The following is a 56,286-nucleotide window of genomic DNA, read 5'->3' on the forward strand; positions in this document are numbered from 1 at the left end:
TCGCGGACGGTGGCCCCGGAGCCGACGGACGCCGCCGCATCCGCGCCCGCCGCGACTCCGGGCGGGACCTCGCCGGAGACCGCCGGATCGCCGCAGGTCGGCTGGGGTTCGGCCCCCGACCTGGGCGCGCCCGCCACCCTCGTTCTGCTCCGGCACGGCGAGACCGCGCTCACGCCCCAGAAGCGGTTCTCCGGAAGCGGCGGCACCGACCCCGAACTCTCCGCCGCCGGCCGCGGCCAGGCCGAGCGCGCGGCCGAGCACTTCGCCGCCCTGGGCACGGTCCAGGAGATCGTCAGCTCGCCGCTGCGCCGCTGCCGCGAGACCGCGGCCGCCGTCGCCGCCCGTCTCGGCCTGGACGTGCGCATCGACGAGGGCCTGCGCGAGACGGACTTCGGCGCGTGGGAGGGCCTGACGTTCGGGGAGGTACGGGACCGGTACGGCGACGACCTCACCGCGTGGCTGGCCTCCCCGGACACCGCGCCGACCGGCGGTGGCGAGAGCTTCACGGAGGTCGCCGACCGGGTCGCGGCCGCCAGGGACCGGATCGTCGCCCGGTACGCGGGCCGCACGGTCCTGCTCGTCACCCATGTGACCCCGATCAAGACGCTGGTCCGCCTCGCGCTGGGGGCCCCGCCCGAGGCGCTGTTCCGGATGGAGCTGTCGGCGGCCTCGATCTCCGAGGTCGCGTACTACGGGGACGGCAACGCCTCCGTACGGCTGCTCAACGACACCTCCCACCTGCGCTAGGGCCTGTCTCCAGTCGTGATCACGTGGCGGGGCGGAAGCTGCGAAGCCAGATCACCGCCCCGCGCAGGTGGAGCCTGGCGAGGTAGCTCTCGGACGTCTTGTCGTACCGCGGGGCCCCGCCCCGATCACTCGTGGGCACGGCAGAACTTGCGGACGGTGTGGTTGAACCGCTTCGGTGTCTCGAGGTTGCTGACGTGCCCCACGCCGGGGAGCACCACAAGCTCAGTGTTCGGAATCGCGTCCTCGAACGCATAGGCGACACTCAATGGTGACCGCACATCGAGCTCGCCCCATACGAGCAGGGTCGGCACCGTGATCGCGGGCAGTAGGTCGCGCTCATCGGCCTCGGCCATCATAAACAGCTGCGCTCCCATGGTCTCCGGCCGCACATCGTGGGCCATTGCGTCGAGCAACGGCACGAACGCGGCGGGAGGATCACCGGCGAACAGCCCCGGTAGCGTCGGATCGAACAGCTCCCGGGGCACCGCCAGCATCCGCTTGGCCCCCTCAACCCGGGCCGCCACCTCCTCCGGCGGCAGCGATCCCTTCCACCCGGCGTAGGTGTCGACCAGGATCAGCGTCCTGACCAGCTCCGGATGATGGCGATACAGCTCCAGTGCGACCGTCCCGCCCCAGGAGAGCCCGGCGACGTGGGCCGGGCCGAGCCGCAGCGCCTCGATCACGGCGGCGAGGCAGCGCGCGAAGTCCGCCAGGCCGAAGCCGACCGGCAGATCCGAGGAACGCCCCGCGCCCGGCTCGTCCCAGGCCACCACTGTGAACTCGTCGGCCAGGTCCGCAAGTTGCGGCTGCCACATACGGCCGTCCAACCCTGCTCCGTGCACGAGAACCAGGGGCGGGCCGTGACCCACGCGCGCATAGGTGATCTCCACCCCGCTAACCTGCACCATCGCCATGACACCAGGCTAGGCGCGGCTGCGGGCGGTGTCGCGGCGTGTGGCTCGGACGCGCCTACGGCCGGAGCTTTGGGGCGCGCTCCAGCCGTGATCATGTGGCGGGGCGGAAGCTGCGAAGCCAGATCACCGCCCCGCGCAGGTGGAGCCGGCGAGGTAGCTGTCGGGCGACTCGTCGTAGCGGGTCGCGATGCCCCGCCAGTCCTTCATCCTGTTGATGGCCCGCTCAACCGTGTCGCGGTCGCGATAGAGGCCAAGGGCGTGGGTGACGGGCCGGCCGCCCCGGCTGCCCTTCTTCCTGCGGTTGGCGGCCTGGTCCTTCTTTTCCGGGATGACCGCCTCGATGCGACGTTTGCGCAGGTGAGCGCGGTTGGCGCGGGAGGAGTAGGCCTTGTCGCCCGCCACGGCGGCGGGCCGGGTGCGGGGACGGCCGACCGGCAAGCGGACCCGCACCTTGTTCAGCACCGGGATGAACTGGGGGCTGTCGGCGGCCTGCCCGGCGGTCAGGAGGATCGCCATCGGCCGACAGCGCCGGTCGGCGGCCAGGTGGATCGGACATGTCGATCTCGTCCCTGCGGGCCGCCTCGGCGATCGCCTCTTCCAGCAGGGCCTGGACGATCCCCGCGTCCCGCCATCGCATGAAGCGGCTGCAACGGTCCGATGAACTCCCACTCCTGGTCCATGAGTTGTGCACGTGTCACACCGAAGTCCTACCGCACCGGCACCCCGGCCGGGATCCAGAACCCGGGTTTGATCACAACCGCAGACAGTCCCTAGCGGGCACAAGGGCCGACGCCGACCTGGTCGACGGAGCTGCTCTCGGGTTCGCCGCCGGGCGCTGGTCTCCGTGGCGGCCGCGCAGGTCGACGTCTCGGGCGCGGTGATCCGGGTGTTCGCGGTACCGGCCCGATCCTCCTCGGGTGCGGGAGGCCGGTCGCTAAGGCCGCCCCGGCCGCGCTCGTCGCCGCCTTCGTGCCCTCGGTCGTGGGGGCGGGACGCACGCACTGCTCTCCCTGACGACGACCGGGGACATCGCACCCCCTGGCGGCCTGTGGGGGCTGGCCTCGGCGCCCGCCTCCAGCCCCGTCCGCCGGAGAGGGGGCCACGGCTCCCGCTGGGGCTGCCTGCGCTGGGCACCGGCGCGCTCCACGCGGTCCGGACACTGCGCTGACCTTCTGTGGGTCAGGCTCCGAGTGCCGCGGCCTCCGCCGCGAGCCGGGCCACCCGGTCCCAGTCCTTCGCCGCCAGCGCGTCGCCCGGAACCATCCAACTGCCGCCCACGCAGCCAACGTTGGACAGGGCGAGGTAGGCCGGGGCGGAGGCGGGCGAGATGCCGCCGGTCGGGCAGAACCGGGCCTGGGGGAGCGGCGCGGACAAGGCCTTGAGGTAGGCCGTGCCGCCCGCCGCCTCGGCCGGGAAGAACTTCATCTCGCTCACCCCGCGCTCCAGCAGGGCCACCACCTCGGAGGTCGTCGAGACACCGGGCAGGAACGGCACACCGGACGCCTTCATCGCGTCGAGCAGCGCGTCCGTCCAGCCCGGGCTGACCAGGAAGCGGGCCCCGGCGCCGACGGTGTCGCGCACGTGCTGCGGGGAGATGACCGTGCCCGCACCGACCACCGCGCCCGGCACCTCGGCGGCCATGGCGCGGATGGACTCCAGCGCGGCGGGCGTCCGCAGCGTCACCTCGATCGCCGGGAGCCCGCCCGCCACCAGTGCCCGCGCCAGCGGCACCGCGTCGGCCACGTCGTGCAGGACGACGACGGGGACCACGGGGGCGAGATCCAGGACGGAGGGCGGCGCGGAGGAGTTCATGGGGTCATAGTGCCGCGCGGGCGTCAGTATCTGCAACGCACGTTGCGCATGCTGCAACGTGTGGCTGCCCCGGGCCCAGCGGATCTCGACGGCGATCTCGAAGACGGCGGGCTGCCGGGCGTCGGTCGCCCGAGTTCGCACTGGTCAGCGGCTGTCGAGGCGGCGCCGGGAGCTGACCGTGGCGAGACGCGGTCCACCGGAGGCGCCGGGAGTCAGAGGCTGCGTGGGCCGGTCGAATTGCGGGCTACCAGGCTGGGTTGCAGGACCTCGTGGTGGTCGGTCGTGCGCCCGCCCGCGCGCTGCAACAGGAGCCGTACCGCGGTCCGGCCGAGTTCCGGGCGGGGCTGATCGATGCTGGTGAGGCGGGGCCTGACCAGAGCCGCGAAGGTGCTGTTGTCGTAGCCGACGACAGACAGCCGCTCGGGGACCGGCAGGCCGAGGTCGTGCGCGCAGTCCAGCATCGCGACGGCCGTGAGGTCGTTGTTCGCGATCAGGGCGGTGACACCGGAGCGCAGGAGCGGGGCGACGCCGACGGTGATGTCGTCGATGTCCTCGGCCACCACGGTGTGCGGGGTCATACCGGCACGGCGGACTGCCAGCTCGTAGCCTCGCCGCCTTCCTTCCGCGGCCGGACGGCGGGAGGTGCTGACGAACGCGATCTCGCGGTGTCCCAGTTCGAGCAGGTGGGTCACCGCCAGAGCGGCGCCGGCCGCGTCGTCGTTGGCGACGGTGTCGACGCCTTCGACGGTGTCCTCGGGGCGGCCGATGACGACCACCGGGGTGCGGCGCATCGCGTCCTGGAGGGCAGCTCGGTCCACCCAGCTGCTGACCGCGATCACGCCGTCCACATTGAGTCCGACCAGGGTGTCGAGCTGCGTGGTGAGCTGCTTCGCGTCGCGCCGCCCGTGGGCCAGCAGGACGCCGAACCCGACTTCGCCCGCCGCCTCTTCGATTCCGGCGACCACATCGGTGTGATACGGATTCGCCAGGTCTGTGAGCAGGACTCCGAGCAACATGGTGCGCCCTTGGACCAGGCCGCGGGCCAGGGCGTTGGAACGGTAGCCCAGCTGGTCGGCGGCGGCGCTGATGCGCGCCCGGGTGCTCTCGCTGACCCCGGCGTCGCCGCGAAGCGCCAGGGACACCAAGGACTTGGACACGCCGGCGACCCGGGCGACGTCGAGGATCGTGGGGCGGCGCGAAGGGGCTTGCGGCATGGGTCCAGTATGCAGGCGGCCCCGGCGCGTGGAAGGGCGACCGCCCCTTTTCCCTCCTGACCTGGAGCGTTCCAGCCGTAGCGTTCCAGGCGCATCTGGAACGTTCCAGAGCGCATCCTCACATGTTGGCCTCCCCGGCGTCGAGAGTTCACCCGTCGCCCATACGTTCGCTGCCACGACACCAGCAAGGGGAGCCGATGAACCAGCCGCAAGCACCCGTACCACCCGCCCTCGCCCACCGGCCCGAGGCGCTGCTGCTCGACTTCGGTGGCGTGGTCTTCCACACCGAGAAGCGCCCCGAGGGGCGCCGAGAGGCGGCCGCCCTGCTCCACCGCCATCTGGCACGCGCGGGGCACGTAGTACCCGAGGAGACACTGCGGGTCTCCCTCGACGCAGGTCTGGCAGCGCTCAAGGACTGGAAGAACGCCGCAGGCCGGCGGCGCGAGCCCGTCGAACTGACTCACCGTGAGATCTGGGAGGACTTCCTGGCATCCGACCTGCCGGACCCGGTCCGGGCCGTCCTGGCGGGCAGTGCGGGCTGGCTGCTCGGCGAACTCACGCCCCTGCTCTCGGAGCACACCGTGCGTCCCGGAGTCCGCGAACTGCTGCACACCGCCCGGCGGCTCGGCATCCGCGTCGGCATCGTGAGCAACGCCCACGCCGGCCGCTCGCACCGGGCACTGATGCGCGAGCACGGCCTGGAAGAACTGGTGGACGTGCAGCTCTACTCCGACGAGGTCGGCATCCGCAAGCCGCACCCCGGTATCGTCGAGCAGGCCGCGCGGGCACTGGCGACCCGGCCCGCGCGCTGCTGGTTCGTCGGCGACACCATCGACCGCGACGTGGCCGCCGGTCACCGGGCCGGGGCGGCGGCCGTCATCGTCACCCGCGACAAGCACACCGACAACCCGCCCTACCCGGTCTCCGCCCAGCCCGACGCCGTATACGACACCCCCGAGGGTCTGGTCCCGGTCCTGGCCACCGCGCGGGACACCCCGCCCCCGCCCCCGCAGGCCGCCGCCCGTTCACCGCGTGCCGGTGGCGGCCCGGCAGCGCTGTTGCTCGACCACGGCGGAGTCATCGCCAACGCGGTCAAGGACCCTGCGGCGCAGCGGGAGTTCGGGCTGCGTCTCGCCGCCCGACTGCGACGGGCGGGCCACGGCGTGTCGGACGAGGAATCCGTCGCCGCGCTGTTCGACGCGCGCCGCGCGCACCAGCGGTGGAAGAGCGAGGCCGAAGCCGGGCCCCTCGTACCCGAGATCACGCCGCTTCAGTACTGGCAGGACTTCTTCGGCACGGCCTTCGGCCCCGAGGTGCGGAACTGGCTGGCCGCCGAGGCCGTCGCACTGAGCCACGAGTGGGCCCACATCAAGAGCCGTCCCACGCTGCGCGAGGGCGCGGCCGAACTCCTCGGCCGTTGCCGCGAACTCGGCATCCCGGTCGCGGTGGTCTCCAACACCGTGTGCGGTCGCAGCGTGCGCGAGCGAATGGCCTCCTTCGGAATCGCGGACCTCGTAGGCGTCCACGTGTACTCCGACGAACTCGGCCGCCGCAAGCCCGATCCGCTCACCGTGCGTGAGGCGCTGCGCGGACTCTCCGTGGACGCCGGGGCCTGCTGGTTCGCCGGGGACAAGCCGGGCCGGGACATGGCCGCCGCACGCGGCGCGGGGATCGGCACCACCGTCCTCGTACGCGGAGGCTCACTCGACGACGAGGCACTGACCCGCCATCTGTCGACGCCCGGCCCCACCCGACCCGACCGCGTGGTCGTCTCCCTCGCCGAACTGATCCCGCTCGTCTCCGCCCGCTCCTGAAACACCGGTTCCCGACCGAACTCAGCACCGCTCGTCTCGTCCGCCCCCGACGAAAGGCCAAGGCCACAGCGATGTCCTCACCGACCGACTCCGCAAGAGTCAGATCCGCGTTCTCCACCGATCCCACCGACCTCGGCTCCGCGCAGAAGCTGATGGTCTTCGTGCTGTCGATGACCCTCTTCGGGCTTGCCAACATCCTCACCGAGGTACTGCCCGAGGTGAGGCTCGGTCCTGTCGAACTCTCCGTCTCCTACCTGGCGTTCGTGCCCGTGGTGATGGTGTGCCTCTTCCATCCGCTGTACGCCGCGCTCGGCGCGCCGCTCGGCGAGATCGTCTTCGTCGACCTCCTGATGGGCGACTTCTCCGGCTTCGCCGAGCTGGAGGGTTACATCCAGCTGTCACTCGGTCTCTATATAGCCGGCTCGATGGTGCGCGACCCTCGCCGGCGGGGTCAGGTCGCGCTCGCGGCCGTCGTGGCGGTCGGCGTCGACAAGATGCTCGGCGGAATCGTCGACATCGGCAAGGTGTACGTCGGTGTGGCCGACGCGGAGTACGTGGACGGCCTGGCGGAGAGCGTGCTGCTGCTGGAGGGCATCGGATTCTCCACCGACCTCGTCATCAGCGGTGTGCTGTTCGGCGCCGTCCCGGCGGCGTACCTGGCGTCGCGGCTGCACGGGCGGATCGAGCCGCTGCTGGGCCTCGCGCCGCGCGACCCCGCCCAGCCGCTGCGGCTGCGGGCCCGGGTCAGCGCCCGCTTCCTGCTGGTGGGCATCTTTCTGGCCTTCGTCGCCATGATCGCCGCCTTCATGTCGGAGATCGACGCCAACTTCGGTGTGTGGGAGCCGGAATTCATCGACCAGTACGGTCAGAAGTTCCTGTGGATAGGCGTCTCGGCCGCGTTGATCGTGCTGATCGCACTCGTCGTCGCCGCCCGTGCCCTGAACCGCTCCCGTACCGCACGTGCCGGGGAACGGACATGACGGCCCGCCCGGCCCGCACCGGGGCGGCCGGACTCGCGCGAGCAGCGGCGACGGGTGACGGCGGGCCCGCCCCCGCCGGCCCTGCGGTCGAGGTCCGAGACCTCACCTTCCGCTACCCGGGAGCCCAGCGCGACAGCCTCACCGGAGTCGGCCTCACCATCGGACGCGGTGACTTCACTGCCGTCGTCGGCGGGAACGGCTCGGGCAAGACGACTCTGTGCAAAACCTTCAACGGCCTCATCCCGCACTTCTGGTCCGGTACGTACAGTGGCGAGGTCCGGGTGTTCGGTCAGGACACCACCACCACGGGGGTCGCCGCCCTGAGCCACCGGGTCGGGTACGTCTACCAGGACTTCGGCAACCAGCTCGTGAGGCCGACCGTCCATGACGAGGTCTCCTTCGGACCCGTCAACTTCGGCCTGGCCGACTGGCGCGAACGCTCCGAGGAGGCACTCGACCTGCTGGGGATCGACGCCCTCCGCGACCGCTACACCTGGCAGCTCTCCGGAGGCCAGCAGCACCTGGTGGCGCTGGCCGGCGTCCTTGCGATGCGGCCGGACCTCGTGGTGGTCGACGAGCCGGTGGCGGAGCTGGATCCGGCGCGCGCCGAGGAGATCTACCGCCGGCTCACCGACATCAACCGGCGGCTGGGTACGACGGTGGTCGTGATCGAGCACCACGCCGAATTCATCGCCCGGTACTGCAAGAGCGTGCTGCTCATGGCCGATGGCGCTCCCGTGTGGCATCTGCCGGTCGAGGAGGCCATGGCCCGCTCCGGCGAGCTGGCCGCCCACGGCATCCCGGCCCCTCAGGTGGTGCGTCTCGCCCGCGCCGTCGAACCCGAGGGCAAGGTGCCGCTGACCGTGGAACAGACCGTCCGCTGGCTTGACGGGCGCGGCCTGCGCCCCGCCCCCGGGCCCGGGACCCCCGAACCGGCCGCAGGTGAACCGGCCACTGGCCCGAACGCACCGGCTCCGCAACCCGGGCCCGTCGTGGCTTCGCTGCGCGGAGTGCGGCACGGTTACCGCGATGTGCACGGCGGGCTGACCCCCGTGCTACGGGATGTGGAACTGGAACTGCGAGAGGGCGAGCGCATCGCCCTCGTCGGCGGCAACGGCGCCGGCAAGTCCACCTTGCTGCGCCTGCTCACCGGGCTCAAGGTGCCCCGGTCCGGCACCGTGGAGGTCACCGGCACCGACACCCGCACGGCCAGGCCCGCCCAGCTCGCCGAGCGAGTCTCGTACCTCTACCAGCGCCCGGAGCAGATGTTCCTCGCCGACAGCGTGCGGGCGGACATCGCGATGTTTCCGAAGGGCCGCGGCCGGCCGGACACCGACGAACTGGTGGACCACATCCTGGAACGGGTCCGGCTCACCCCGCTCGCCGACCGGGACGGACGAACACTCTCCGGAGGCCAGCAGCGCCGCGCCACCCTCGGCATCGGCCTGGCCATGGCCCCCGCGCTGCTGCTCCTGGACGAGCCGACCTCCAGCCTCGACGTGGCAACCCGGGACGATGTGATCGCGATGCTGGAGGAACTGGCGGACCGTATCCGCTGCGTGGTCGTCGCCACCCACGACATGCATCTGGTGGCCGAGTGGGCGACACGGGTGATCGCCCTCGGTGACGGCCGGGTACTCAGCGACTCGGGCCCGGCGGAGTTCTTCGCCGACGTGGAGCTGCTGGAGCGCGTACACGTCGTACCACCGCAGATCACCGTGCTGGGCACCGCGCTGGGACTGGTGCCACCACCGCTGACGGTGGACGAGTGCGTCGGGCGGCTGCCCGTCGCCGCGAAGGAGGCCGGAGCATGAAGAGGACCGAACGCGACACCCTGAGCGTCGAATGGGTCAAGCTGGAACTGCTGCGCACCGCGTACGCCACCCGCGGCGGCCCGCTCACCCGGCTGGACCCGCGGATCGTGCTCTTCTGGTACGTACTGGTGGCCCTGAGCCCGTGGTTCACCCACAACCTGACCATTCTGGCCATTCTGTTCACGCTGGCCGCGGCAGCCGTGGTGACCTGCCGGGTGGGTCCTCTCGTCGTCGGCCTGTTCGTCTTCGGCCTGGTCACCGAGACGGGCTATCTGGTCGCCGCTGCCTGGTTCTTCGACGGCGACCTCACCACCGTGCTGTCCCTGGGCGAACTCACCCTGAAACTAGGCACCGTGAGCATGGCCAGCATGGCGGCGTTCGTGTCACTGGATCCGGAGAAACTCTCCGATGCCCTGCTGAGCCTGCGGGCACCGGCTCTGGTCAGTTTCGGCGTGTCCTATGGATACCGGATGCTGCCGATCCTGGTGGACGAGTTCCAGACGGTGATCGACGGCTACCGCCTGCGGTCCGCTCCGCCGGTCTCCCGCGGGCTGTTGGGGTGGCGGGTCCTGATGCGCGCGGCGAAGATCACTGTGTACGCGTTCTATCCCATGATGCTCAACACCGCCAAACGCACCCGTACGACGGTGGAGGCGCTGGAGACCCGTGGTTTCACCTACGCCATGGTCCACGCCGATGGACGTCGCATCCGGCTGGCCCACCTGAGGATCCGCCCGCGCGACATCACCGCACTGGCGGTCACGGCGGCACTGATCGTCGCCGCCTATGCCGTCGGGGCACAGTTCCCCCACTTCGCGATGAGCTGATCCAGACGAGGGACATCCGGCCGCCGAGATCGAGCTGGACCGGCGGGTGATCGCGCGGGAAGAACTGGTCGAGGCCCTGGCAGCCTGGGCTGCCGAGACCACCGCCGGGACCGAGGCCGAGGAGGAAGCGGTGCTGTCGCTCGCGCCGGTGCCGGGCGTGACGGTGCCGCCCTGGCGGACAGGGCCTCCGGTGACGGTTCTGGCGCCGGACCATCAGCGCCTTCTGGGCGTGCTGGAACAGGAGCGATCCGCGGGTCACGGACCGCTTCGGGCCAACGCGATCGAGGTGGAGCCGGGCCTGACGCGACACCGGCGAAGGCCGAGGGGCTGCGGTCGAAAGCCCGGCGCCTGGCGGAGCGCGGCTGGCTCCTCCTGGAGGCGTCAGGGGCGTTCAGTGCCGTTGGGCGGACCGTGACCGTCCCGGACGCCGGCACATCCGCGTGACCATCGACCACCGGCCCTAGTGGATCTCCGTCACCACCACATCCAGCGACCACGGCCGCCCGGCCCGGGCAGGCTCCTGGGCCTCCACCACGTAACCGAGGTCCCGCAAAGCCTCCACCAGCTGCGCCGGACCCTTCGGCCGGGCCCCCGCCAGCAGCAGATCCCGTACCAGCCGCCCCTTCGTCGCCTTGTTGAAGTGGCTCACCACGGACCGCTTCTCGACGCCGTCCACCACCTGGGACTGGAGCACCCGCACACTCGCCGTGCGCGCGGCCACCTCACCCTTCGGCTTCCAGGCGGAGGCGTACGCCGAGGACCGCAGGTCCAGGACGAGCCCGCCCCCGGCGGCCTCGGGCATGACGGCTGCCATGGGCGTACGCCAGTACGCGCCGAGCGCTCCGAGGCCGGGCAGCTTCACGCCCCCCGAGCAGCGGTACGGCGGAATCCGGTCGCCGATCCGGACCGCGCCCCACAGCCCGGAGAAGACCAGCAGCGACGTCGACGCGAGCCGCCGGGCGCCCGCGTCCAGAGACGCCAGATCCAGCGCGTCGTACAGCACACCGGTGTACAGCTCTCCGGCAGGACGGGTCCCGGCGGTCCGCAACTCGGCGTTCTTCGCGACCTCGCCCCGCAGCCCCACACTGAGCCCGAGCACCTCGCGCGCCTTCTCCTCGTCCGCCTGGCACAGCTCGACCAGCTCGTCCAGCACCGCCGCCCGGGCCGGGGCGAGCCCCGGAAGCGACAGCGACTCCGGCTTCAGGGACGCCCCCCGCCCCGAGGCGGCCTTTCCTTCGGAGGGCGGCAACAGCACGAGCACGGCGGTTCTCCTTCGTACGTACGGCGCAAGCGCGGGCCCGGTCCGCGTGCGGGCGCTCCGGGTCCCCGGCAAGGGTACGGGGACGGGCCGGCCCTGCCCGTACGCGCGGGACGGCGGCGCACAGCCGGGCCGCCACGTCCGGCTCGCGGCGGTGCTCCCCACGCTCGGGCCACGGCGCACCGCCCGGATGCCGCCCGCCCCCTCCCGGCCTACGCTCGGTCCATGCCCCGCCGCCACCTGCGTATGACCGGCGCAGCCGACTGCTCGCTCGGGGCCGCCCTGCGGGCGCTGCGCACCGAGCCCGATCTGCCCGGCGCCTTCCCGCCCGAGGTGCTCGCGGAGGCGGAGGCGGCGGCGAGAGCCCCGGACCGGGGGGCCCGCGAGGACGCCACGGACCTGCCGTTCCTCACCATCGACCCGCCCGCCTCCACGGACCTCGACCAGGCGATGCACCTGGAGCGCCGCAGGGACGGCTACCGCGTGCACTACGCCATCGCGGACGTCGCCGCCTTCGTACGGCCGGGCGGCGCGCTCGACGCCGAGGCCCACCGCAGGGTCACCACGCTCTACTTTCCCGACGACCGGCTACCGCTCCATCCCGCCGTCCTCTCCGAGGGAGCCGCCAGCCTTCTCCCCGGCGAGGTGCGCCCGGCCGCCCTGTGGCGGATCGACCTCGACAGCGATGGGCGGGCCGTCGCCACCGACGTACGCCGGGCCCTGGTCCGCAGCCGGGCGAAGCTCGACTACGCGGGCGTGCAGCGACAGATCGACGCGGGCACCGCGGAGGAGCCCCTCGCCCTGCTCCGCGACATCGGCCGACTGCGTGAGGAACAGGAGCTGGCGCGCGGCGGCATCTCGCTCAACGTCCCCGAACAGGAGATCGTCGAGCACGAGGGCTCCTACGGCCTCGCCTACCGCGCCACGCTCCCCGCCGAGGCCTGGAACGCACAGATCTCGCTGCTCACCGGCATGGCCGCCGCCCGGCTGATGGCCGACGCGGGCACCGGAATCCTGCGCACCCTCCCGGTCGCCCCCGACGGGGCCGTCGCCCGGCTGCGGCGCTCCGCCCGCGCCCTGCGCGTCGACTGGCCGCACCACGTCCCGTACGCCGAGGTCGTCCGCTCCCTCGACCCGAGCAAGGCCAACGACGCGGCGTTCCTCCAGGAGTGCACCACCCTGCTGCGCGGGGCCGGGTACACGGCCTTCGACGACGACGACCTCCCCGACCCCGCCGTGCACGCCGCCGTAGCCGACCTCTACACGCACTGCACCGCGCCGCTGCGCCGCCTTGTCGACCGGTACGCCTCCGAACTCTGCCTCGCCGCGACCGCCGGGAAGGAGGCCCCGGACTGGGCACGGGAGGCGCTACCCGCCCTCCCGAAGGAGATGGCCGAGGGCACGCGCCGCGCCAACACCGTGGAGCGCGCCAGCGTGGACCTGGTCGAGGCGGCGCTGCTGGAGCGGCACGTGGGCGAGGTCTTCGACGCGTACGTCGTCGACGTCCAGGACCGCGATCCGTCCGTCGGCACCGTTCACCTCCGGGACCCGGCGGTCGTCGGCCGGGTCGAGGGCGGCACGGCCCCGCTCCCGCTGGGGGAACGGCTGCGGGTCCGGCTCACGCGGGCAGGCCCGGGGTCGGGGTCGGTGCTGTTCGCTCCGGCGTGAGCGAGGGCGTCACGAGAGCCGCGACGGCCGCCCGGGGATCGTCCGCGTTGAATCGGAGCGTACGGGCGCTCCCGCGCCGGCCGAGCGGCCGCACGAACTCCACCGGCTCCGTCAGCTCCACGGTCACCGTCGTCCGGCTCCCCACCGCCAGATCGAGCGTCCCGTCCTCGTCCACCCGGACCAGCCCCCCGCCCGGGAAGCGCCGCTCCACCCGGGCGGCGGCGATGACGGCGGCGGGCACCCGGAGGTCGAACAGGGCGCCGTAGCGCAGCCGCAGCGAACCGTCCGCCTCCACCACGTGCGGCCGGGTCACGGACGCCGCGTGCATCGCGAGGACCAGGAGGACGCCGTACACATCCACGACGAGCAGGATCGCGTGGACCAGCGGCCAGGGGATCACCAGGGCCAGCACCACCGTCTCCAGGACGGAGACGAACGCGAGGGTGTACATCACCCCGGTCTGCGGCTCGGTGTACGGGACGGGCAGCGCTCCCTCCGGAATCCGGTGCCGACGACGTACGACCCACAGCCCGAGGCTGTGCAGGGCCCTGAACTCGTGCGTCACGAGCCGCCGCAACGCCACCGGCACCAGAGTGCCCACCGCCGACCGCAGGGCCGCCGGCCGCCCGGTGCCGTCCCGTCGGCGGGACGCCGCGTACAGCCGCCACAGCACCGAGGCCTCCAGGACGAGCACGGCCACCACCAGGGCCCCGGCCCCCAGCAGGACCGGGTCGGGTATCCGCACCCCGGCCACCGCACAGACGACCAGCACCAGTTCACCGGGCAGCACCGACCATGCGGCGGCCCTGGCCACCCGCAGCCCCGGCGCCCTCTCGGCGCTCACGCCTTCCTCCCCCGTACCCGCTCGGCCAGCGCCACCATCACCCGGCGCACCACCTCGCGCTGCGCGGGCGGGTAGTCGTCGAGCAGCACTCGCCCGAACCCGGTCGGCGCGGGCTCCCCGTCCGGGATCACCGCCAGCACCTCGTCCGGCACGGCCGCGACCAGCTCGGCCGTCAGGGGCGCGATACGCGGATCGTCCGCCCCGGCCCCGGCCAGCTCGTCGAGCCGCGTGTACAGGGCGAGTACGCCCGGGTCCTCGGCCAGCGGCCGCAGCGCCGCGAACACCTCGGCCCCGGCCCCACCGCCCGCCGCGTCCAGCAACGCCAGATGCTCGCGGTCCTTCGCGGCGGCCGGGGACGCGGTGGCGGGTGCGTTCTCCAAGAGCGTGGCGAGGGCGGGGGAGAACGGCCCGTCCGAGGCGAGCGGCGCCTCCAGGAGCGCGGCCAGGACCTGCCGCCGCTCATGGATCTCCCGCTCCTGCCGCGCCAGATCGGCGTCCAGTTCCCCGAGCACCTCGGCCAGGTCCCGCCCCGCGTCGTCCGCGAGCACGTCCCCCACCTCGTCCAGGGAGAGCCCGATCTCCGTCAGCCGCCTGATCCTGGCCAGCAGCACGGCATCACGGACGGTGTACGCGCGATAGCCGTTGGCCTGCCGGGCGGGCTCGGGCAGGAGGCCGATGTGGTGGTAGTGCCGGACGGCCCGGGGGGTGACTCCCACGAGCGCGGCGATCTCTCCGATACGCATGCGGCCAGTAGAAACGCTGACGCTGCGACAAGGTCAAGCACCGTGTCCCTGCGGAACCGATCAAAGGGGAGAGCCGTCGCCCTCACGATCCCGTACGGTCAGCCGCTCGCGAGCCTCCCACTACTCCCCGGGCCTCCCGCTCCCCGAGCCTTTCGTCCTCGACCTGGAGGGACCTCGGCTGAGGGACGTCGGCAGGGCTCCCCGTACGGCCCGGTAGGATGGCGGTCACGGCAGACGAGTCGTGCGGACGGCCGCGTGGGGATCCCCGGATCCTCCCGAGGAACGTCCGGGCTCCAGAGAGCAGGGTGGTGGCTAACGGCCACCCGGGGTGACCCGCGGGACAGTGCCACAGAGAACAGACCGCCCGGGACTTCGGTCGCGGGTAAGGGTGAAACGGTGGTGTAAGAGACCACCAGCGCCTGAGGTGACTCAGGCGGCTAGGTAAACCCCACCCGGAGCAAGGTCAAGATGGGGTCGTGCCGGAAACGGGACGGCCCTGCGTGAACGCCCGAGGGCTGCTCGCCCGAGTTCACGGGTAGACCGCACGAGGCCGGCAGCAATGCCGGTCCTAGATGGATGGCCGTCTCCCCGGCCGCCGCGAGGCGACCGGGAGACAGAACCCGGCGTACAGCACGACTCGTCTGCCGCCCCTCCGACAAGGGCCTTCGGCAAGGTGTCTCACCTGGTCGGAGGCTCTTCCGTCGTCGTCGGCCCGGTCGGCCAGCGGTCCGTCAGTTCCTCCGCGTACACCTGTGAGAGCGGCTGCGGGCCCACGTACTGCTGGCAGTTGCACTGCCCGGCCTCGTAGTGAAGCGGCTTCTTCTTCTCGTCCCAGGCCGTCGGTACCTCGACCCGCTCATGGCACAGGCCCCGCTTGTCGTGCTTGGCGAGGTGGTGGGTGCAGCCGCACACCGGCTCCGGAGGCTTGTGCGCGGCCTCGATCGCGAGCTGCCTCTGCGTCGTCGCCTTCAGCAGTGCCAGCTTCCGTTTGTGCCGCTTGCGCAGGGCCTTGCGGACGGTGTCCTGGGTCCAGGCGAAGCCGCCGACCCAGAAGAAGATGAGAATCCACCAGAACCAGCTCATCGCGATTTCCCCCCTGTGCTTCCCGGCGTGGTCCCCGGCCCTCTCGCCGCACCGGTATTTCACCTGCGCGCCGACCCCTTCGTGTGGTCGGCTGTCCGCGGCCATTGTTCCCCAACCGTCCGGGCGGGGACTCAAGGGGCCCGGAACAGGGAGTGATGCGAGTGACGGAGAACGTGTACGCGGGCGGACGCACGGCATCGGACGCGGTACGGATACGCCGGGCGACGGCCCGGGACGCGGAGGCCGTCACCCGGGTCTTCCTCGCCTCCCGGGCCGCCGCCATGCCGTATCTGCCCCGGGTCCACAGCGACGAGGACACCCGGGCGTGGATCACCCATGTCGTCCTGCCCACCAGTACCGCGGTGTGGGTGGCGGAGGGCGAGGCGGGCGGTGAGGTCCTCGGGTTCGCCGTGCTCGCCGGGGACGACGAGCTCGATCACCTCTACCTGCGGCCCGACGCGCTGCGGCGCGGGATCGGCAGCCGGTTGCTGAGCGAGGTGCGCGGGGCCGTGGACGGGGCGCTCGGTCTGTACGTGTTCCAGCGCAACGCCGCCGCCCGCGCCTTCTACGAACGGCACGGGTTCACCGCCGTCGCGTTCGACGACGGCAGCCGGAACGAGGAGGGCGAGCCGGACGTGCTGTATCGCTGGACCCCGTAGACCCGGCCCCTGAGGACCGGGTCAGATGACCGGCGGGCGGCCCAGTCGTGTCATCCGCCACACCGTCGACCAGCGCATGGGGCGCCGCTCCCCGCACGGCGTGCGGACGCCCTCCGCGAAGCCGCCCGCCCAGGCGCGCAGGCCCTTCGGGTCGCGGGTGCGGGCCAGGGTGAGCAGGGTCCAGGTGCCGAGGTAGGCGGGGACCAGGGGCAGAGGGAGGTTGCGGCGGGCCAGCCAGACGCGGTTGCGGGCCGTCATCCGGTAGTACACCGCGTGCCGGGCCGGGGAGGTCTTCGGGTGCTGGAGCAGCAGCTCCGGCTCGTAGATCACCTTCCAGCCGGCGTCCAGCGCGCGCCAGGCGAGGTCCGTCTCCTCGTGGGTGAAGAAGAACTCCGCGGGCCACAGGCCCGTCTGTTCCAGCATCTTCATCGAGAACGCGTGGCCGCCGCCGAGGAAGGCCGTCACCGGGCCGCCGCGCATCGGGTCGCCCGCCCGCAGCCGGGGCACGTGCCGGCGCTGGGTCTCGCCGTGCTCGTCGGCGATCCGGAAGCCGACGATGCCGAGCCGGTCGTCGGCGGCGAAGTGGTCCCGGACCCGGCGGAAGACGTCCTTGTCGACCAGGAGCCCGTCGTCGTCCAGCTCGATCACCACGTCCACGTCACCGATCTCGGCAAGCCTGCGCAGCCCCTCGTTCCGGCCGCCGGGGCAGCCCAGGTTCTCGGGCAGCTCGATGGTGGTCACCCCGCCGTCGAGGTTCTCCAGGCCGGGGAACGCGGTGAAGTCCGGGAGCGCCGCACCGTTGCCGATGATCACGAGCCGGGTGGGCCTGACGTCCTGCATCGCGACCGACGCGAGCAGCGCCTCGACCGCCTGCGGGCGGTCCCCCATGGTCACGATGGATACGCCGATGCGTGGTGCGGACAAGATCGGTACTCCTGGGCTCGGCTGCCGGTCGTCGGTTGCTGGTCGGCAGCGGTGCCCGCGATCGTAACGTCTCGCTGTTCAGTTCGTGGTCGCCGCCCGGCCATCTGCGGGCCCGTCAGTGTTCAGCAACGCGTACACGGCCATGTCGCGGCGCCGGTCGCCCACCTGCTGCCAGCCGTGCAGCAGCCCTTCGCGCCGGAAGCCGACGTCCTCGGCGATCCGGGCGGAGGCGGTGTTCCACGGTTCGATGAAGAGCTGGAGGCGGGGGACGCCGAGATCGTGCAGGGCCCAGCCCGTCACCGTACGCAGCGCCGCGCGGGCGACCCCCTGGCCGCGGGCGGAGGCGGTCAGCCAGTAGCCGAGCGAGGCGCGGCCCTCGGGCAGGTCGCGCAGCCAGAGCCCGATCGCGCCGACCGGGCGCCGGTCCCGCGAGCGGACGATGGCGAACGGGTACCCGGCACCGGTGGCCGCCCGCTCCCACTGCCTGCGGACGAACGCCTCGGCCGCCTGGACCGAGTAGCGGGACGGGACGGTGGTGATGAGCGGGATGTACGGGTCCTGCGCGGCCTCGCGGATCAGAGGAAGGTCGCTCATCTCCCAGGGGCGCAGAACGAAGTCCGGGCCCGCGGACATGCTCGGTACGGTCAGCGGCTCAGGACCGGGAGGAGAGTCGGCATCCGCGCCAGGGCCGGGCCCCGCTTCGACCCCGGGGCGGGCGTCGGCCGCCGGGGCGGCCCTGGGGTCAATGCCGGCCCCCGCTTCGTCCCCAGGCTTGCGGTCAGCCATGCCCGCATCCTCCCGCGATCGGCGCGGTTCCGCCCCTCGGCCCGCCCCTCGGCCCGCCCACGGGCAGCCCCGGACCGCCCCCGGCCCGTGGATCGCGACCGGCTTCACGGGGCCCGACACAGCGTCGATAAAGTGAAGGAATGATATTCGGTAAGACCGGCTTCGGGGGCGCGGTCGCGGACTTCGAGGCCGCCGTGGTGGCCCAGGACGCGAAACGGTCCGGCAAGGCGTTCGTCCGGTTGCAGGAGACCTTCGGGCAGGCCAAGGAGGCGGACCTGCTGGACGGCGGGCCGCGGCTCGCCGGTGTTCTGGAGCAGGTCCCGCCCGGGCCCCGCGCCGTCGTCGCCGTCCTCGTCGGGGCCTGCGTCGAACGTGGCGCGGATGCCGGGCGCTGCGCGCCGGGGGTGCTGGCCGGGCTGCGGGAGGCGCTGGAGCAGGCCGTGGCGTTCGCCGACGCGTGGGCGGCGACCGGGGGCGGGGCGTTCCCGGCGGCGGACGGCGACGCGCCCGGTGACGACATCGTCGAGCGGGTGGGCGGGGACGCGGCTGCCGGCTGGTGGACGCTGCACCAGTGGGAGACGGCCGCCGTCGCGATGCTGAACCACCCGGTGGTGCGGGTCGACGCGGCCGGTGTCCGGGGTGAGTTGCTGCGCCTGCTCACCTCGGTGGAGCGGGCCTCCGGGGCGGAGTTCAAGTGCCTCGCCTACGCACTCCTGGTGCTGGACGACGAACCGCTTGTCGCCCTCCACCGGGCGAGCGGTACCGGCTATCTGCTCCGGTTCTCCGGCGTCGGGGACAACTTCCAGCTGCACACCCTGCTCGCCGACGCGCTCATAGGCGGCGGCCATGTGGAGGGCCACGCGCCCTCGTCGCAGGAGGCCGCCGTCTGCCGGGAGACCCCGGGGCAGGTGGATACCGTGGGCTCCTTCGACCTGACCGCGCCGGACGGCGCCCGGCTCTGGAACGAGGGCGCCCCGGCGGACATCCCCGTCGTCGACGGCGTACGCCTGCTGGTGCTCGACAAGCCGTCGTACCGGCGGCAGTGGCCCGCTGGCCGCTTCTTCCCCGGCATGCGCGGAGACGTCCTGCTGGAGCGCGCCCTCGAACCGGAGGAGACCGAGCGCTGGTTCGCCCATGTCTCCCCGGCCAAGGACGCAACCGGCTGAACCCGGGGACCCGCCCTCCGTCGCGCGGATCAGCCGATCCGGGTGCCCGTTCCGCTCACCCGGATGCGGGCGTCGCCCGTCCGCAGCTCGACGGTGAGGGTGCCGGGGCGGCCCATGTCAGCCCCCTGGTGCAGGGTCAGTACGGCCGCCTCCGGTACGAGCCCCAGCTCGCGGGCGTACGCGCCGAAGGCGGCCGCCGCCGCGCCCGTCGCCGGGTCCTCCACCACCCCGCCCACCGGGAACGGGTCCCGGACGTGGAAGACGTCCGGCCCCTCGCGCCACACCAGTTGCAGGGTCGTCAGGTCCAGCCGGTGCATCAGCGCTTCGAGCCGCGCGAAGTCGTAGTCCAGGTCCGCGAGCCGCTCGCGGGTCCCGGCGGCCAGCACCAGATGCCGGGCCCCCGCGTAGGCGATCCGGGGTGGCAGGGCCGGGTCGAGGTCGGCGGCCGCCCAGGCCAGCGCCGCCAGCGCCTCCGTCAGGTCCGCCGCGTCGATCCCCGTGACATGGGGGGCCACGCTGGTCAGGGTGGCGCGCAGCTCCCCGCCGTCCCGGACGACGCTGACCGGCACCGTACCGGCGGCCGTGGTGAACTCCAGCGCGCCCGGACCGTCCCGTTCCGCCAGGGCGATGGCGGTGGCGACCGTGGCGTGGCCGCAGAAGGGGACCTCGGCCTTGGGGCTGAAGTAGCGGATCGTGTAAGCGCCTTCGCCGGTCCGCTCCGTGAGGAACGCCGACTCGCTGTAGCCCAGTTCGGCCGCGACGGCCAGCATCCGCTCCTCGTCGAGACCTGAGGCGTCCAGAACGACGCCGGCGGGGTTTCCGCCCTCCGGGTCGGCGGAGAAGGCGGTGTAGCGCAGGATCTCGGGGGTGGAGGCGGAGGCAGAGGCGGAATCACGTGTCATGCACCACTCCAACTCCGCTGCCGCCCCCGGAATTCCCTGTACGCCGCCCCAGCGCTACGGCCGGTCAGTGGCGGCTCTTGATGCCCTTGCCCGTGCGGAGCTTGTCAGGGTGGGGCTCAGGCCGGGCTCAGCCCCGTCCGACGTACGGCATGTTCGTCGCCATGACCGTCACGAACGGGATGTTGGCCTCCAGGGGCAGTTCCGCCATGTGCAGCACCGTCCGTGCCACATCGGCCGCCGCCATGACCGGCTCCGTCGCCAGTTCCCCGTTGGCCTGGAGGATGCCGGTCTGCATCCGCTCGGTCATCTCCGTCGCCGCGTTGCCGATGTCGATCTGTCCGCAGGCGATCCGGTACGGACGGCCGTCCAGCGACAGCGACTTCGTCAGACCGGTCATCGCGTGCTTGGTCGCGGTGTACGCGATCGAGTGCGGGCGCGGTGCGTGCGCGGAGATCGAGCCGTTGTTGATGATCCGGCCGCCCTGCGGGTCCTGCTCCTTCATCAGCCGGTACGCCGCCTGTGCGCACAGGAACGCGCCCGTCAGGTTCACGTCGACCACCGCCCGCCAGTCCTCGGCGGCGAGGTCCTCCAACGGGACGCCGCCGGGACCGAAGGTGCCCGCGTTGTTGAACAGCAGGTCCAGCCGGCCGAACCGTTCCCGTACGGCGGCGAAGAGGGCGCCGACCTCGTCGGCGTCGGTGACGTCCGTGGTGACGCACAGGGCCTCGGGGGCCCCCGCCGCGGCCGCCGTCTGCGCCAGCGGCTCCGCCCGCCGGCCGGCCAGCGCGAGCGACCAGCCCGCACCCGCGAGGGCGAGTGCGACGGCCCGGCCGATCCCCGAACCCGCACCCGTGACGACAGCGACTCTCTGTTCCGTCTGCTCAGTGTTCATGGCCCGGGAGCGTACGGGAGAGGTCGGTGCACGGGGCACGTGGTGCTCATCGACCCGCCATACGGATGTTGTGCACGCGACAACGGCGCGTCGTCGCGCCGGGCTGCCATGGGCTGACAGTATCCGGGCACAGGAGGGGCATATGTCACCCGCACAGACCAGCATGGCGCCCGACCGTCACCACCGGACCGCCGACCCCCACGGCCATTCCGCCGAACTCCGCGCCGCCGCGGCCGCGTTACCCCACACGGGCCTGGGCCGTCGGCGCTTCCTCACCGCCACCGGAGCCGCCGCCGCGCTCGCCTTCGCGGTGAACCTTCCCGCCGCCGGTACCGCGAGCGCCGCCGAGCTCGATGCCCGCCGCATCGCCGAGGACCCGTTCACCCTCGGCGTCGCCTCCGGCGATCCGCACCCCACGTCCGTCCTGATCTGGACCCGGCTGGCTCCCCGCCCGTACGAGCCCGGCGGCGGCCTGCCCCGCGGCCGGGTCGAGGTGCGCTGGGAGCTGGCCCGCGACGAGCGCTTCCGCCGGATCGTGCGGCGCGGAACGCTCACCGCCCACCCCGAGTTCGCCCACAGCGTCCGCGCCGACGTCCGGGGCCTGGCCTCCGGCCGTGTCTACTACTACCGCTTCCGCGTCGGCGGCTGGACCAGCCCCACCGGCCGCACCCGCACCGCCCCCGCCACCGGGGCCCGCAACACCTCCCTGACCCTGGCCGCCGTCTCCTGCCAGGCCTACCACCACGGGTACTTCACCGCCCACCGCCACCTCGCCGCCGAGGACGTCGACGTGGTGTTCCACCTCGGCGACTACCTCTACGAGTACGCCGTCAACGCCACCGGCGGCGCCCGCGACTACACCGACCGCCGCCTCCCCGACCACTACAACCACGAGACGGCCACACTGGAGGACTACCGGCTGCGCTACGCCCTCTACAAGTCCGACCCGGACCTGCGCGCCGCCCACGCCGCCCACCCCTTCGTCGTCACCTGGGACGACCACGAGACCGAGAACAACTACGCGGGCGAGATCCCCGAGAACGACGTACCGCCCGAGGAGTTCCTGATCCGGCGGGCCGCCGCGTACCGCGCGTACTGGGAGAACCAGCCGCTGCGCCCGCCGCAGCGCCCCACCGGCCCCGACATGACGCTCTACCGCCGCCTCCGCTTCGGACGGCTCGCCCAGTTCGACATCCTCGACACCCGCCAGTACCGCGACGACCAGGCGTACGGCGACGGGTGGCGCACCCCGGGCCCCGAGTCCGAGGACCCCGCGCGCACGATGACCGGGGCCGCCCAGGAACGCTGGCTGACCGACGGCTGGCGCGCCTCGCACGCCACCTGGAACGTCGTCCCGCAGCAGGTCACCTTCGCCCGGCGGCGCAACGTTCCCACCGACGCCTACAAGCTCTCGATGGACTCCTGGGACGGCTACCCGGCCTCCCGGCAGCGGGTGCTGGCCGGCGCCGAGGCCGCCGGGGTCGACAATCTCATGGTCCTCACCGGGGACGTCCACGTCTCCTACGCCTTCGACCTGAAGAAGGACTTCGAGGACCCCGCGTCGCGCACCGTCGGTACGGAGATCGTCACGACCTCGATCTCCAGCGGCAAGGACGGTACGGACCGGCCCGCCAACTGGGACGACCAGACTCGTGCCAACCCGCACATGAAGCACTACAACGGGCGGCGCGGCTACGCGCTGGTCACGCTCACGGAGCAGGAGGCGCGCGCCGACTTCCGTACGGTGGCGGCCGTCACCACCCCCGGAGCGCCGCTCGCCACAGCGGCGTCCTTCGTCACCGAGGCGGGGAACCCGGGGCTCACGCCCGTGTAGCGCGGCGCAGGCGTCAGCGGTCCGCCGGGTAGCGGACGCCGATGCGGTCCCGTACCGCGTCGAGCGTCCGCATCACCGCGAGCGAACCCTCCAGCGGTACGAGCGGGGACTCGCTCTCGCCCGCCCGCACCGCGCGCATCACCTCGGCCGCCTCGTACTGCATGCCGGACAGACCCTGCGGGCCCGGCCCCGAGGTGACCGTCTCCGGCTCCCGGCCCGGCCGGTGCAGCACGAAGTGGTCCGGGTGGAAGAAGTCGCGCGGAACGTCGATCCGGCCGGCCGTGCCGATGACGGTGGCCGCCGTCGGGTGGTGGCCGACGATCGAGCAGGAGAGCAGCGCGGTCGCGCCCGACTCCCAGCCCAGCAGCATCCCCGTGTTCAGGTCGACGCCCTCGGGCGAGAGCAGCGCGTCGGCCCGCACCCGGTCCGGCTCGCCCAGCAACAGGTGCGCGAAGGACACCGGGTAGACCCCGAGGTCCAGCAGCGCCCCGCCGCCGAGGTCCGGGTCGCGCAGCCGGTGGCCCGGGGCGAAGCCGCCCGCGAAGCCGAAGTCCGCCTGTACGGTACGGATCTCGCCGATCGCCCCGTCCCGGACCAGTTCGGTCAGCCGGCGGACCACCGGGTTGAGGTAGGTCCACATGGCCTCCATCAGGAAGAGACCGCGCTCCCGGGCGAGCGCGACCAGCTCCTTCGCCTCCCGGCTGTTGAGCGTGAACGCCTTCTCACACAGCACGTGCTTTCCCGCCCTCAGCGCGAGCGAGGCCGCCGCGTGGTGCGCCGAGTGCGGGGTGGCCACGTACACCACGTCCACCGTGTCGTCGGCGACCAGCTCCGCCCAGCTGCCGTAGGCCCGCCCGATCCCGTGGCGCTCGGCGAACGCCCGCGCCGAGGCCTCCGTACGCGAGGCGACCGCCACCACCTCGGCGCCCGGCAGTCCCCGCACGTCCGCCGTGAACGTCGCCGCTATGCCGCCCGTCGCCAGCACGCCCCAGCGCACCGTCCCGCTCATGTCCACGTTCATGTCCGCGCTCATGCCCGTCCCCACCGCCGCGACGAAAAGGTATCGACCACTCCGGCCGAGCTGAGAGCATAGATGCGGATTCAACGATGTGGAGACGAGAATGCCGGACAGCGGCGGCAGCCGGGCCCAGCGAGAACACATACCCACCCCCCGGAGCGAACAGGCCGGCGCAGGCGCTCCGCCCGTCTCTCCGAAGCGGACGAAGGCCGCCCGGCGCACCGGGCTCCTGGTCACCCTGGTCCTCGGCGGGCTCACGGCGCTGCCGCCGCTCTCCATGGACATGTACCTCCCGGCGCTTCCCGCCGTCACCGACTCGCTGAACGCCCCCGCCGCCACCGTCCAGCTCACACTGACCGCGTGCCTGGCGGGCATGGCGCTCGGGCAGCTCGTCGTCGGCCCGATGAGCGACCGGTGGGGCCGCCGCAGGCCGCTGCTCCTCGGCATGGTCGTCTACGTCATCGCCACCGCGATCTGCGCTCTGGCGCCCACCGCCGGGCTCCTCGTCGGCTTCCGGCTGCTCCAGGGCCTCGCGGGCGCCGCCGGGATCGTGATCGCCCGGGCGGTGGTGCGCGACCTCTACGAGGGCGTGGAGATGGCCCGGTTCTTCTCCACCCTGATGCTGATCTCCGGCGCCGCCCCGATCATCGCCCCGCTGATCGGCGGGCAGGTCCTGCGGGTCACCGACTGGCGCGGCATCTTCGTCGTGCTCACCGGCGTCGGCATCGTGCTCACCCTCGTCGTCTGGAAATGGCTCCACGAGACGCTGCCGCCCGGCAGCCGCCACACCGGCGGGGTCGGCGAGGCCCTGCGCACCATGCGCGGGCTGCTCGCGGACCGGGTCTTCACCGGCTACATGATCGCGGGCGGACTCGCCTTCGCCGTCCTGTTCGCCTACATCTCCGCCTCCCCGTTCGTCGTGCAGGAGATCTACGGGGCGTCCCCGCAGACCTTCAGCCTGCTGTTCGGGCTCAACTCGATCGGGCTCATCGCCGTCGGGCAGATCAACGGCAAGCTGCTGGTGGGCCGGTTCCGCCTGGACAAGGTCCTCGGGCTCGGTCTCGCGGTCATCGTGCTGGCCGCCGTCGCGCTGCTGCTCATGACGACCGGCGTCTTCGGCGAGGTGGGGCTCGCACCGGTCGCGGCCGGGCTGTTCGTGCTGATGTCGGCGATGGGCCTCGCGATGCCGAACACCAACGCCCAGGCCCTGATGCGGACCAAGCACGCGGCGGGCTCCGCCTCCGCGCTGCTCGGCACGTCCTCGTTCCTGATCGGCGCGATCGCCTCCCCGCTGGTGGGCATCGCGGGGGAGGACACGGCCGTCCCGATGGCCCTCGTGCAGGTGGTCTGCGCCCTCGCCGCGGTCGGCTGCTTCCTGGGGCTGTGCCGCCCGTGGCAGCGCACGGACCGCGAGGCCGGGGGACTGTAGGGGATCGCCGGGGGACTGCGGGGGATCAGTCGGTGCGCGGGTAGCCGATCAGGTGCGTGCGCTCCTGCCGGTCCGTCCAGCGGAACACCCCGACCCCGGTCGTCTCGATGCCCGGCAGCCGCGCGTTGCGGGCCAGCCGGTCCGTCGTCCAGGTCGCGAAGTCCATCGACACCGGGAGCCCGCCGCCCGCCAGCGCCTCCGACGCGTCGCGCGCGTTCTCGGCCCCGTAGGCGATGCCGTCGTCCGTCACCGTGGCCAGCGTCAGATGGCCGACGCCGCCCTCGTCCTCGAAGCAGCGGCCCCGCTGCGCCGCCAGGTCGAAGGCGAGGTTCCCGGCGATCAGATAGTCGCCCGAGGGGGAGAGCACCGCCTGCGGATAGCGCCCCGGCTTTATGGCGGGCCGGTGGCACTCCACCGAGGCCACCGCCTCGCCGGTCACCGCGTCGTGCACCGCCCACAGCTCGTGGGTCGCCGCCCGCTTCGCCTTCTTCGCCAGGGCCCACTTCGCCAGCACCAGGTCCGAGGTCACCGAGGTCGGGACGCCGCTGGTCCGGTCGGTGCCCTTGGGCGCCACGTTCCGGCTGAACCAGCCGCCGTGCACCCAGAACTCCCGGGCCCCGCCGACCAGCAGCCCCCCGATGGTCTGCCCGTGCACCTCGGTCAGCTGCTTGCAGGCCGGGCAGCCCTTCGGGTACTTCAGTTCGTCCGCGCTCAGCTCCGACACCGTGCCGGTCACCGGGTCGACCAGCACACTGTTGGCCTTCCCGTCGCTGATCACGATGTCGGGCCCGCTCGCGCTGACATCCGGCGCGCCCTGCCACGGCACCTCCACGCGCTGCCAGGACCCGTTCGTGACGTCGTACAGATCGAGCGAGAGGAAGGTGCTCGACGGTGACATCCCGTCTCCGACCTTCCCGTACGACCAGGTCACGAAGAACTGCCGGTCGCCCCGGGTGACGGTGGCGATCCTCGGGTAGTGCAGCGGGTCCGGCTGCCGCCAGGGCTGACCGCGCCAGCCCGGCCTGCCGGTCGCCGTGTCGACCGTGCGCAGCCGGTAGCGGTTCCCCGCGGACCGCTCCAGATAGGCCACCAGGCCCGTCGCGTGGGAGACCGCGATCTCGGGGGAGGAGCCGATGATCTCCCAGCCCCGGTCCGTCGTGTACTGGGGCGGAACGGTGAGCCGGGTCACCGGACCGGCACTCGCCGCCGCGGGCCTGGCCGTGCCGGTGGCCGCGCCGCCCGCCTTGCCCTTCCCGTCGCCGGGGCTCCCGCCGCAGGTCGCGAGCAGCAGGAGCAGGGCGAGGAGGACCACCCCGCCGACCAGGGCCAGCCGTACGATCTTCCGTCTCATGGCTTCCCGGCTCCCCCGCTGAACAAGGCCGCTTGGACAAGGTCCTCCGGCCATGGCCGCATGCGCATGGCCGCCTCGATGTGGCCGCTGGGGCCAGGCCGATCTCGCGCCGGTCAGCGTAGCAACAGGCCCAACGCGAAGAGGAGTTCACTTCCCGCCCTGTTCTGCGGCTGTTCCAGGGCTGTGCCGCGGCTGTTGCGGAGCCGCCGGGCCCGAATACGCCCGGCGCTCTCCCCGCGCCTACAATTCGGCGGTGAACGTCACCCTCCCCACCGCTCAGTCCCTGCGGGCGGCGCTGTCCGGACTGCTCGACGGGCTGCCACCCAAGCAGGCCGCGCAGGCCGTCGACCGGCTGATCGCCAGCTACCGCGGGGAGACCCCGACCAGCGCCCCGATCCTGCGGGACCGTTCCGACGTCCTCGCGTACGCCGCCTACCGGATGCCCGCCACCTTCGAAGCCGTACGCTCCGCCCTCGACGCCCTCGTCGAGGCCGCGCCCGACTGGGCGCCCGCCACCCACACCGACGTCGGCGGCGGCACGGGCGCGGCGAGCTGGGCGGTGGCCGGGGCCTGGGACGGCCCGGCCACCACCGTCCTGGACTGGGCCGAGGCCGCCCTCGCGCTCGGCCGCGAACTGGCCGAGGCGTCCGGGGTGCCGGGGCTGCGGGCGGCCCGGTGGGAGCGGGCCAGGATCGGTGCGGCGCTGGAGCTGGCACCCGCGGACCTGGTCACCGTCAGCTACGTGCTCAAGGAGCTGACCGCCCAGGCCAGGACCGAGCTGGTCGACGCGGCCGCCGCGGCCGGCCAGGCCGTCGTCATCGTGGAGCCGGGCACCCCCGACGGTTACGCCCGGATCATCGAGGCCCGCGACCGGCTGATCGCCGCGGGGCTGCGCATCGCGGCCCCCTGCCCGCACAGCGACGCCTGCCCGATCGCACCCGGCACCGACTGGTGCCACTTCTCGGCCCGGGTCAGCCGCTCCTCGCTGCACCGGCAGGTCAAGGGCGGCTCCCTGAGCCACGAGGACGAGAAGTTCAGCTACGTCGTCGCCACCCGCTTCCCCGCCGACCCGGCCCCCGCCCGGGTCACCCGCAAGCCGCAGATCCGCAAGGGCCAGGTCCTGCTGGAGCTGTGCACCCGGGACGAGGGCCTGGCCCGCTCCACGGTCACCAAGCGCCACGGCGAGCTGTACCGGGCGGCCAGGGACGTCGCCTGGGGCGACGCCTGGCCGCCGCCGGACACTCCCTAGCCCTCCCTAGCCCCGCAGCTCCTGCGTGCAGCACTTCACGCTGCCGCCGCCCTTCAGCAGCTCGCCCAGGTCCATCGGAATCGGCTCGAAGCCCCTCTCCCGCAGCGGGTCGAGCAGCCCCGTCGCACCCTGCGGCAGCAGCACGTGACGCCCGTCGCTGACCGCGTTGAGGCCAAAGGCGGCCGCGTCCGCCTCCCTGGCGAGCAGCGCGTCCGGGAAGAGGCGGCGCAGCACGGCCCGGCTGCCGGGGGAGAACGCGTCCGGGTAGTACATGATCTCGTCGGCCGCCGCGTCCAGGACGCACAGTGCGGTGTCCAGGTGGTAGTAGCGCGGGTCCACGAGATCCAGCCCGATCACCGGCAGTCCGAAGAACTCCTGCGCCTCGGCGTGCGAGAGCGGGCTGGCGCGGAAGCCGCGCCCGGCCAGCAGATACGAGTCCGTGACGGCGAAGTCGCCCTCGCCCTCGTTGACGTGTTCCGGCTCAGGGACGTCGGTGAAGCCGTGCGCCCGGAACCAGTCCCGGTGGGCCCCGGCCTCCTCGAACCGCTCCCGGTAGGCGAACAGGGCGCCGAGCACCCGCCCGCCGATCACCGTGGCGCCGTTGGCGGCGAAGACCATGTCCGGCAGGTCGGGGCGGGGCGTGAGCAGCTCGACGGTGTGGCCGAGACCGCGGTAGCGGTCGCGCAGGTCCTCCCACTGGGTCTGGGCCAGCGGCAGGTCGACGGGTTTCGACGGGTCCATCCACGGGTTGATGGAGTAGGTGACCCGGAAGTGCGTGGGCGCGCACATCAGGTAGCGACGAGGGGTGGCGTCACGGTTCAACTGGGGCTCCTCGCGAACGGCGGCCGGGGCCGCGGAACGGTGGGATGCGCGGTCCGCGCGTGAGCCCATGGTGCGCCGTGCGCGCCCGATCCGCAGTGAACCGATCGGGTGGTTCACCGGACCGCCCGGCCGCGGCCGCCTTCGGGCCATCCAGCGGGATCGCCAGTGCAACAAGACGATACGTATCGGCTCGTCGGCGGTAGATTGGCCGTATGGCACCCACCAAGTCCCCCGACTCCAGCCGCCGCAGCGACCGCTCCCGCCGTGCGATCTACGACGCCGCCCTCGCCCTCGTCGGCGAGGTGGGGTATCCCCGTACGACGGTCGAGGGTATCGCCGCCCGCGCCGGTGTCGGGAAGCAGACCATCTACCGCTGGTGGCCCTCCAAGGCGGCCGTCCTGATGGAAGCCTTCCTGGACCTGGCCGACCGGGCCGCCGAGGAGGCCGCTGCCCAGCCCGGCGGCGTCGCGCGGGGCCTTCCCGACACCGGCGACCTGGCCGCAGACCTCAAGCTGGTCCTGCGGGCCACTGTCGACGAGCTGAACGACCCGGTGCTGGAGGGCCCCACCCGCGCGCTGACCGCCGAAGGCATCGTGGACGCGAAGCTGGGCGCCGAATTCATCGGGAAGCTGCTCGACCCGCAGCTCGCGCTGTACGTCACACGGCTCCGGGCCGCCCAGGAGGCCGGCCAGCTCCGTGCCGACGCCGATCCGCGCATCGCCCTGGAGCTGCTCATCGGCCCGCTCTTCCACCGCTGGCTGCTCAGGACCCTGCCGCTCACCCACGCCTACGCCGACGAGGTCGTCGACTACGCCCTGGGCGGGCTGGGGGTGTCCCGCTGACCCGGTGCCCGTGATCCATATCCGCTATGTGGTGACATCGGGCGTGATGGTGCTCACTCGGCGCAGTGGTACGGGGCCCCGTAGATGAACTCTGGCCACCCGAAGCGCAGGATGGTGCGACCATGGAGGGGCAACGCTGAGGTGAGGGGATAGATGGGCGCCGATTCCGGCCGCTATCGCGGCACAGAGAGCAGGATCTCCCAGTGGCTGCGGCGACGCTCCAAACCACAGGGAGCCGAGGCCGCCGACACGGCCAGAGTGCAGCTGCTCCTGGCCGTCGCCGACGCGGGCATGCCCATCGCCCCCGCCGCCCATCCCCAGGGCTACCGATGTTCGTGCGAACGCATCGGATGCCCCACCCCCGCCCGGCACCCCATCTCCTTCGCCTGGCAGACGCAGTCGACCACCGACCATGCCCAGGTCGAGCGCTGGGCCGGCAGTCAGCCCCTGGCCAACTTCATCACCGCGACCGGCATGATCCACGACGTGCTGGACGTCCCGCTCACCGCCGGCCGCAGCGCACTGGAGCGCCTTCTCGCCGCGGGCATCGACGTCGGCCCGGTCGCCCAGTCCGGCGACGACCGGATGCTCTTCTTCACCGCCACCCGCGGTACCCCCGAGGACGAGGACGAGTGGTGGCCCTGCGAGCTGGACTGCCACCCCGAGACCATGGACGCCCATCCGGGCCTGCGCTGGCACTGCCGGGGGAGCTACGTCCTCCTGCCGCCCGCCCGGCTCCCCGGTGAGCTCGATGTCCACTGGGTGCGCGGCCCCGAGCACGAGCTGCCCGACCCGCTGACGCTGCTGGAGACACTCACCGACGCCTGCGCGCGGTATGCGGGCAGTGCGGAGCAGAGCGAACTGGACCACGACTCGATCGCCTGGCCGCTGAGCCGCTGAGCCGCTGAGTTGCTGAGACGCTGAGCTGACGGGGCCCGGCGGGAGGGGCCCGGCGACCACCGGGGGCACGCCGACCCGCCGCTACTCGCCCTTCGCCGCGACCAGGCCCGGCAGTCGGTTCAGCATCCGTACCTTGCCGCCGCCGTCGGCGCCGCGCGCGGGCACATGCACCAGCTGGCTGGAGACCCGCTCCTTGGTGAGGCTGCTGTTCACCTCACCGGTGAGCAGTGCCTCCACATCCGCGTTGACCTCCGGCTTGAGCCCCTTCGCCGCGGTCTGCCGCTCGAAGTGCTTGCTGCTGAAGAAGACCAGCGCCCCGCCGTCCTCGGTGCGCAGCCCGAGCGGCGCGAACGTCGTCGCCGTCATCGGCTGGTCGATGTACTGATACGAGAACCCCGCCCGCCGCGTGGTGCGGCGCGCCTCACGCCAGCCCGAGGTCGATGAGCCGGGGGCGAACACGTCCGGTGCGCCGTCCTTGAGATACGTGGTGTAGGTGCTGCTCAAGTCGGCCGGGGGGACGGCCAGTCCATCGTCGCGCGGCTCGACCGGCGTGGCCAGCCCGTCCCCGTCCAGAGCGAACTCCGGCACCTGGGACACCGGGACGACCCCGAGATAGGCCGCCTTCCACACCGCGTCGGGGGCCGTCCGTACGAACACCACCAGCCAGCGGGTGTCCAGCTTCCCGCCGTCCTGGTCCCGGTTGGAGTCGGTGTCCGCGAGGAACCAGCGCGGCCAGCCCGCCTTCTTCGGTATGACGTACGTCGCGTCGTCGAGGACCAGCGGCTTGTGCGCCTTGTTGCCGTCGGGGTTGTACGTCTGCCGCGCCTTCAGCCCGGCCTGGTTGATCGCGCCGAGCGAACCCGTCACCCGGTCCGCATCCAGCGCCGGATCGAACGCCTTGTCCGCCGCGTTGTAGGCGGTGAGGAAGTCCGTCAGGGCCTGCGCGGCCTCGGACTCCGTCGCTCCGGGCAGCACCGCCAGCTCCCCGTGCACCGTCATGCAGCCGCTCGCCGTCATGCACAGCACCGTCGCCGTGGCGAGCCCCGCCGTCAGTCGACCCAGCCTTGTCATCCGTTGCTTCTGCGCCTTCTGATCCGTCGCCCGCACTGACCGTCGAAACCCTACCGGGCGGCGAACGGCGTGCGGGCCGGGACCTGATACAGCGTCCACACCGTGACCTGACGGACCGGGTCCGCCCGCCCCTAGGGGCGGTCCCGCACCGGCACGACCAGCGGTGTGCCCGTGCGCGGATGCGGGAAGACCTCCACCGGCTGCCGGTACACCTCGCCGAGGAGTCCGCCGCTGAAGACCTGCTCCGGCGGGCCCAGTTCCGCGATCCGCCCGGCGTGCAGTACGGCGGCCCGGTCCGCGTACGCGGCGGCGAGCCCCAGGTCGTGCAGTACGACCACCACGGCGTCCCCGGCGGCGGCCCGCTCCCGGCAGATCCGCAGCACCAGCTCCTGGTGACGCAGGTCCAGGGCGGCGGTCGGCTCGTCGAGCAGCACCAGCGGGGCCCGCTGCGCCAGCACCCGGGCGAGTGCCACCCGGGCCTTCTCACCGCCCGACAGCGCTTCGAAGGGGCGGGCGGCGAACCGGGTCACCTCGGTGGCCGCCATCGCCGCCGCCACCGCCGCGTCGTCCTCGTCCTCCCGCTCCGTGCCGGACCAGGGCGCCCGCCCCATCCGTACGACGTCCTCCACCGGGAACGGGAAGGACAGCGCGGCGGACTGCGGCAGCACCGAGCGGCGCAGGGCCAGATCGGGGGCGGACCACTCGGCGGCCGGGCGCCCGCCGATCCTCACCTCACCGCTCCCGGCGGGCAGATCGGCGGCCAGCGCCGCCAGCAGGGTCGACTTGCCCGCGCCGTTCGGCCCCACCAGGGCGACCACCTCGCCCGCGTGGGCGGTCAGGTCGACGGAGTCCAGCACCTGACGCTGCCCCAGGTGGACCGACAGAGCGGCGGCCTCGACGGCGGGGGAGCCGGGGGAGAGGGGCGAGGGCAGCTCCCGGGTGCGCACCGCGAACAGGTCTCTCAGCGTCCTCATGCCCAACCACCTTGCCTACGACGGGTCCTGCGCAGCAGCCAGAAGAAGAACGGGCTGCCGAAGAGCGCGGTCAGCACCCCGAGCGGCAGTTCGGCGGGGGCGGCCACGGTCCGGGCCGCGAGGTCGCCCGCCACCAGGACCAGCGCGCCGCCGAGCGCGCTGCCCGGGACGAGGAAGCGGTGACCGGGGCCGTTCGCCATCCGCAGCAGATGCGGGACGAGCAGACCGACGAAGGAGATGATCCCGGCGACGGCGACCGCGGCGGCCGTCAGCAGCGCCACGACCAGGACCAGGACGATCCGCAGCCGCTCCACGTCCACGCCCAGGTGGCGGGCGGGCCGCTCGCCCAGGGCCAGCAGGTCCAGCTTGCGGGAGTAGAAGGGGGCGACGATGAGCCCGGCCAGCGCGCACGGCAGGACAGCGAGCACCTTGGGCCAGGTGGCCTGGGAGAGCGAGCCGAGCTGCCAGAAGGTGATCTGGGTGATCTGCGCGTTGTCCGCGAAGAAGATGAACAGACCGATCAGCGCGCCCGCGAAGGCGTTGACGGCGATGCCGGTGAGGATCAGCGTCACCACTTCGGTGCGGCCGCCGGACCGCGAGAGCGCGTAGACGAGCAGGACGGTCCCCAGTCCGGCGATGAACGCGAAGACGGTGATGGTCCAGTTGCCGAGGAAGCTCAGCCCGAGCGCGATCGAGGCGACCGCGCCGACCGCCGCACCCGCCGAGATCCCGATGACGCCGGGCTCGGCGAGCGGGTTGCCGAACACGCCCTGCATCAGGGCGCCCGCACAGCCGAGGGACGCGCCGACGAGCAGCGCCAGGGCGACCCGGGGGAACCGCACGTTCCACAGGACGCTCTCGCCGACCCGGTCCAGCTCATGGCCGCCGAGCCCCATCCGATGCTGCACGGAGGACAGGACATCCCCGAGCGGGATGGAGTACGCGCCGATCGCCGCGGACAGCAGCGCACCGGCGAGCAGGGCGACGGAGAGCCCCAGGGTGAGCACGAACGTCCTGCTCCGGGGGGACTTGGGGGCGGTGGCCGCAGCCTCGGTGGCGGGTGCGGGTGCCTCCTCGGAGACCGACTCACCCTCGCCCGTACGTTCCTCGTACGAGGTCGTCACTTGTCCGTGCCGCCCTTCGCGTACAGCTGCTCGACGATGTCCGTGAGCACCTGGTCGGTGCGCGGGCCGTAGTTCAGCAGCACGCCGTCGTCGACCGTGACGACCCGGCGGTCCATTCCGGCCGGGGTCTCCGCGATGCCGGGTATCTTCACCAGGCCGTCCATGCCGCCGACCGACTCGAACCCCTTGGTCATCAGGAGGATCGCGTCCGGTGCGGCCTTGGCGAGAGCCTCGCTGGTGATGGCGGTGAAGTCCTTGCTCAGGCCGGACTCCTTCCCGGCGTCGACCGCGCCCGCCGCCTCCAGCAGCGAACTCGCCCCCGACTCCGCGCCGCCCAGCAGATAGACGGAGGCCGAACCGCGCAGATAGAGGAAGGCCACCCGGGGCTTCTCGCCGTCGGCGGGGTCCGGGACGGACTTCTGGACGGCGGCGATCCGGTCCTCGGTGCGCTTCTTCAGCTCGGTCCCGGCGGACGGTACGCCGAGCGTCTCGGCGACTGTGTCGATGCGGCGGCCGACGTCGCCGAGTCCCTTGGCGGGCTCGACGACGACCAGCGGGATGCCCGCGTCGCGGATCTGGCCGATCGCCTCGCTCGGGCCGGTGGTGGTGTCCGCGAGGACGACGGTCGGCTTCAGCGAGAGCACACTCTCCGCCGAGACGTCGTGAGCACGGGTCACCACCGGGAGCTTCTCGGCCTGTTCGAAAGTGGCGGTGATGTCGCGGGCCACGACCTGCTTGCCGAAGCCGAGGGTGAAGACGATCTCGCTCAGCGATCCGGTCAGCGGCACGATCCGGTCGGTGGAGTCGACCGTGACCTTCTCGCCGTCCGCCGAATCCACCGTCACCGGCAGCTTCGGGGCGGGCGCGTCGGCCAGCGGCTCCACCCGGTCCGGGGCGGCGGCGCCCCTGGCGGACCCGGGCGCGGGCTCGTCCCCTCCGCCGCAGCCGGTCAGGACCAGGGCGAAGGCCACCGCGGCGGTGAGGGCGGCGGCCGCCCTGCCCAGGGCCGGGCGGCGGAGCGCCGTACGCCCGGCGTCGGGGCCCTCGGTCTCAGGGCCTCTCGGGGCGAAGTCCTGCGAGATGCGCACGGGGCACCGTCCTGTCGTTCTGCGGTCCGCGGTGGGTGGTTGGGATGTGGCGGGAGTGCGGAGGTGCCGACGGGGTTCCGGCACCGACTGGGAATACCTTAGGTTAGCCTTACCTATGTATCCAGTCCCTGGGGGGTCCCTCATGCTGTCGTCCAGATCCGCCCGCGCGCTCGCCGTCGCGCTCCTCGCGGTGCTGTCGGCGGCCCTGCTCCCCGCCGCCACCGCGCAAGCGGCAAGCCGTACGGTGCAGGGCGGCCGACTGGACTGGGGCATCAAGTCCTCCTTCCAGAGCTATGTCACCGGGCCCATCGCGAACGGCAGCTGGAGCCTGACCGGCGGTGCCGCCACGGTCGGCGGCAGCCAGTTCCGCTTCCACTCCGCGACCGGCTCCTACGACCCGGACACCGGGGCGTTCAGCTCCGGCTTCTTGGGCGGGGTGCACTTCACCGGTCACCGGAAGGCCGACGGCGGCAACGAGCTCGACCTCAGGATCAGCCGTCCCACGGTCCGGATCAACGGCGGCAGCGGCACGCTCTACGCGGACATGGTCAGCAAGGAGCGGGGGACCGGCAAGGTCTCCAACCGCTCGCAGGTCCCGCTCGCCGCGCTCAACCTGTCCGGGATCAGCATGAAGGGCGGTTCCACCCCCATCGCCCTCAGCAACATCCCGGCGACGCTGACCGCCCAGGGCGCCTCCGCCTTCGCGGGCTACTACACCGCGGGCACCCCGCTCGACCCGATCAGCCTCTCCGTCGACACCAAGGGCGCGGCCGAACCGAAGCCGTCCCCCTCGGAGAAGAGGGACGACGCGGACGCCGAGAAGGACGAGAAGAAGGACAAGGCCGACAAGGAGAAGGCGGGCCGCTTCGAGGACGCCGCCGTCGACTGGGGCGTGCGCCGCACCTTCCGCGAGTACGTCACCGGCTCCATCGGCCAGGGCAAGTGGACACTCGCCGACGGTGCCCAGGACGGCGGGGCCCTGTTCCGCTTCCCGCAGGGCAAGGGCACGTACGACGCGAAGAGGCAGACCCTGGACGCGGACTTCAGCGGCAGCATCCGCTTCACCGGCGCCCACGAGCTCGACCTGAAGTTCGCCGCCGTCACCGTCAGCGTCGCCCAGGGGGAGGGGACCCTGTCGGCGGACGTCACCAGCGAGGTCAAGACCACCAGGAACGTGCCGCTCATCACGTTCGCCGCCAAGGACTTCGCGCCGAAGGAGGGCCTGGCCGTCCTCACCGAGGTCCCGGCGACCCTCACCGCCGACGGCGCCGAGGCGTTCGGCTCCATGTACAAGGCAGGCACCGCGATGGACCCGGTCTCGCTCGCCGTGGCCGTCGATGAGAAGGCCCGGCTGCCCGCGCTGCCCGACCTCGGCAGCGAGCCGACGGCGGCCGCCGAGCCCACGAAGAAGCCCTCGGCCGAGCCCTCCACCCAACCGGCGGCGGCCGTCTCGGACTCGGGCACCGGCACGTACGCCGCGATCGGCGGCGGTGTGCTGCTGGTCGTCGCGGCCGGAGCGGCGTTCTTCGTCCTGCGTCGCCGCACCGCGCAGGCGGCCCCCGAGTCCCCTGACTCCTCCCGGACTTCCTGACCTCCCCCAGGCGCGCCTTATGGATCGTCGCGCCGCCCCTCCCGCTTCTCTTCCGCCCCTGTCCTCATAGGAGACCCACCGACATGGCAGCAACTCGCCGCCCGACAGCCCTCGCCGCAGCCGTCGCCACGGCGGCCGCGCTGGGCGCGACCTTCGCCCTTCCGGCCATCGCGGCCGACGGCCCCGCCCCGAAGGCGGCCGCCGCCGCCCCTTCGGTGATCTACCAGCTGGAGTCGGGCACCTTCGACTGGGGTCTCAAGGAGTCCTTCCGCGCCATGATCGACCGGTTCGGCGGCACCGCCACGCTGGCCGATGGAGCCACGCGGAACGAGGACGGCTCGTACAAGTTCCCCCTGGACAAGGGCGAGTACGCACTCGGCACCCACGCCGTGACGTCCTCCTTCAAGGGCAGCGTCCACTACGAGGCGCACGGCGGCGCCCTGGACATCAAGCTGTCCGACGTCAAGGTCCTCACGGTCGGCAAGAGCGGCCGGATCACCGTCGACGTGACCACCAAGTCCCCGGGCAAGGACGCCGTCGTCACCGACGATCTGGCGATGGCCGATCTCGACCTCACCGACGTCGAGGCCTCGAACGGCGCGGACGGCATGAAGTTCGCGAGTATCCCCGTCACCTTCACCAAGGAGGGCGCGGCGGTCTTCGGCCCGTCCTACGAGGAGGGTGAGCCGATCGACCCGGCCACCCTGACGGTCAAGCCCCTCGCCACGACCCCGACCGAGCAGCCCACCGGCAAGCCGACCGAGCAGCCGACGGGCAAGCCGACCGAGCAGCCCACGGGCGAGCCGACGGGTCAGCCGAGCACCAACCCCACCCCGTCCGGCTCCGAGACGGCCAAGCCCACCAGCGGCCCGGTCGTCGACGGCACCCTGGACTGGGGCGTCAAGGCGTCCTTCCGCTCGTACGTCGTCGGCCCGATCGCGCACGGCAAGGTCGAGACGAGCGGCGGCGCCGCCACCGCCACCGACGGCTACCGCTTCAGCAAGGCCACCGGCCACCTCGACGCCGACAAGAACACGCTCAACGCGGCGTTCAAGGGCAAGGTGCGCTTCCTGGGCCACGAGACGAACGGCGAGTACGTCCTCGACCTCTCCCTCAGCAACCTGAAGGTCGACATCGAGGGCGCCTCCGGCAAGCTCCTCGCCGACGTCTCCGCCAAGGACCGCGGCACCGGCAAGGTCGCCGAGCGCACCGGCCTGGCTCTCGCGGACCTGAAGGTGCCCGCGGGCGCGCTCGCCGCCAAGGACGGCATCGTGAACCTCAAGGGCATCCCGGCGACCCTCACCGAAGCCGGTTCCCAGGCGTTCGAGGGCATGTACAAGAAGGGCGACGAGCTCGACGCCCTGAACGTCGCGGTCTCCCTCGACGAGGACGCGCGGCTTCCGGGCGGTTCGACGGGCTACGAGAACTGCGCCGCGGCCGAGGCGGCCGGTGTGGCTCCCATCAAGAAGGGGGAGGCGGGCTACTCGACCGACCTCGACGCGGACGGTGACGGCATCGCCTGCGAGTCCGGTGAATCCACCGGCGGTTCCACCGCGGGCGGCTCCACCACCGGCGGCACGGTCGGCGGCTCCACCACCGGCGGTTCGGTCGGCGGCTCCGGCGCGCTGGCCTCCACCGGCTCCGACCTCCCGGCCGGCGCCCTGATCGCCGCCTCGGGCATCGTCGTGGCGGCCGGTGCCGGTGTCGTGATCGCGGCGCGCCGTCGCCGTAACGCCACCGCCTGACCGACCGGCACCACCCGCACCACTGAACGACCCGCAGGGCCGTACCGGCAGCAGCAGTGCTCCCGGCGCGGCCCTGCGGCCAGACCCGCTCGGTTCCCGTACCGCCGTCCGGCAGTGCTTGAATGCCCCCGTGAACGACTACGACGTACCCCCGGGCATCGACGTCCTGCGGGTGTTCTGCGGGCCCGACGGACGCCACGGCAATGCCCTCGGGGTCGTACGCGACGGAAGCAGCCACCCCGACGAGCCCTCCCGGCAGCGGCTCGCCCGGCAACTCGGCTTCAGCGAGACCGTGTTCGTCGACGACCCGGAGCGCGGGCGGGTGGACATCCACACGCCGGGGCTGCGGCTGCCGTTCGCCGGGCACCCGCTGGTCGGCACCGCGTGGCTGCTGGACCTGGAGATCCTGGAGCTGGACGTCGGGGACGTGTTCGCACGCCAGGACGGGGAGTTCACCTGGATCACCGCCCGCCCCGAGTGGGCCCCGCCGCGCACGCTCCAGCAGTACGCGACGGCGGAAGAGGTGGAGGCGCTGCCCGGGCCGCCGCCCGGCGAGGGCTGGCTCTACACGTGGGCCTGGGAGGACGAGGCGGCCGGACGGGTGCGTGCGCGGGCCTTTCCCCGGCGCGGCGAGGGCATCGTCGAGGACGAGGCGACCGGGGCGGCGGCCATGCTGCTGAGCGCGCACCTCGGCCGGGCCCTGAACATCAGACAGGGACGCGGCTCCCAGATCCTCACCGCTCCCGCGCCGGACGGCACGGTGGAGGTCGGGGGCCGCGTCCTGATGGCCGCCCGGGGCTGAACCCCGGACGGCCGTTGTTCCGGCTCCGGTCGGTGACCGCCTACTGGATCGCGCTGCCGAACGCCTCGCCGACGGCCGGGAGGCCGCCCTTGCCCGGCTCGTAGCTGGTCACGGGCTGGACCGGGCCGCCGGTGACGTTGGACCACGGCATCAGATGCGCGGCGCCACGGGCGCCCGGACCGTCGGGCATACCGATGTACAGGTGCGTCGGGGTTGCCGTGATGCTGCTGCCGACGTACTGCTTGGTGCCGGGGGCGCCCGGCAGACCGGGCGCGCCGCCCGGGGAGATCCAGCGGTCCGCGGCGCCGGGGGCGCCGAGCAGCGAGAACTTCTGGATGGCGCCGGAGTCCACGACCGCGCCCTCGTTCTCGCCCGGGATGCCGACGGCCAGCAGCATCGTCGCGGTCGTACCGACGTTCCTGGGACGGGTGTTGACGGCGGCGACCCGCTCGCCGAACCGGTCGCCCGCCTCGGCGGCCCCGGTGACGTCGGCCTTCTCCTGGTGGATGTCCTGGAGCTCGCTGACCGTGCCGCCCGCCGTGATGCGCAGGACGACGACCCGGCCCGCGTTCGTCTTGTTCACGTCCGAGACCTTGAGGCCCTCGCCCGGGGAGCCGACGGCGAGGATCGAGTCGCTGTCGGTTGCGGCCCCTTCCGGCCGGTGCGAGGTCATCGACAGGGCCTTGCCGAACAGGTCGTTCGCCTCGTTCGCGCCGCTGATGCCCTCGGTGTCCTGGTGGAGCGCCTTGACCGGGGTGGGGATCTTGTTGGCGTTGAGGTCGTGCTTCAGGATCTGGATGGCGCCGGTCTTGGCGATGGTGCCGATGGCCTCGTCGGGGATGCCGATCGCCAGATGGTTCGGTGAACCCGCCACGGAGTAGCCGAACTGGTCGCCCTTCTCCGCGCCCCCCGGGACGGACTCGGTGTCCTGGTTGATGGCGACGTTCGTGTCGCCCCGCAGGTAGATCGCGTTGCCCGCGTCGGCGACGGAGCCCAGGTCCTCACCGGGCACGCCGATCAGGATGTAGGGATCACCGGCCGCGGTCTTCCCGGCGGCGACGGAGAAGCCCATGTGGTCCTTGGTCTCGGAGGCCGAGCCGAGGAGCGCTCCGGCTCCCCTGCCCTGCTCGAACCAGGTCCCGCCGCGGCCCTTGCCGAGCCCCGCGGGCGAACCGTAGACGATCTGCACCGCCCCGGCGTCGGCGACCTCGCCGATGTCCTCGTTGGGCACGCCGACCACCAGGTCGGTGTAGCCGTCGGCGTTGTAGTCCACCGTGGCCAGCGCGGTACCGAAACCGTCGCCCGCCTCGGGTCCACCGTTGACACCGGGAGCGCCCTGGACCAGCTCGGCGACGCCCGCGCCGTTGCCGTACACCACGCGGACCAGTCCGGCACCGGCCGCGCCGGCCACCGCGGCCTTCGGGTCGGCGACGGCCACGTCGCGGTGGCCGTCCCCGTTGAAGTCGGCGAACGGGGCGGCCGTCACGGTCTCGGTGACCCACGCGTGCAGGTCGTCGACCCGGCTCTCCACCGCGCCGGTACGGGTCTCCTCCTCCGCCGTGCCGAAGCAACCGCCCTGCCAGGAGCGGCTGTTGACGGCGACGAGCTCGACGTTCCCGCCCTGCTCGCGCAGCATCGGGCCGCCGGTGTCACCGGCGCACACGGCGGCGCCGTCCAGGCCGGTGATGTTCACGGTGGTCGCGTCGGCCTGGTCGACGGAGAAGCGGCCCTGGTGCATCTTCACCGGGGCCCACTCGTCCGCGGTCCGGCCGAAGCCGGTCCCGGTGAGGGTCTCGCCCGGGGCGGGCGGCGTCGCGGCGAGGGGCGCCGGGGCGATGGTGGTGACCGGCTTGGCCAGCCGGGCCAGCACCAGATCCCGGTCGGCGCGGGGCACGAGCTCGACGACCGTGCGGACCTGGCCCGCGGTGGTGGTGGTGTCGGTGCGGCCGATGACGGCGGTGGTGGCGTCCTTCGGCGCGCCCGGCGGGAGCTGGTGGGCCCCGGCCGGGTTGTCCACGAAGCAACTGGCCGCCGTCAGGACCCAGTCGCGGTCGACCAGCGTGCCGGAGCACGCGCGCTTGCCGTCGCCTATGTCCAGACGGGCGGTGAACGCGTACGCGTTGTTCGCGGACGGGGTTCCCGTGATGGCGTGGGCCGCGGGGGCGAGGAGGGTACCGGAGACGAGAGCCGCTGCCAGCAGGCCGCTCGTCACAGCCGCACGGGGGCGGAGGTGTGACACGGTGGCATTTCCTGTCGGTAGGTGTGGTCGGTACGGGAAACACCCCGGAAGCCCGGAAGTCCGAAAGGGGCACTCGGGCCCGGGTGGTGGTGTTGCCCGCGCTGGACATGACCCGGCGGCGGAATACCTCTTTCAGGCATGGCACCCACGCATTAGAAGGCCCCCCGCCCGGATGTCATGTGAAAGTGAAGTGAAGACGGCATCGGAATGTACCCGCAGGTCGATGGGGCGTCAAACCTCTGGCGGCAGCACCGTATTGCCCTTTTCGTACGGCGAAAAAAGGGGAAATGGGGAAAGGGGAAAAGGGGGCGGCTCCACCGGAACCTCCGGTGGAGCCGTACGTTCACGCTGTGCGGATTTACGCGCCGGTGCTCAAGTGCCGTTCCCTCACGGGATATTCACGCGCTGCGCGGGAAGACCTCGCCCAGCTCGCGGAAGACCGCGGTGTTCAGCGCGAAGGCCCGCTTGCACTCCTCGATGATGCGCTGCTTCTCCAGGTCGTCCGCGTTCACCGCGTCAAGCAGCTCGCGGTAACCCCGCTTGAAGGCGGCCGGGTTGGTGATCTGCTCGAAGACGTAGAAGCGCACGCCGTCGCCCTTGCGCTCGAAGCCCCAGGTCTTCTCCGCCTTGTCGCGGATGATCTGGCCGCCCGAGAGGTCGCCGAGGTAGCGGGTGTAGTGGTGGGCGATGTATCCGGCGGGCCAGGTGCGTGCGCACTCGGCGACCCGGGCGGCGTACGCGGCGGTGGCGGGCAGCGCCTCCAGGTCCTCGCGCCAGTTCTCCCCGCGCAGGTGCGCGAGGTCGCGTTCCAGCTCGGTGGAGCGCATCAGCTCGGGCTGTATGAACGGGCCCGCGACCGGGTCGTCGCGCAGGGCCTCCGCGCCCTCCTCAAGCGCCCGGTACACGAACCACAGCTGCTCGGTGTAGCGCGTGTACGCGTCCACTCCCAGCCGCCCGCCCAGCAGGTCACCCATGAACGTCGAGGTCTCGGCCTCGGTGTGCTGCTCGTGCGACGCGGTGCGGATGAGCGTCGAGAAGGGAGTGACGGTGGCGGTTGCGTCCAAGGCGGGCCTCCGGGGACCGAGGGGGACGGGAAGTCCAGAAAGAGACGGAAATATCGGCAGGCGGCCGCCGCGAGGGTGCGGCGGCGCGCGCCGGTACGCTCGATCCTCCTACTTAGGTTTACCTAAGTCAACTGGTTCCCGACTGCTTGTCGGTAAAAAACTACGCCCCGAAGGCCGGAAATGGGTGCTTAACGGTTTTTGGGTGATTACGGGAGGGTGAGGATCTCCGCCCCGGTCTCCGTGACGACCAGCGTGTGCTCGAACTGGGCCGTCCGCTTCCGGTCCTTCGTCACCACGGTCCAGCCGTCCTCCCACATGTCGTACTCGTGGGTGCCCAGCGTCAGCATCGGCTCGATGGTGAACGTCATCCCGGGCTGCATCACCGTGGTCGCGTGCGGGCTGTCGTAGTGCGGGATGATCAGACCGGAGTGGAACGAGGAGTTGATCCCGTGCCCGGTGAAGTCGCGCACCACTCCGTACCCGAACCGCTTCGCGTACGACTCGATGACCCGGCCGATGACGTTGATCTGCCGCCCCGGCCTGACCGCCTTGATGGCCCGGTTCAGCGACTCCCGGGTGCGCTCGACGAGCAGCCGGGACTCCTCGTCGACCTCGCCGCAGAGGTAGGTGGCGTTGTTGTCGCCGTGCACCCCGTTGATGTACGCGGTGACGTCCAGGTTCACGATGTCCCCGTCGCGCAGCACGGTGGAGTCGGGGATGCCGTGGCAGATGACCTCGTTGAGGGAGCTGCACAGCGACTTCGGGAAGCCCCGGTAGCCGAGCGTCGAGGGGTACGCGCCATGATCGATCATGAACTCGTGCGCGACCCGGTCGAGCTCGTCCGTGGTGACGCCCGGGGCGATGTGCTTGGCGGCCTCCTCCATGGCCTGCGCGGCGATACGGCCCGCGATGCGCATCCGCTCCACGGTATCGGCGTCCTGGATCTCCGGGCCGGTGTACGGCGTCGGGGCCGGCTTCCCCACGTACTCGGGGCGCCGGATGTTTCCGGGTACGGAACGGACGGGAGTGATCTCCCCTGGTACGAGAAGCGACTGGCCAGACATGCCAGCGAGTCTAACCAGCGGCTCCGGGGCACCATGGCGATAAGGAAAGGAGCCGTCGATGGCCCTGTTCAAGAAGCGCACGGTCGGCAAACCGGGCGAGTGGTACTACTGCCTCCAGCACAAGAAGGTCGAGGAAGGCCCGGAGTGCCCGGCGCTGAACCGGTTCGGCCCCTACACCTCCCGCGAGGCGGCCCAGCACGCAATGGACACGGCGCGCGAACGGAACCTCCAGTGGGAGACGGACCCGAAGTGGCACGACGAGGACAGGGGCACATCAAGCCCGTCCGGCGAGAACCCCAGCACGTCCGGCGACTGAGGAGCGGGGTACGGAGCGGAGCCCCGGATCACCCCTCCACCCGGGCCTCCCGCCTCCGTACCGCGTCCTCGTCCGTCTCCGAGTCGTACCGCACCAGCTTCGGCAGCGCGGCGGTCAGCAGCGCCACCGACGCCACACACGCCACCCCGCCGGTCCAGATCGCCGACCGGGTCCCGGTCCAGCCCGCCATCGCCCCGGCCCGCACCTGCCCCAGTTGCGGGCCGATGCTGTACGAGAGCACCTCGATGCCCGCGAGTCGGCCCCGCAGCTCCTCCGGGATGGTCTGGTTCCAGATCGTCGCGCGCCCCAGCCCGCTCAGCATGTCGCCCGCCCCCGCGACGGCGAGGCACAGCAGCACCACCCACACGCTGGAGAACCAGCCCGCCGCGGCGATCGCCAGCCCCCACGCCGTCGCCCCGAACACCACGAACAGCCCGTGCCTGCGCACCCGGGACGTCCAGCCGCTGGTGAGCCCCAGCACCAGCGAGCCGACCGAGCCCGCCGCGTACATCAGGCCCAGCGACCACTCGGCGTCCAGCTCGTCCGCCAGGAACGGGAAGATCGTGTTCGGGAAGGCGAAGAACATCGCCGCCAGGTCGATCGCGTACGTCCCCAGCAGCACCGGCCGGCTCCAGGCGTACCGCGCCCCCTCCACGATCCCGCGCAGCGACGGCTTCGCCGCGTCCCCGGCGGGCGGCGCCGGGGCCAGGCGCAGGCAGAGCACGACGGAGACGGCGAACGTGCCCACCGTCACCGCGTACGCCGTGCCGTGACCGGCGTACGCCACCACCAGACCGGCCAGCGCCGGGCCCGCGATCGCCCCGATCTGCCAGCGCAGCGAGTTCAGCGCGGCCGCCGCCGTCTGCTGGGCGTGCGGCACGATCCGGGCCATCAGCGAGTCCAGCGCGGGCCGCTGGAGCCCGGCCAGCGCCGACACCCCGCCCGCCACCACGTAAAGCGGCCACAGCAACGGCTCCGGCAGCAGGGCGTTCACCAGCAGGACCGCCGCGAGCACACCGAGCCCGGCCTCGGTCAGCAGGATCACCCGGCGCCGGTCCACCGAGTCCGCGAGCGCCCCGCCGTACAGCCCGAAGACCACCAGCGGCACCAGCTCCACCGCGCCCATCGCCCCGACCGCGAGCGGCGAGCCGGTGAGGTCCTTGATCTGGAGCGGCAGCGCGATCAGCGCCATGAAGCTGCCGAAGTACGTGATCAGCCCCTGGACCCACAGCAGCCGGAAGTCAGCCGAGGACCGCCACGGCGAGAGGTCCGGCAGCAGCGCGCGGAGCCGCGCCGACGGCGGCGATGAGGGGGAGTCCGGGGAGGAGGGGGAAGGCGGTGCTGAGGTCACGAGGGGCCATGTTCGGTACTGCCGGGTGCCCGAAGCAACCGGATTTCGGGGTGAGCGGTCCGGGGTGCCCCGAAACCGGTGGCCGGTCCGGGGTGGAACGCATCTCCGGGCAGGCGGCCCGAGCGGCCCCGAATCTCCGGGCAGCCGTGCCGTGGCGTCCGCCGGCGGGCAGCCGCGGCGCGCGCTACCAGCCGGCGGGCGGCGGCTGGGTCAGCTGGTCGGCGAGCCGGGCGAGCCGGTCCCGGAAGGTGCGGCGGCCGCGCGCCGGAGGCGCCCCGTTCTCCCCGGCGGCCGCGCTGACCAGGTGCTGCACGAGGTCCAGGTCCACATCGTCGGTCCCGCCGACCGCCAGCGACTCGTGCGCCAGGGAGCCGACCTCCGGATCGCCGCCGTCCAGGGTGAGCACCCGCGCCCCGGCCCGCCGCGCGTCGTGCACCCGCTCCAGCAGCCCGCTCTCCGGCCGCTCCGGCGCGACCAGCAACAGCGTCTCGCGCCGGCCCGCCGCCTCGATCCGGCCGAGGCCCACGGCCAGATGCGCCGGATCACCGGGCGCCACCCGGTGCCGTACGAGCGTGGGCACCAGCTCCGGCAGCCCCGACCACGCGGACTCGTCGGTCAGATGGGCCGCCAGATGCCACGGCTCGTACCGCTCCGTCCCCACCAGCAGCAGCAGCCCGCCGCCCTGCGGGAGGACGGACGCGCGCAGGGCCAGCGCGAACCGGCGGGCGGAGTCCGGCCACCCGGTCCCGGCCAGTACGTCACGGAGCAGGGCGACACGTACGGCATCCATGGCCCGGCATCCTGCCCCGCGCCCAGCCCCGGCCGGGCCCGTCGCCCTGCCCCTCACCCGAACGGGGGACCGGGTGCTGAGCGGGACCGCCTGCCCGGGGGGCGGCCGCACGGACCCTACCTGGCAGTAGGGTCGGCCCCATGACTACACAGGACAGCGGCAGCGCGCCCAAGCCCCCCGTCAAGGACCCCTGGGACCTTCCCGACGTCTCCGGCCTGAGCGTCGGCGTGCTCGGCGGGACCGGCCCGCAGGGGCGCGGTCTCGCCTACCGGCTCGCCCGCGCCGGACAGCGGGTCACCCTCGGCTCCCGGGACGCGGCGCGGGCCGAACAGGCGGCGGCCGAGCTGGGCTTCGGCGTCGAGGGCGCGGACAACGCGGAGTGCGCCCGGCGCAGCGACATCGTGATCGTCGCGGTGCCGTGGGACGGTCACGCCAAGACGCTGGAGTCCCTGCGCGGGGAGCTCGCGGGCAAGCTCGTGATCGACTGCGTCAACCCCCTCGGCTTCGACAAGAAGGGCGCCTACGCCCTCAAGCCTGAGGAGGGCAGCGCCGCCGAGCAGGCCGCCGCCCTGCTGCCGGACTCCCGGGTCACCGCGGCCTTCCACCACCTCTCCGCGGTGCTGCTCCAGGACGAGTCCATCGAGGAGATCGACACCGACGTGCTGGTCCTGGGCGAGGTGCGCGCCGACACGGACATCGTGCAGGCGCTGGCGGGCCGCATCCCCGGGATGCGCGGCATCTTCGCGGGCCGGCTGCGCAACGCCCACCAGGTCGAGTCGCTGGTGGCCAACCTGATCTCGGTCAACCGCCGCTACAAGGCGCACGCCGGGCTCCGCACCACCGACGTCTGACGTCACCCACGCCCCGGCATCCGGAGGTCCGGGCCCCAGGCGGGGCACAACGGGGCATGGGGGACACTGGACGGGACCGTGACCGTTCCCGACAGGAGCCGCCCCCATGCCCCGCCTCGCTCTCCTCGCCCTCGCCGTCTGCGTCCTCGCCGTCGCGGCGGCCGTGATCTCCTTCGTCCAGGGCAGCCTGCTCGGGATCATCTGGGTGCTGATCGCGGGGCTGTCGTCGAACATGGTCTGGTTCTACGTGCGCAAGCACCGCATGACCGCTTCCGAAGCCGCTCGCTGACCCGTCACCCCACCGAGCAGGCCGGGTCCTGCTCGTCGAAGAACGCCTTCCAGAAGCGATAGGTGTCCAGGCCGCAGTAGCGCTGGACCTCGTCGACCCCCAGGGCCCGCAGCAGCGCGTCGATCCCGTCGAAGAACGCGATGTTCACGCCGGGAATCCACAGGACGGCGAACACCGCGATCAGCCCGAACGGCGCGATCGGCTCCACCTGGCGGCGGATCCGGTACGAGAGCCAGGGCTCGATCACCCCGTAGCCGTCCAGCCCCGGGATCGGCAGGAAATTCAGGATCGCCGCCGTCACCTGGAGCATGGCCAGGAACGCCAGCGCGTACTGGAAGGCGAGCGGCACTCCGTCGAGCGCGTCCAGCCAGAACGGGGCGGTGCACACGATCGCGAACGCCACGTTCGTCAGCGGGCCCGCCGCCGAGATCAGGCTGTGTCTCCACCGGCCGCGGATGCGGGCCCGCTCGATGTAGACCGCGCCGCCCGGCAGCCCGATCCCGCCCATGATCACGAAGAGGACGGGCAGCACGATGCTGAGCAGCGCGTGCGTGTACGTGAGCGGGTTGAGCGTCAGATAGCCCTTCGACCCGACCGAGAGATCCCCGCTGTGCAGTGCGGTGCGGGCGTGCGCGTACTCGTGCAGACAGAGCGAGACGATCCAGGCTCCGGTGACGAACAGGAAGACCGCGAAGCCCGTGGCGTCCGCGAAACCCGTCCACACCGCCCAGCCCGCGATGGCGGTTACGGCGGCGATGCCGAGGAAGACCGGGCTGATCCTCCGGTCGCCACGGGTGGCTGCGGTGGTCATCGGCACACACTCCTGGAGCGGGGGACTGGAGGGCTGAGGCTGGGCGGCGACGGCGGTCACGGCAGTGGCCGACAGGGCGGGAACGTCGGGGAACGGTGCCGGAGTTCCACCCTGTCAACGCCGTGCCCCGGTCGGTCACGGACAATGGGCCCGTGCGCTACTGCATCCTCGGCACCACCCGGGCACTCCGCGACGACGGTACGGCCGTCACCCTCGGCGGGGCGCGGCTGCGCGCGCTGCTGACCGTCCTCGCGCTGCGCCCCGGGCGTACCGTGCCCGCCGGGGTCCTCGTCGACGAGGTGTGGGACGGCGACCCGCCCGCCGATGCGACCGGCGCCCTCCAGGCCCTGGTCGGGCGGCTCAGGCGGGTGCTCGGCCGGAGCGCCGTCGAGTCGGTGGCGAGCGGATACCGGCTCGCCGCCGAGCCGGACGCCGTGGACCTGCACCGTTTCGAGCGGCTGGCGGGGGAGGGGAGCCGGGCGCTGGAGCAGGGCGACACGGCCAGGGCCGTCACCGTCCTCGACGAGGCCCTCGCGCTCTGGGCCGGGCCCCCGCTCGCCGACCTGCCCGACCGTACGGCGCCCGCCTCCCGCCTGGAGTCCCGCAGGCTCGGCGCCCGTCGGGCCCGGCTGGAGGCGCTGCGCGTGCTCGGGCGGGCGGACGAGGCCCTGTGGGAGCTGACCGCGCTCTGCGCCTCCCACCCGCTCGACGAACCGCTCCAGGCACTGCGCATCAGGGCCCTGCGGGACGCCGGACGCACGGCCGAGGCGCTGGCGGCGTACGACGAGGTGCGCACCGCGATCGCCGAGCGCCTCGGCACCGACCCCGGGCCCGAACTGCGCGGCCTGTACGGAGAACTCCTCCGCCAGGGACCGGCCGCACCCGCCCCGGAGCCCGCGTCGGCCTCCGAGGGGACGCCCGCGGCCCGGCAACGGCCCGCCCCGGAAAGCCCGTCGCCCCCGCATGGGAACCTCCGCGCCCGGCTCACCAGCTTCGTCGGACGCGACCTCGACATCGCCGCCCTCCGTGAGGACCTCACCCGCACCCGGCTCGTCACCCTCCTCGGCCCCGGCGGCGCGGGCAAGACCCGGCTGTCCCAGGAGACCGCGGAGGCGGCCGCCGAGGCCTGGCCCGACGGCGTCTGGCTCGCGGAGCTGGCCCCCGTAGACGATCCGGACGCCGTGCCCGAGGCCGTACTCGGCGCGCTCGGGGCCCGCGAGACCGTGCTGCGCGGGGCCGGGGCCGGGGAGCTGCGCGCCGTCGACCGCACCGGCGACGACCCCCTCGTACGCCTCACCGAACACTGCGCCCCGCGCCGGATGCTGCTGCTCCTGGACAACTGTGAGCACGTCATCGGCGCGGCGGCCGCCCTCGCCGACCATCTGCTGGCCCACTGCCCCCGGCTCACCGTCCTCGCGACCAGCCGCGAACCCCTCGGCGTACCGGGCGAGTTCGTCCGTCCCGTCGAACCGCTGCCCGACCCGATGGCGCTGCGGCTGCTCGCCGAGCGCGGGGCCGCCGCCCGCCCCGGCTTCCGTACCGACGCGGACGAGGCGACCGCGGCCGCCTGCGCCGAGATCTGCCGTCGGCTCGACGGGCTGCCGCTCGCCATCGAACTGGCCGCGGCCCGCCTGCGGATGCTCACCCCGCGCCAGATCGCCGACCGGCTGGACGACCGCTTCCGCCTCCTCACCAACGGCAGCCGGACCGTGCTGCCCCGCCAGCAGACCCTGCGCGCGGTCGTCGACTGGTCCTGGGAGCTGCTGGACGGGGCCGAACGGGCCGTCCTGCGCCGCCTCGCCGTCTTCGCGGGCGGCTGCTCGCTCGCCGCCGCCGAGGAGGTCTGCTCCCTGCCCGCCCCGGACGACGGTGTCGCCGTCGGCTCCCTCGACGTCGCCGCCCTGCTCGGCTCCCTGGTCGACAAGTCCCTCGTCGTCGCCGCGCCCGGCGAGGACGCGGAGATGCGCTACCGGCTGCTGGAGACCGTCGGGGAGTACGCCGCCGAGCGGCTGGCGGAGGCGGGCGAGCGGGACGCCGTCGAGCGGCGCCACCTGGTCCACTACCGGGAGTTCGCCCGCACCACCGGACCGAAGCTGCGCGGCACCGGCCAGCGGGAGGCCACCGGGCTCTTCCGTCGCGAGTACGAGAACCTGCGCACCGCCCTCCGGCACGCGGTCGCGGCCCGCGAGGAGGAGGAGGGACTCTGCATCGTCCTCTCGATGGCCTGGTACTGGCTGATGCACGAACTGAACGCCGACGCCCGCCAGTGGTCCGGGGCGGTGGCCGCTCTCGGCCCCGACCCGTTCGCCCCGCCCGGCGTCCAGGCGCCCTCCCTGCTGGAGCGGACCACCGACCGGCCGCCGCCCTGGGAACCGGAGCAGGTCGAGGAGGCGCGGCGCGGGGCGGGGCTGATCCGGATGGTCAGCATGGACCGCGCGATGGACGAGTGGCTCACCCCGCAGGGCCAGGAGCGGATGCGGATCATCGCCCGCACCTACCGGGCCGGGCAGCCCCAGGCCTGCCGTACACCCGGTGCGCTCTGGATGTTCGCGGTCCTGCTCACCGGCGAGGCCGACGAGATGCGGGAGGTGATGGACGAGACGGTCCGGTCCTCCCGCGAGTTCGCCTACGAATGGGAGCTGGGCGCCGCGCTGGACATCCGCGCCAAGGTACTGGCCAACCGCCCCGACTGGGCGGGCGAGGCGCTGGCCGACGCCGACGAGAGCCTGGAGATCTTCGTCCGGCTCGGCGACGACTGGGGTGCGGCCGAATCGCTGTCCTCCCGGGGGGAGGCGAACGAGGGCAAGGGCCGGTTCGCCGAGGCCGCCGCCGACTATCTGGCCGCGATCGACTACGCACGGGCGCTCGGCGCCCACGCCCAGGTGGCCGTGTTGCGAGCCCGGTACGCCGGGGCCCTCGCCGAACTCGGCCGCTTCGACGAGGCCGAGGCCGTCCTGCGCGATGTCGTCGACGGCGGCAGGTTCGCCGGGCACCAGGCGATGCCGACCGCCCGGCTGCATCTGGGGTTCCTGTACGGCCGCGTGGGCCGGGTGGCCGAGGCACGGGAGCAGATCGTCCTGCTGCGTGATGAGTTCAGCTCCCGCACGATCGGGGTCTTCGACGGGTTCGTGCTCGGGGTGCTGGCATGGCTGGACAACCTGGTGGGTGACCATGCCTCCGCACTCGCCACCGGGCTGGACGCGCTGGCCCGCGCCCAGGACCGGCTCGCCAGGATGATGGCCCCGCAGATGGCGTCCAGACAGCTGATGACCATCGCCCGCGCCGTCGCCGGACTCGACGCCCCCGGTGCCCCGGCCGCCGCAGCCCGGCTGCTCGGCCTCCAGGCGACCCTGGTGCCGGCCGGGCATGTGCCGACCGCCCTGGAGCGCCAGGGCCTCATCGAGACCGAGGAAGCCGTGCGGGCCCGGCTCGACGACGACGCCTACACGGTGGCGTACGAGCAGGGCGGTGGCCTCACGATCGAGGAGGCCACCGCCCTGGCGGAGACGTACCGGAGGGACCCGCCGGCGTAACGCCCCGGGCCAGGGGCGCGGGTGCCCTGCCCGGCGGCGCGCCCGCCCCTGCTTCAGGCCTTCCTGCGGAACCTGGCCACCGCCAGCGGCGCCATCACCACCGTGATCCCGGCGGCCCAGGCGAGCGTCCACCAGACCGAGTTCCCGGTCGGGCCGCCCAGCATGAGCCCGCGCGCCGCGTCCGCGAGGTTGGACAGCGGGTTGTAGTCGGTGAACGCCTGGAGCCAGCCCGGCATGGTCCGCGTCGGCGCGAAGATCGAGGAACCGAACTGAAGCGGCATCAGCACCAGCATTCCCATCCCCTGGACGGCCTGGGGCGTCTTCACGCTCAGGCCGAGCAGGATGAAGATCCACATGATGGCGGCGCCGAACGCCCCGGTCAGCGCGACCGCTCCGAGGAGTCCGTACACCGAGCCCTTCAGCTCCATGCCGAGGGCGAAGCCCATGGCGAGCAGGATGAGGATGGCGACCATCATCCGGCCCAGCTCGACCACGATCTTGGCGATGAGTACCGAGGAGCGCGCGATCGGCATCGTCCGGAACCGGTCCATGACGCCCTTGCGGAAGTCGTCGTTGACGCCGGTGCCGACGGCCATGGCGATGTTCACGCCCATCATCGCCATCAGTCCCGGGACCAGGTAGTTCAGATAGTCCTGCCTGCCCCCGCCGAGGCTGGCGCCGACCGAGCCGCCGAAGACGTACACGAACAGCAGCGTGAAGACGACCGGCATCAGAAGGACGTCGAACATCGACTCCGGGTCCTTCTTGATCTGGAGGAGATTGCGCCGGACCAGCGCTCCGACGTGCCGCAGGTTGGCCCGCAGCCCGATCCGGCCCTCCCCGGCCACCGCCGCCTTCGACGGTGCGGGGCCCGTGGGCCCGGCGGGTGCGGGGGGCAGGGTCGTGGTGGTGCTGCTCATACGGCGACCTCCTGGGGAGCGGCGTCGGAGAAGGTGGATGCCTTGTCGCCGGTGATCGCGAGGAACACCTCGTCCAGGCTGGGCAGGGCGGTCGCGACATGGGCGAGGGAGAAGCCCCGGGCGCCCAGCAGCCCGATCACGGCGGTCAGCTGCTCGTCGCTGAGGATGGGCACGTACAGCAGCCCCTCGTCCGGTACGGCCTGCGCACCGGCGATCCCGTCGAGGCCGGCCTCCCGGATCGCCTGGGCCATCGCGGGCAGCTCCGCCGGCTCCGAGGGCCGGATGTGCAGCGTGCGGCCGCCGACCCTCGCTTTCAGCTCGTCCACCCCGCCCCGGGCGATGATCCTCCCCTTGTCGATGACCGTCAGCTCCTCGGCGAGCTGCTCGGCCTCCTCCATGTACTGGGTCGTCAGCAGTACGGTCGCGCCTTCGGCGACCATCCGCCGCACCTCCTCCCAGACCTCGTTGCGGGTCCGGGGGTCGAGCCCGGTCGTCGGCTCGTCCAGGTAGAGCACTGCGGGGCTGCCGATCATGGAGGCGGCCAGGTCGAGCCGCCGCCGCATGCCACCGCTGTACTCCATGCAGGCCCGCCTGGCGGCCTCGGTGAGCGAGAACCGCTCAAGGAGCTCGTCGGCCCGGGCCCGCGCCTGCCTGCGGGGCAGATCGAGCAGCCGCCCGATCATGTAGAGGTTCTCCCAGCCGGACAGCTTCTCGTCGACCGAGGCGTACTGCCCGGTCAGGCCGATGGTGCGGCGCAGCTGGCGGGGCTGCCTGACCACGTCGTAGCCCGCGACGAGGGCGTGACCGGCGTCGGGGGTGACCAGCGTGGACAGGCAGCGTACGAGGGTGGTCTTGCCCGCGCCGTTGGGGCCGAGCACACCGAGCACGGTGCCCGCGCGGACATCGAGGTCCACACCGTCCAGCGCCTTGGTCTCGCCGTAGTGCTTGACCAGCCCCCGTACCTCGACGGCGTTCCGGCCGTGCTCGGGGTTCTTGTCGATTCGTTCCATGCCCACCATGGGACCAGGGCTCACCGACAGCTCACCGACAGGCCGCCGACAGGGGGCGGACGGGCCGGAGAACGCGCGACAGCCCGCCGATGGGGGATGTCGGCGGGCTGTCGGTGGTGCGGGAAATGGTTCAGCGCGGGCCGGCGGGCACCTCGGCCCGTCAGCGGGAGGCGTGCCCGAGCGCCTCGGGCACCTCGGCACCTCAGTGGAAGGTGTGCTCCGGCGCCGGGAACGTGCCGCCGACGACCTCGTCGGCGAACTCCTTCGCCGCGTCCCCGAGGACCTGGCGCAGATTGGCGTACTGCTTGGTGAAGCGCGGTACCTTGCCGCCGGTCAGCCCGACCATGTCGGTGTAGACCAGCACCTGCGCGTCGGTCCCGGAGCCGGCGCCGATGCCGACGGTCGGGATGTGCAGCGTACGGGTGACCTCGGCGGCCAGCTCGGCGGGTACGAGCTCCAGCACGACGGCGAACGCGCCCGCGTCCTGGACCGCCTTCGCGTCGCGCAGCAGCTGCTGGGCGGCCTCCTCGCCGCGGCCCTGTACCCGGTAGCCCATCGCGTTGACTGACTGCGGGGTCAGGCCGATGTGGCCCATGACCGGGATGCCCGCCTCGACCAGCAGGCGGATCTGCTCGTGGGACCGCTCGCCGCCCTCCAGCTTGACCGCGCCGACGCCCGACTCCTTGATCAGCCGGGTGGCGTTGCGCAGCGCCTGGACGGGGCCCTCCTGATACGAGCCGAAGGGCAGGTCGCCGACGATGAGGGCGCGCTTGGTGCCCCGTACGACGGCGGCGGACAGCATGGCGATCTCGTCCATCGTGACGGGCACGGTGGTCTCGTAGCCGAGGTGACAGTTGCCCATGGAGTCCCCGACGAGCATGACCGGGATTCCGGCCTCGTCGAAGACGGACGCGGTCATCGCGTCGTAGGCGGTGAGCATGGGCCACTTCTCGCCGCGCTCGGTGGCGGCGGCGATGTCGTGGACGGTGATGCGGCGGGTGGACTTTCCTCCGTACAGCGCCTTGCTGCTGTCGGGTGAGGCACCTGCACGGGAGGGCTGATTCTGCGCAGCCTGAAGCGACATGGCCAACGGCTCCTTCGTCATCTCGAGGCACCCTGACGGCGTCCCCGGATCCCTTCCATGGTGGCATCCCGCCCGGGCGAACGGGAAGTGGGCCCGCACACGTCCGTCCGACGGCCGTTCGGCAAAGTTTTAACAATACGAGACGGTCTCGTATCGAAATGAGGTTAGGCTCGTCCGCATGTCCCGACCGTCTCCCTCCTCCTCGCCGTCTCCTTCCGCGCCCGCCGCGCCCCGCATACCCGAGGCGATCCACCGCCGCCGCTGGTGGATTCTCACCGTCCTCATGTTCAGCCTGCTCATCGTGGTGCTGGACAACTCGATCCTGAACGTCGCGGTCAAGACGATCGCCAGCCCCGCACCCACCGGCATCGGCGCCACCCAGAGCGAGCTGGAGTGGGCGATCAACTCCTACACGCTCGTCTTCGCCGGGCTCCTGTTCACCGCGGGTCTGCTCGGCGACCGCATCGGCCGCAAGAAGGTCCTCCTCGCGGGCATCCTGGTCTTCGGCATCGGCTCCGCGCTGGCCGCGCTCTCCGCCTCGCCCGGCGAACTCATCACCTGGCGCGCCCTGATGGGCTTCGGCGCGGCCTTCGTGATGCCCGCCACCCTCGCCGTCCTGATGAACGTCTTCGAACGCGACGAACAGCCCAAGGCCATCGGCATCTGGGCGGGCAGCGTGGGCCTCGGCATCGCCATCGGCCCGATCACCGGGGGGCTGCTCCTGGAGCACTTCTGGTGGGGCTCGATCTTCCTGGTGAACGTCCCCGTGGTGGTGGTCGCCCTCGTCGCGATGGCGGTCCTGGTCCCCGACTCCCGCGACCCGGACCCCGGCAAGGTCGACCCGCTGGGCGTCGTGCTCTCCATCGTCGGCCTGGTCCTGCTGGTGTACGGGATCATCCGGGGCGGCGAGCTGGCCGACTTCACCGACGCCACAGCGCTCCTCGCGATCGTCGGCGGGCTGCTGGTGCTGGCCGGATTCATCTGGCACGAGAAGCGCAGCAGCCACCCGGCCATCGACATCACGTACTTCCGCGAGCCCGCGTTCTCCGCCGCGGTCGCCGCCATAGCGCTGGTCTTCTTCGCGCTGATGGGCGTGACCTTCTTCTCGGCGTTCTACCTCCAGAGCGTGCGCGGCTACAGCGCCCTCCAGTCGGGCCTGCTGATCGTTCCGCTCGCGGCCGCACAGATGATCTTCGCGCCCCGGGCCCGGCTGGTCGTCGACCGCTTCGGCGCCCGTGCCGTCTGCACGGCGGGCATGCTGCTCGTCGCCGCCGGACTCGCGTCGTTCGCCCTGTTCGACGCCGGTACGCCGGTGTGGGTGCTGTGCCTCGTCTTCTTCGTCCAGGGCGCCGGGATGGCGCACATCATGCCGCCCGTCACCGTGGCCGTGATGCAGGCGCTGCCCCGCGAGAAGGCCGGTTCCGGTTCGGCCGTCAACAACACCTTCCGCCAGGTCGGCGGAGCCCTCGGCATCGCCGTCCTCGGCTCGGTCCTCTCCACCGTCTACCGGGGCGACATCGAGGGCCACCTCGGCGCGGTCCCGGCCGGGGCCAGGGCGGTGGCCGGTGAGTCCATCGAGGCCACGCTCGGGGCCGCCGAGAAGCTCGGCCCGGTGGCCGGAAAGCCTCTGGTCGCCGCCGCCCACGACGCGTTCATCAGCGCCATGCATGTGACCGCGCTCGGCTCGGCGGCCGTCGCCCTGATCGGCGCGGTGGTCGTCGGCCTGTACCTGCCGGGGCGGACCCCCGCGGCCGCGGCGGAGCCGGCGCCCCGCGCCGCGGAGGAACCGGTGGGCCGCTGACCGCCGGGCAGATCCGCCGTGCCGCGCGCGGGTCGTCATCCACCGCCTCCCCGGTCGGCGAGAATCGGGCCGAAGGGCGGAGCCGTACGACAGCGCCGAAGGGCGCAGGCGTACGACAGCACGGAGAGAGGCGGTTTCAGGTGCGGGACCAGGGCGACGGGCAGGACCGGGGCGCGCCGCGGGACGGGGGCGAGCCACCGGCCGGGGCGGCCGACCCGGAACCCCGCCGCGGCCGCCCGCGTTCCGCCGCGGCGGAACGCGCGATCCTGGACGCCG

General features: G+C 72.6%; 49 protein-coding genes, 1 other RNA gene and 1 pseudogene (1 of these 51 only partly in view). 23 read left to right on the forward strand and 28 right to left on the reverse strand.

Going from position 1 to position 56,286, the window contains the following annotated elements; all coding sequences use genetic code 11:
* The coding region (locus CIB93_RS16360; protein WP_257002222.1) for a histidine phosphatase family protein at window positions 1-747 on the forward strand (747 nt) is incomplete at its 5' end.
* A 125-nt stretch (window positions 748-872) separates the two neighbouring features.
* Here CIB93_RS16360 and CIB93_RS16365 read toward each other — a convergent pair.
* From CIB93_RS16365 to CIB93_RS16385, 4 genes and pseudogenes are all read right to left on the reverse strand, one after another.
* Window positions 873-1,661: an alpha/beta fold hydrolase gene (locus CIB93_RS16365; protein ID WP_096627574.1), complete on the reverse strand. Its 789-nt coding sequence runs from the start codon at window positions 1,659-1,661 to the stop codon at window positions 873-875.
* A 91-nt stretch (window positions 1,662-1,752) separates the two neighbouring features.
* A pseudogene (locus tag CIB93_RS16370) lies at window positions 1,753-2,219 on the reverse strand (IS5 family transposase); the annotation flags it as partial.
* A gap of 621 nt (window positions 2,220-2,840) precedes the next feature.
* Window positions 2,841-3,473 (reverse strand): bifunctional 4-hydroxy-2-oxoglutarate aldolase/2-dehydro-3-deoxy-phosphogluconate aldolase, encoded by a 633-nt coding sequence (gene eda / locus CIB93_RS16380; protein ID WP_096627641.1) that lies wholly within the window; start codon window positions 3,471-3,473, stop codon window positions 2,841-2,843.
* 212 nt (window positions 3,474-3,685) lie between these two features.
* Window positions 3,686-4,687 (reverse strand): LacI family DNA-binding transcriptional regulator, encoded by a 1,002-nt coding sequence (locus CIB93_RS16385; RefSeq protein ID WP_096627575.1) that lies wholly within the window; start codon window positions 4,685-4,687, stop codon window positions 3,686-3,688.
* 197 nt (window positions 4,688-4,884) lie between these two features.
* Between CIB93_RS16385 and CIB93_RS16390 the strand changes: the two genes are divergently transcribed.
* The 4 genes from CIB93_RS16390 (at window position 4,885) to CIB93_RS16405 (ending at window position 10,122) form a co-directional block, all read left to right on the forward strand.
* The gene (locus tag CIB93_RS16390; protein WP_096627576.1) at window positions 4,885-6,501 is read left to right on the forward strand and encodes an HAD family hydrolase; all 1,617 of its coding nucleotides are present in this window, start codon (window positions 4,885-4,887) and stop codon (window positions 6,499-6,501) included.
* A gap of 71 nt (window positions 6,502-6,572) precedes the next feature.
* Entirely contained in the window at window positions 6,573-7,481 is a 909-nt protein-coding gene (locus tag CIB93_RS16395) for a cell division protein FtsQ (protein WP_096627577.1), read from the forward strand.
* Window positions 7,478-9,295, forward strand: coding sequence for an ABC transporter ATP-binding protein (locus CIB93_RS16400; RefSeq protein ID WP_096627578.1), 1,818 nt, complete (start codon window positions 7,478-7,480; stop codon window positions 9,293-9,295). Before CIB93_RS16395 ends, CIB93_RS16400 begins: the two co-directional genes overlap by 4 nt.
* The gene (locus CIB93_RS16405) at window positions 9,292-10,122 is read left to right on the forward strand and encodes an energy-coupling factor transporter transmembrane protein EcfT (protein ID WP_096627579.1); all 831 of its coding nucleotides are present in this window, start codon (window positions 9,292-9,294) and stop codon (window positions 10,120-10,122) included. The genes CIB93_RS16400 and CIB93_RS16405 overlap by 4 nt, the downstream gene beginning before the upstream one ends.
* A 460-nt stretch (window positions 10,123-10,582) precedes the next feature.
* Here CIB93_RS16405 and yaaA read toward each other — a convergent pair whose 3' ends face one another.
* Window positions 10,583-11,383 carry a peroxide stress protein YaaA gene (gene yaaA / locus CIB93_RS16415; protein ID WP_096627580.1) on the reverse strand — a complete coding sequence of 267 codons (801 nt, stop codon included), beginning with the start codon at window positions 11,381-11,383 and terminating at the stop codon, window positions 10,583-10,585.
* 222 nt (window positions 11,384-11,605) lie between these two features.
* Between yaaA and CIB93_RS16420 the strand changes: the two genes are divergently transcribed.
* Complete coding sequence (locus CIB93_RS16420) at window positions 11,606-13,048, forward strand: RNB domain-containing ribonuclease (RefSeq protein ID WP_257002223.1); 1,443 nt, start codon at window positions 11,606-11,608, stop codon at window positions 13,046-13,048.
* On the opposite strand, the gene CIB93_RS16425 is transcribed toward CIB93_RS16420, so the two are convergent.
* Both CIB93_RS16425 and CIB93_RS16430 read right to left on the reverse strand, forming a co-directional pair.
* Window positions 12,999-13,892 carry a hypothetical protein gene (locus tag CIB93_RS16425; protein WP_179500139.1) on the reverse strand — a complete coding sequence of 298 codons (894 nt, stop codon included), beginning with the start codon at window positions 13,890-13,892 and terminating at the stop codon, window positions 12,999-13,001. The genes CIB93_RS16420 and CIB93_RS16425 overlap by 50 nt on opposite strands.
* Window positions 13,889-14,635, reverse strand: coding sequence for a MerR family transcriptional regulator (locus tag CIB93_RS16430; protein ID WP_096627581.1), 747 nt, complete (start codon window positions 14,633-14,635; stop codon window positions 13,889-13,891). The genes CIB93_RS16425 and CIB93_RS16430 overlap by 4 nt, the downstream gene beginning before the upstream one ends.
* A 235-nt stretch (window positions 14,636-14,870) precedes the next feature.
* Between CIB93_RS16430 and rnpB the strand changes: the two genes are divergently transcribed.
* Window positions 14,871-15,279, forward strand: an RNA gene (gene rnpB, locus CIB93_RS16435) — RNase P RNA component class A.
* 34 nt (window positions 15,280-15,313) lie between these two features.
* Here rnpB and CIB93_RS16440 read toward each other — a convergent pair.
* A complete protein-coding gene (locus CIB93_RS16440; RefSeq protein ID WP_096627582.1) occupies window positions 15,314-15,718 on the reverse strand; it encodes a hypothetical protein in 405 nt (134 codons plus the stop codon).
* Between the two features lie 155 nt (window positions 15,719-15,873).
* Here CIB93_RS16440 and CIB93_RS16445 point away from each other — a divergent pair, with 155 nt between their 5' ends.
* The gene (locus CIB93_RS16445) at window positions 15,874-16,377 is read left to right on the forward strand and encodes a GNAT family N-acetyltransferase (RefSeq protein WP_096627583.1); all 504 of its coding nucleotides are present in this window, start codon (window positions 15,874-15,876) and stop codon (window positions 16,375-16,377) included.
* A 21-nt stretch (window positions 16,378-16,398) separates the two neighbouring features.
* On the opposite strand, the gene CIB93_RS16450 is transcribed toward CIB93_RS16445, so the two are convergent.
* Complete coding sequence (locus CIB93_RS16450) at window positions 16,399-17,301, reverse strand: glycosyltransferase family 2 protein (RefSeq protein ID WP_096627584.1); 903 nt, start codon at window positions 17,299-17,301, stop codon at window positions 16,399-16,401.
* A 78-nt stretch (window positions 17,302-17,379) separates the two neighbouring features.
* Window positions 17,380-18,087 (reverse strand): GNAT family N-acetyltransferase, encoded by a 708-nt coding sequence (locus CIB93_RS16455; protein ID WP_373558761.1) that lies wholly within the window; start codon window positions 18,085-18,087, stop codon window positions 17,380-17,382.
* 140 nt (window positions 18,088-18,227) lie between these two features.
* Between CIB93_RS16455 and CIB93_RS16460 the strand changes: the two genes are divergently transcribed.
* Complete coding sequence (locus tag CIB93_RS16460) at window positions 18,228-19,253, forward strand: hypothetical protein (RefSeq protein ID WP_096627586.1); 1,026 nt, start codon at window positions 18,228-18,230, stop codon at window positions 19,251-19,253.
* 29 nt (window positions 19,254-19,282) lie between these two features.
* Here the strand turns inward: CIB93_RS16460 and CIB93_RS16465 are convergent, their stop codons facing one another.
* Together CIB93_RS16465 and CIB93_RS16470 are read right to left on the reverse strand one after the other, a co-directional pair.
* A complete protein-coding gene (locus CIB93_RS16465) occupies window positions 19,283-20,155 on the reverse strand; it encodes a PhzF family phenazine biosynthesis protein (protein ID WP_096627587.1) in 873 nt (290 codons plus the stop codon).
* 127 nt (window positions 20,156-20,282) lie between these two features.
* The gene (locus CIB93_RS16470) at window positions 20,283-21,047 is read right to left on the reverse strand and encodes an SDR family oxidoreductase (RefSeq protein WP_096627588.1); all 765 of its coding nucleotides are present in this window, start codon (window positions 21,045-21,047) and stop codon (window positions 20,283-20,285) included.
* Window positions 21,048-21,189: 142 nt separating this feature from the next.
* On the opposite strand from CIB93_RS16470, the gene CIB93_RS16475 reads away from it, so the two are divergent.
* On the forward strand, window positions 21,190-22,881 hold the full coding sequence (locus tag CIB93_RS16475) for an alkaline phosphatase (RefSeq protein WP_096627589.1): 1,692 nt from the start codon (window positions 21,190-21,192) through the stop codon (window positions 22,879-22,881).
* Window positions 22,882-22,894: 13 nt separating this feature from the next.
* Here the strand turns inward: CIB93_RS16475 and CIB93_RS16480 are convergent, their stop codons facing one another.
* A complete protein-coding gene (locus tag CIB93_RS16480; RefSeq protein WP_096627644.1) occupies window positions 22,895-23,890 on the reverse strand; it encodes a Gfo/Idh/MocA family protein in 996 nt (331 codons plus the stop codon).
* A gap of 112 nt (window positions 23,891-24,002) precedes the next feature.
* On the opposite strand from CIB93_RS16480, the gene CIB93_RS16485 reads away from it, so the two are divergent.
* Window positions 24,003-25,328, forward strand: coding sequence for a multidrug effflux MFS transporter (locus CIB93_RS16485; protein WP_096627590.1), 1,326 nt, complete (start codon window positions 24,003-24,005; stop codon window positions 25,326-25,328).
* Window positions 25,329-25,353: 25 nt separating this feature from the next.
* On the opposite strand, the gene CIB93_RS16490 is transcribed toward CIB93_RS16485, so the two are convergent.
* Entirely contained in the window at window positions 25,354-26,679 is a 1,326-nt protein-coding gene (locus CIB93_RS16490) for a hypothetical protein (RefSeq protein WP_096627591.1), read from the reverse strand.
* A gap of 253 nt (window positions 26,680-26,932) precedes the next feature.
* Between CIB93_RS16490 and CIB93_RS16495 the strand changes: the two genes are divergently transcribed.
* Window positions 26,933-27,928, forward strand: a complete 996-nt coding sequence (locus CIB93_RS16495) for a small ribosomal subunit Rsm22 family protein (protein ID WP_096627592.1) — start codon at window positions 26,933-26,935, stop codon at window positions 27,926-27,928.
* A 6-nt stretch (window positions 27,929-27,934) separates the two neighbouring features.
* Here CIB93_RS16495 and ddaH read toward each other — a convergent pair whose 3' ends face one another.
* Complete coding sequence (gene ddaH, locus CIB93_RS16500) at window positions 27,935-28,819, reverse strand: dimethylargininase (RefSeq protein WP_373558763.1); 885 nt, start codon at window positions 28,817-28,819, stop codon at window positions 27,935-27,937.
* Between the two features lie 143 nt (window positions 28,820-28,962).
* Between ddaH and CIB93_RS16505 the strand changes: the two genes are divergently transcribed.
* Window positions 28,963-29,592 (forward strand): TetR/AcrR family transcriptional regulator, encoded by a 630-nt coding sequence (locus tag CIB93_RS16505; RefSeq protein WP_096627593.1) that lies wholly within the window; start codon window positions 28,963-28,965, stop codon window positions 29,590-29,592.
* A 153-nt stretch (window positions 29,593-29,745) separates the two neighbouring features.
* On the forward strand, window positions 29,746-30,492 hold the full coding sequence (locus CIB93_RS16510; RefSeq protein WP_096627594.1) for a bifunctional DNA primase/polymerase: 747 nt from the start codon (window positions 29,746-29,748) through the stop codon (window positions 30,490-30,492).
* Between the two features lie 81 nt (window positions 30,493-30,573).
* On the opposite strand, the gene CIB93_RS16515 is transcribed toward CIB93_RS16510, so the two are convergent.
* The 4 genes from CIB93_RS16515 to CIB93_RS16530 all read right to left on the reverse strand — a co-directional run bounded on the left by CIB93_RS16515 (window position 30,574) and on the right by CIB93_RS16530 (window position 34,749).
* Window positions 30,574-31,563, reverse strand: a complete 990-nt coding sequence (locus tag CIB93_RS16515; RefSeq protein WP_096627595.1) for a hypothetical protein — start codon at window positions 31,561-31,563, stop codon at window positions 30,574-30,576.
* Window positions 31,564-31,694: 131 nt separating this feature from the next.
* Complete coding sequence (locus tag CIB93_RS16520; protein ID WP_096627596.1) at window positions 31,695-32,537, reverse strand: heme ABC transporter ATP-binding protein; 843 nt, start codon at window positions 32,535-32,537, stop codon at window positions 31,695-31,697.
* Entirely contained in the window at window positions 32,534-33,661 is a 1,128-nt protein-coding gene (locus CIB93_RS16525; protein WP_096627597.1) for an iron ABC transporter permease, read from the reverse strand. The genes CIB93_RS16520 and CIB93_RS16525 overlap by 4 nt, the downstream gene beginning before the upstream one ends.
* Window positions 33,658-34,749 carry a hemin ABC transporter substrate-binding protein gene (locus CIB93_RS16530; protein WP_096627598.1) on the reverse strand — a complete coding sequence of 364 codons (1,092 nt, stop codon included), beginning with the start codon at window positions 34,747-34,749 and terminating at the stop codon, window positions 33,658-33,660. The genes CIB93_RS16525 and CIB93_RS16530 overlap by 4 nt, the downstream gene beginning before the upstream one ends.
* Window positions 34,750-34,891: 142 nt before the next feature.
* Between CIB93_RS16530 and CIB93_RS16535 the strand changes: the two genes are divergently transcribed.
* The 3 genes from CIB93_RS16535 (at window position 34,892) to CIB93_RS16545 (ending at window position 38,887) form a co-directional block, all read left to right on the forward strand.
* Window positions 34,892-36,340: an HtaA domain-containing protein gene (locus CIB93_RS16535; protein ID WP_096627599.1), complete on the forward strand. Its 1,449-nt coding sequence runs from the start codon at window positions 34,892-34,894 to the stop codon at window positions 36,338-36,340.
* Between the two features lie 83 nt (window positions 36,341-36,423).
* Window positions 36,424-38,085: an HtaA domain-containing protein gene (locus tag CIB93_RS16540; RefSeq protein WP_096627600.1), complete on the forward strand. Its 1,662-nt coding sequence runs from the start codon at window positions 36,424-36,426 to the stop codon at window positions 38,083-38,085.
* A 130-nt stretch (window positions 38,086-38,215) separates the two neighbouring features.
* Complete coding sequence (locus CIB93_RS16545) at window positions 38,216-38,887, forward strand: PhzF family phenazine biosynthesis protein (RefSeq protein WP_096627601.1); 672 nt, start codon at window positions 38,216-38,218, stop codon at window positions 38,885-38,887.
* 40 nt (window positions 38,888-38,927) lie between these two features.
* Here CIB93_RS16545 and CIB93_RS16550 read toward each other — a convergent pair whose 3' ends face one another.
* The 3 genes from CIB93_RS16550 to map all read right to left on the reverse strand — a co-directional run bounded on the left by CIB93_RS16550 (window position 38,928) and on the right by map (window position 43,254).
* Window positions 38,928-41,126 carry a trypsin-like serine protease gene (locus CIB93_RS16550; RefSeq protein ID WP_257002224.1) on the reverse strand — a complete coding sequence of 733 codons (2,199 nt, stop codon included), beginning with the start codon at window positions 41,124-41,126 and terminating at the stop codon, window positions 38,928-38,930.
* Window positions 41,127-41,524: 398 nt separating this feature from the next.
* On the reverse strand, window positions 41,525-42,190 hold the full coding sequence (locus tag CIB93_RS16555; protein ID WP_096627602.1) for a heme oxygenase (biliverdin-producing): 666 nt from the start codon (window positions 42,188-42,190) through the stop codon (window positions 41,525-41,527).
* A gap of 206 nt (window positions 42,191-42,396) precedes the next feature.
* On the reverse strand, window positions 42,397-43,254 hold the full coding sequence (gene map / locus CIB93_RS16560; RefSeq protein WP_096627603.1) for a type I methionyl aminopeptidase: 858 nt from the start codon (window positions 43,252-43,254) through the stop codon (window positions 42,397-42,399).
* A gap of 58 nt (window positions 43,255-43,312) precedes the next feature.
* Here map and CIB93_RS16565 point away from each other — a divergent pair, with 58 nt between their 5' ends.
* Entirely contained in the window at window positions 43,313-43,570 is a 258-nt protein-coding gene (locus tag CIB93_RS16565) for a hypothetical protein (RefSeq protein WP_096627604.1), read from the forward strand.
* Between the two features lie 28 nt (window positions 43,571-43,598).
* Here the strand turns inward: CIB93_RS16565 and CIB93_RS16570 are convergent, their stop codons facing one another.
* Window positions 43,599-44,921 carry an MFS transporter gene (locus CIB93_RS16570; RefSeq protein ID WP_096627605.1) on the reverse strand — a complete coding sequence of 441 codons (1,323 nt, stop codon included), beginning with the start codon at window positions 44,919-44,921 and terminating at the stop codon, window positions 43,599-43,601.
* 184 nt (window positions 44,922-45,105) lie between these two features.
* A complete protein-coding gene (locus tag CIB93_RS16575) occupies window positions 45,106-45,711 on the reverse strand; it encodes a hypothetical protein (protein WP_096627606.1) in 606 nt (201 codons plus the stop codon).
* A 140-nt stretch (window positions 45,712-45,851) separates the two neighbouring features.
* Between CIB93_RS16575 and npdG the strand changes: the two genes are divergently transcribed.
* Window positions 45,852-46,562, forward strand: coding sequence for an NADPH-dependent F420 reductase (gene npdG / locus CIB93_RS16580; protein ID WP_096627607.1), 711 nt, complete (start codon window positions 45,852-45,854; stop codon window positions 46,560-46,562).
* A 106-nt stretch (window positions 46,563-46,668) separates the two neighbouring features.
* Window positions 46,669-46,851 (forward strand): hypothetical protein, encoded by a 183-nt coding sequence (locus CIB93_RS16585; RefSeq protein ID WP_096627608.1) that lies wholly within the window; start codon window positions 46,669-46,671, stop codon window positions 46,849-46,851.
* Window positions 46,852-46,855: 4 nt separating this feature from the next.
* Here the strand turns inward: CIB93_RS16585 and CIB93_RS16590 are convergent, their stop codons facing one another.
* The gene (locus tag CIB93_RS16590; protein ID WP_096627609.1) at window positions 46,856-47,662 is read right to left on the reverse strand and encodes a site-2 protease family protein; all 807 of its coding nucleotides are present in this window, start codon (window positions 47,660-47,662) and stop codon (window positions 46,856-46,858) included.
* A 152-nt stretch (window positions 47,663-47,814) separates the two neighbouring features.
* On the opposite strand from CIB93_RS16590, the gene CIB93_RS16595 reads away from it, so the two are divergent.
* Window positions 47,815-51,195 (forward strand): BTAD domain-containing putative transcriptional regulator, encoded by a 3,381-nt coding sequence (locus CIB93_RS16595; protein WP_096627647.1) that lies wholly within the window; start codon window positions 47,815-47,817, stop codon window positions 51,193-51,195.
* Window positions 51,196-51,248: 53 nt separating this feature from the next.
* On the opposite strand, the gene CIB93_RS16600 is transcribed toward CIB93_RS16595, so the two are convergent.
* From CIB93_RS16600 to panB, 3 genes are all read right to left on the reverse strand, one after another.
* Entirely contained in the window at window positions 51,249-52,115 is an 867-nt protein-coding gene (locus CIB93_RS16600) for an ABC transporter permease (RefSeq protein WP_096627610.1), read from the reverse strand.
* Window positions 52,112-53,134: an ATP-binding cassette domain-containing protein gene (locus tag CIB93_RS16605; RefSeq protein WP_373558762.1), complete on the reverse strand. Its 1,023-nt coding sequence runs from the start codon at window positions 53,132-53,134 to the stop codon at window positions 52,112-52,114. Before CIB93_RS16605 ends, CIB93_RS16600 begins: the two co-directional genes overlap by 4 nt.
* Window positions 53,135-53,327: 193 nt before the next feature.
* On the reverse strand, window positions 53,328-54,209 hold the full coding sequence (panB, locus tag CIB93_RS16610; RefSeq protein WP_096627611.1) for a 3-methyl-2-oxobutanoate hydroxymethyltransferase: 882 nt from the start codon (window positions 54,207-54,209) through the stop codon (window positions 53,328-53,330).
* 178 nt (window positions 54,210-54,387) lie between these two features.
* On the opposite strand from panB, the gene CIB93_RS16615 reads away from it, so the two are divergent.
* Both CIB93_RS16615 and CIB93_RS16620 read left to right on the forward strand, forming a co-directional pair.
* Window positions 54,388-56,010: an MFS transporter gene (locus CIB93_RS16615; protein WP_096627612.1), complete on the forward strand. Its 1,623-nt coding sequence runs from the start codon at window positions 54,388-54,390 to the stop codon at window positions 56,008-56,010.
* A 140-nt stretch (window positions 56,011-56,150) separates the two neighbouring features.
* Window positions 56,151-56,286, forward strand: partial view of a TetR/AcrR family transcriptional regulator gene (locus CIB93_RS16620; protein WP_096627613.1) — the 5' portion only. It continues 536 nt past the right edge of the window; 136 of the gene's 672 nt are visible here — the first part of the coding sequence; its start codon is at window positions 56,151-56,153; its stop codon lies off the right edge, out of view.

Source organism: Streptomyces sp. WZ.A104 (assembly GCF_002382885.1).
GTDB lineage: Bacteria > Actinomycetota > Actinomycetes > Streptomycetales > Streptomycetaceae > Streptomyces.

Excerpts from the sequence above, each read along its gene's own strand:
- CIB93_RS16470 (WP_096627588.1), bottom strand. The coding sequence starts at position 21,047 with ATGAACACTGAGCAGACGGAACAGAGAGTCGCTGTCGTCACGGGTGCG.
- CIB93_RS16600 (WP_096627610.1), bottom strand. The coding sequence starts at position 52,115 with ATGAGCAGCACCACCACGACCCTGCCCCCCGCACCCGCCGGGCCCACG.
- CIB93_RS16605 (WP_373558762.1), bottom strand. The coding sequence starts at position 53,134 with ATGGTGGGCATGGAACGAATCGACAAGAACCCCGAGCACGGCCGGAAC.
- ddaH (WP_373558763.1), bottom strand. The coding sequence starts at position 28,819 with ATGGGCTCACGCGCGGACCGCGCATCCCACCGTTCCGCGGCCCCGGCC.
- CIB93_RS16365 (WP_096627574.1), bottom strand. The coding sequence starts at position 1,661 with ATGGCGATGGTGCAGGTTAGCGGGGTGGAGATCACCTATGCGCGCGTG.
- CIB93_RS16575 (WP_096627606.1), bottom strand. The coding sequence starts at position 45,711 with ATGGATGCCGTACGTGTCGCCCTGCTCCGTGACGTACTGGCCGGGACC.
- CIB93_RS16565 (WP_096627604.1), top strand. The coding sequence starts at position 43,313 with ATGGCCCTGTTCAAGAAGCGCACGGTCGGCAAACCGGGCGAGTGGTAC.
- npdG (WP_096627607.1), top strand. The coding sequence starts at position 45,852 with ATGACTACACAGGACAGCGGCAGCGCGCCCAAGCCCCCCGTCAAGGAC.
- panB (WP_096627611.1), bottom strand. The coding sequence starts at position 54,209 with ATGTCGCTTCAGGCTGCGCAGAATCAGCCCTCCCGTGCAGGTGCCTCA.
- CIB93_RS16460 (WP_096627586.1), top strand. The coding sequence starts at position 18,228 with ATGATATTCGGTAAGACCGGCTTCGGGGGCGCGGTCGCGGACTTCGAG.
- CIB93_RS16420 (WP_257002223.1), top strand. The coding sequence starts at position 11,606 with ATGCCCCGCCGCCACCTGCGTATGACCGGCGCAGCCGACTGCTCGCTC.
- CIB93_RS16440 (WP_096627582.1), bottom strand. The coding sequence starts at position 15,718 with ATGAGCTGGTTCTGGTGGATTCTCATCTTCTTCTGGGTCGGCGGCTTC.
- CIB93_RS16515 (WP_096627595.1), bottom strand. The coding sequence starts at position 31,563 with ATGACAAGGCTGGGTCGACTGACGGCGGGGCTCGCCACGGCGACGGTG.
- CIB93_RS16400 (WP_096627578.1), top strand. The coding sequence starts at position 7,478 with ATGACGGCCCGCCCGGCCCGCACCGGGGCGGCCGGACTCGCGCGAGCA.
- CIB93_RS16540 (WP_096627600.1), top strand. The coding sequence starts at position 36,424 with ATGGCAGCAACTCGCCGCCCGACAGCCCTCGCCGCAGCCGTCGCCACG.
- CIB93_RS16490 (WP_096627591.1), bottom strand. The coding sequence starts at position 26,679 with ATGAGACGGAAGATCGTACGGCTGGCCCTGGTCGGCGGGGTGGTCCTC.
- CIB93_RS16455 (WP_373558761.1), bottom strand. The coding sequence starts at position 18,087 with ATGGCTGACCGCAAGCCTGGGGACGAAGCGGGGGCCGGCATTGACCCC.
- map (WP_096627603.1), bottom strand. The coding sequence starts at position 43,254 with ATGTCTGGCCAGTCGCTTCTCGTACCAGGGGAGATCACTCCCGTCCGT.
- eda (WP_096627641.1), bottom strand. The coding sequence starts at position 3,473 with ATGAACTCCTCCGCGCCGCCCTCCGTCCTGGATCTCGCCCCCGTGGTC.
- CIB93_RS16430 (WP_096627581.1), bottom strand. The coding sequence starts at position 14,635 with ATGCGTATCGGAGAGATCGCCGCGCTCGTGGGAGTCACCCCCCGGGCC.
- CIB93_RS16465 (WP_096627587.1), bottom strand. The coding sequence starts at position 20,155 with ATGACACGTGATTCCGCCTCTGCCTCCGCCTCCACCCCCGAGATCCTG.
- CIB93_RS16395 (WP_096627577.1), top strand. The coding sequence starts at position 6,573 with ATGTCCTCACCGACCGACTCCGCAAGAGTCAGATCCGCGTTCTCCACC.
- CIB93_RS16615 (WP_096627612.1), top strand. The coding sequence starts at position 54,388 with ATGTCCCGACCGTCTCCCTCCTCCTCGCCGTCTCCTTCCGCGCCCGCC.
- CIB93_RS16585 (WP_096627608.1), top strand. The coding sequence starts at position 46,669 with ATGCCCCGCCTCGCTCTCCTCGCCCTCGCCGTCTGCGTCCTCGCCGTC.
- CIB93_RS16385 (WP_096627575.1), bottom strand. The coding sequence starts at position 4,687 with ATGCCGCAAGCCCCTTCGCGCCGCCCCACGATCCTCGACGTCGCCCGG.
- CIB93_RS16510 (WP_096627594.1), top strand. The coding sequence starts at position 29,746 with ATGGGCGCCGATTCCGGCCGCTATCGCGGCACAGAGAGCAGGATCTCC.
- CIB93_RS16535 (WP_096627599.1), top strand. The coding sequence starts at position 34,892 with ATGCTGTCGTCCAGATCCGCCCGCGCGCTCGCCGTCGCGCTCCTCGCG.
- CIB93_RS16405 (WP_096627579.1), top strand. The coding sequence starts at position 9,292 with ATGAAGAGGACCGAACGCGACACCCTGAGCGTCGAATGGGTCAAGCTG.
- CIB93_RS16590 (WP_096627609.1), bottom strand. The coding sequence starts at position 47,662 with ATGACCACCGCAGCCACCCGTGGCGACCGGAGGATCAGCCCGGTCTTC.
- CIB93_RS16505 (WP_096627593.1), top strand. The coding sequence starts at position 28,963 with ATGGCACCCACCAAGTCCCCCGACTCCAGCCGCCGCAGCGACCGCTCC.
- CIB93_RS16390 (WP_096627576.1), top strand. The coding sequence starts at position 4,885 with ATGAACCAGCCGCAAGCACCCGTACCACCCGCCCTCGCCCACCGGCCC.
- CIB93_RS16475 (WP_096627589.1), top strand. The coding sequence starts at position 21,190 with ATGTCACCCGCACAGACCAGCATGGCGCCCGACCGTCACCACCGGACC.
- CIB93_RS16445 (WP_096627583.1), top strand. The coding sequence starts at position 15,874 with ATGCGAGTGACGGAGAACGTGTACGCGGGCGGACGCACGGCATCGGAC.
- CIB93_RS16520 (WP_096627596.1), bottom strand. The coding sequence starts at position 32,537 with ATGAGGACGCTGAGAGACCTGTTCGCGGTGCGCACCCGGGAGCTGCCC.
- CIB93_RS16485 (WP_096627590.1), top strand. The coding sequence starts at position 24,003 with ATGCCGGACAGCGGCGGCAGCCGGGCCCAGCGAGAACACATACCCACC.
- CIB93_RS16480 (WP_096627644.1), bottom strand. The coding sequence starts at position 23,890 with ATGAGCGGGACGGTGCGCTGGGGCGTGCTGGCGACGGGCGGCATAGCG.